A 45142-nucleotide genomic window follows, 5' to 3' on the forward strand; every position below is an offset into this window, starting at 1 on the left:
AGCCTGGACGACTACCTGGGGATGACCCACATCCATATCTCCAGCCGCCGCAACGGCCTGGGCTATGTCGACCTGGCTCTGGGCAAGATGGGCGTGCAGCGCAAGATCGCCCTGCGTTCGCAGCATTACCTGATGGCCTCGCAAGTGTTGCAACAGACCGACATGGTCATGACCGTGCCGGAGCGCTTCGCCCGCCGCCACCAGCTCAATTATCTGAGCCTGCCGGTCAACGATGTGCCACCGCTGGAAACCCACCTGTACTGGCATGAAAGTACCGATCAGGACCCGGCCAACCGCTGGATGCGCGAGCAGATCATTGAGTTGTGCCAGGCAGTGGTAGCGCAGGACGAGCGGGCACAGGCACAGGCTTGAGCCACAATGCTTGACGTATACGTCAACCTGCCATTAGGTTAGCTCATGCCCTTTTCCCGAGCCTGACCATGAGCAGCCAGACCTACAGCATCTCCGACCTGTCCCGCGAGCTGGACATCACCACCCGTGCCATCCGCTTCTATGAGGAACAGGGCTTGCTCAGCCCCGAACGCCGGGGCCTTGAGCGCATCTACTCGGCCCGCGACAAGGTCAGTCTGAAACTGATCCTGCGCGGCAAGCGCATCGGCTTCTCGCTGGCCGAGTGCCGCGAACTGATCGAACTCTACGACCCTACCAGCGGCAACCTGAAACAGTTGCACAGCATGCTGGCCAAGATCGCCGAACGCCGCGCCCAGCTCGAACAGCAACTGCTCGATATCCAGCAGATGCAGCTGGAGCTGGACACTGCCGAAGAGCGCTGTGAACAAGCGCTGGCCGCCACCTTGAACAATCAGAAAAACAGCCATTGAGCCCTGAGGAACCGCGCCATGTCATTGCCTGAAACAGTCCGTCTGGTCGAAGTCGGTCCGCGCGACGGCCTGCAGAATGAAGCCCAGCCCATCAGCGTGGCAGACAAGGTCCGGCTGGTCGATGACCTGACGGCGGCGGGCCTGTCCTATATAGAAGTGGGCAGTTTCGTCTCGCCCAAGTGGGTGCCGCAAATGGCCGGCTCCGCCGAGGTGTTTGCCAACATCAAGCAACAGTCCGGCATCACCTACGCCGCCCTGGCGCCGAACCTGCGCGGTTTCGAGGATGCCCTGGCAGCCGGGGTGAAAGAGGTTGCGGTGTTCGCCGCCGCATCCGAGGCCTTCTCCCAGCGCAACATCAACTGCTCGATCAGCGAAAGCCTGCAGCGCTTCGTACCGATCATGGATGCAGCCCGTGCAAACGGCGTGCGTGTGCGCGGTTATGTGTCCTGCGTGCTGGGCTGCCCCTATGAAGGCGCAGTCAGTGCCGAGCAGGTGGCGCCGGTGGCCCGCGAGTTGTTTGAGATGGGCTGCTATGAAGTGTCGCTGGGCGACACGATCGGCACCGGCACCCCGGGCGCCACCCGCCGCCTGTTCGAGGTGGTTGCCGCACATGTGCCACGCGCCCAACTGGCCGGACACTTCCATGACACCTACGGCCAGGCCCTGGCCAATGTTTATGCCAGCCTGCTTGAAGGGATCAACGTCTTCGACAGCTCGGTCGCAGGCCTGGGTGGCTGCCCCTACGCCAAGGGCGCCAGCGGTAACGTGGCCAGCGAAGATGTGCTGTACATGCTTCAAGGCCTGGGTATCGAGACCGGCATCGACCTGGACCGGTTGATCGACGCGGGCCTGCGTATCAGTAAGGTGCTTGGCCGTACCAGCGGCTCCCGGGTAGCGCGGGCACGTAACGCGCAGTAATCATCAGCGGTAACAGCCTGGTGGCGACCAGGGTGTTACCGCCCCCGCACTTTTCAGAAAAAAACCGGGTAACACGGAAACAAATCGACAGATTCCCCCGCCTCCCCTTCCTGCCAAAAAAACTTAAACCATTGATTTTATTGAACTTTAAAAAGTTGGCACGGCACCTGCTATATCTTTGGTACAAGAACAATAAAAACTGTGACACACCCAATAAAAATAAGACGTAACGACTCTGACATAACAAGAACAACACGGCAGAGACGCAGCTAACAGATTTTTTTGGAGAAGATGTGCTTTTCCGGGGTTCGCCCCCGCAACCTGACACAAAACAATAAAACTACCCCAAGGTAGCGAAGGTCACGGTTGGATCAGCAATGATGAGAGTAGATCAGCGCTCAAAAAAATACGTTTGCTCTTGATCCCGAATGGGGATCGCCAGTGACAAGAGGCAACGGTCGCCAAAAACAACAACAGGCCGCCCTCCAATAACAAAAAAAGAGCACGCAACAATCTTTGAGGGGAGCTTAGGCTCCCCTCAGTGCTTCCTGCCCTCCTGGTTTTCGCCCTCATCATCCTTCTCGAACCGGTCCACCACCCAGGGCATCACGCCCAGCACCAGCAATGCCAACAGGGTGCTGATCACTGCCGTGGCCTCGCGGCCGATGCCGGCTGCGACACCAATGGCCGCCGTCATCCACAACCCCGCTGCCGTTGTCAGACCTTTGACGTGGTCAAGTTGCTGATGATGCCCTTTGAGAATGGTCCCGGCACCGAGAAAGCCGATGCCGGCGACGATCCCCTGCACCACCCGGCTCAGGGCCGCATCATCGACCCCGGCCATACGCGGCACCAACACGAACAGCGCGGCGCCCATCGCCACCAGCATGTGGGTGCGCACACCGGCCGCTTTGCCCTTCATTTCACGCTCGAACCCGAGGATGCCACCGAGTAACGCGGCCATCAGCAGGCGTATCGTCACCTGGGTCAGTTGCTTGGCGTCATTGAGGTCGGCGAACTCGGCCACCAGGGTCAACCAGACTTGATGCCACCAAGCGTCCATTGGCGTGCTCCACACAGGGACTGTTTCTCGATGGACCACCCGCCAGGCCACAAGTGCAGCACTGACCGCTGATCGGTCAGTGCCCGCATCAGCAGCCGATGCCCTGACTGTAGCGGGTGCGGTGGATGGTCGCAGGCATCTCAAGACTGGCGTCGAGGCCTCGATAATCTAAGGCTTTTGCGGATTTGGCGAAAAATCTGATACGGTTTTTATCGAAATATCTGAGCCTGTTATGCAAACAGATGCGGCGCCATAGTGTTCTGGCCTGATCGAGGCCTGATGAGCGACGAACCATGAGCGATAGAATTCCCGTCCAGATCGTTGAAATTGCCGAGCCTTCCGCCACCAAGAAGAAGACCGCCAGCAGCGACAGACAGATCCACACCCGCAGCTTCACCGGCTTGTTTCGTAACCTGCGCCTAGGTGGCGCGGGCTTTCTGTTTTTGCTGTTCTTCGGCACCGTCTGGTTGAACTGGAACGGTCGCCAGGCCGTGCTATGGGACCTGGCTGACAGCAAGTTCCACATTTTCGGTGCAACCTTCTGGCCGCAAGACTTCATTCTCCTGTCGGCACTACTGATCATCTGCGCCTTCGGCCTGTTCGCCATCACGGTACTTGCCGGGCGGGTCTGGTGCGGTTACACCTGCCCACAAAGCTCGTGGACGTGGATCTTCATGTGGTGCGAGAAAGTCACCGAAGGGGATCGCAACCAGCGCATCAAGCTCGATGCCGCGCCCTGGAGTGTAAACAAGCTGGCCCGGCGCTCGGCCAAACACACCCTGTGGCTGGCCATCAGCCTGCTCACCGGCCTGACGTTCGTCGGTTACTTCACGCCGATCCGGCCGCTGACCGAAGAACTCTTCACCTTGCAACTGGGCGGCGTCAGCCTGTTCTGGATCCTGTTCTTCACCGGCGCCACCTACATCAATGCCGGCTGGCTGCGTGAAGCGGTGTGCATGCACATGTGCCCCTATGCGCGTTTTCAGAGCGTAATGTTCGACAAAGACACCCTGGCCATCGCTTACGACCCGGCACGCGGCGAGTCCCGCGGCCCCCGCAAGAAAGACAGCGACTACAAGGCCAAAGGCCTGGGCGATTGCATCGACTGCCAGATGTGTGTGCAGGTCTGCCCGACCGGTATCGACATCCGTGACGGCCTGCAGATGGAATGCATCGGCTGCGCCGCCTGCATCGACGCCTGTGACTCGATCATGGACAAGATGGGCTATGCCCGCGGCCTGGTTGGCTACAAGTCCGAACACAACCTGCAAGGCGGCAAGACCAACTGGCTGCGCCCTCGCCTGCTCGGTTACGTCACCGTATTGGTGGTGATGATCGGTGCTCTGGTCATCGCCCTGCAGCAGCGGCCGATGGTGTCGATGGATGTGATCAAGGACCGTGGCCTGTTCCGCGAGAACAACCTGGGCCAGATCGAAAACATTTACACCCTCAAGGTCATCAACAAGACCCAGCAAGCACAGCACTACCGCTTGCGCCTGGTGGACGCCGAGGGCTTCGAGTTGCACGGCAAGACCGAGTTCACCCTGGATGCGGGTGAGATGAGCGAGATGCCGGTATCGGTGGCGATGCTTGCCGAACGGCCGCAAAGCAGCTCCCAGGAAATCGGTTTCGAAATCAGCGACAGCGACCAACCGGGTATTTCCAGTGTTGCCCACAGCCGTTTTGTCGCGCCTTTGAACCGCTGATCACATACACTTCGCAGCAGTCGAAACGTCCTGAGCCATGATGAAACGCTACGAAAAATTCGCCGACGACATTGCCGAACTGATTCGCTCCGGGGTCCTGGGCCCCGGCCAGCGCGTGCCGTCGGTGCGCTACGCCAGCCAGACCCACGGGGTCAGCCCGTCCACGGTGTTCCAGGCCTACTACCTGCTGGAGCGCCGCGGGCTGATCCGCGCGCGGCCGCGCTCGGGCTATTTCGTCAACGCCCATGCGCCGCGGCAGTTCAGCGAGCCGCAGATCATCGAGCAAGCGAATGAGTCCACCGAGGTGGATGTCAGCGAACTGGTGTTCTCGATTCTCGACTCGATGAAAGACCCGCAGACCGTCGCCTTCGGCTCGGCCTTCCCCAGCCCCCACCTGTTCCCGCTGCCACGCCTGGCCCGCTCCATGGCCAGCGCCAGCCGCGAAATGGATCCGCGCATGGTGGTCACCGACCTGTCGCCGGGCAATCCGCAACTGCGTCGACAGATTGCCCTGCGCTATATGGTCGGCGGGCTGATGCTGCCGATGGAGGAGCTGCTGATCACCAATGGGGCACTGGAGGCTTTGAACCTGTGCCTGCAGGCGGTGACCGAACCGGGTGACCTGGTAGCGATCGAGGCCCCCGCCTTCTATGCCTGCCTGCAGGTACTCGAGCGGCTCAAACTGAAGGCTGTGGAGATCCCCGTGCACCCGCGCGAAGGTATCGACCTTGGCGTGCTGGCGCAAACCCTGGCCAAACACCCGGTCAAAGCCGTCTGGTGCATGACCAACTTCCAGAACCCGGTGGGCGCGAGCATGCCGGAGGAGAAAAAACAGCAACTGGTCGAACTGCTGCGCCAGCATCAGGTGCCGCTGATCGAAGACGACGTCTATGCCGAGCTGTACTACGCCCAGCAAGCGCCGAAACCGGCCAAGGCCTTCGATACCGATGGCCTGGTGATGCACTGCGGCTCCTTCTCCAAGAGCCTGGCGCCGGGCTACCGGATCGGCTGGGTGGCGGCCGGACGCTATGCGCAGAAAATCGAACGCTTGAAACTGATGACTTCGCTATGCGCCTCGATGCCGGCCCAGGCGGCGATCGCCGACTACCTGCAGCACGGCGGCTACGATCGGCACCTGCGCAGACTGCGCTATGCCCTGGAAGAGCAGCAGAGCGCGATGCTTGCCGCCATTGCCCGGCATTTCCCGGCGCAAACCCGGGTCAGTCACCCGTCGGGGGGGTACTTCCTGTGGCTGGAGCTGCCAGAGCAGATGGACTCACTCAAGCTGTTCCAGATGGCCCTGGCCCAGGGCATCAGCATCGCGCCCGGGCCGATCTTTTCGCCGACCCAGCGCTTTCGCAACTGTATCCGCCTGAACTACGGCAGCCCGTGGACCGAGCAATCGGAACAAGCCATGGAGACCCTGGGCAGAATCGTGCGCTCGTTCTGAGCGCACGACTGTGTGGGGGGCAGGCTCAGCGCCCGCCGCCCAGATCGATGAAGCTGCCCGTGGAGTAAGACGCCTTGTCGGACAGCAGCCAGATAATCGCCTCGGCCACCTCCTCTGCCTGACCACCACGGCCCATGGGGATGCCCGGTTCAAGCTTGCTGACCCGCTCAGGGTCGCCGCTGAGGGCGTGGAAATCAGTGAATATGTAGCCTGGGCGTACGGCATTGACCCGAATGCCGTCACCGGCGACTTCCTTGGCCAGGCCCAGGGTGAAGGTGTCCAACGCCCCTTTGGAGGCCGCGTAGTCGACATACTCGTTCGGCGAACCCAGCCGCGCGGCCACCGACGAGACGTTGACGATGCTCCCGCCCTGCCCGCCATGGTGCTTCGACATCCGCTGCACGGCATGCTTGCTGCAAAGCATCGGCCCGACCACGTTGGTTTTCATCAACTTGAGCAGGCGGAACTCCGACATATGCTCAAGCTGACTCTTCTGGCCGATGGTCCCCGCGTTGTTGACCAGCGCGGTCACCGCCCCCAGTTCGGCATCGACGCGCTGAAACAAGTGAATGATCTCGTCTTCGACACTGACATCGGCTTTGACCGCGATGGCTTCGGCGCCCAATTCGCGGACGTCGGCCAGCACCCGCTGGGCCGCCTCGTCGTCACTCAGATAGTTGATGCAGATGCGATACCCTTCACGGGCCGCCAGGCGTGCGGTCGCGGCGCCAATACCACGACTGGCGCCAGTGATCACGATGACTTTATCCATGGATACTCCTTTGCCCCAATGGCGTTTGCCCCTCAAGGCTAACGCACAGCAAGCCGGGCGTGAAGTTGCTTGAAGCCGCAGGCAGCGTCATCTTTGCCTGGGCTTGATATCCAACTTTTTCACTCGGGCTTTCGCTGTACCTGCTAGAGAAGCACTGATCGCCTCACGGTACTTGGCATACATATCCCGATCAAAACGATACAGCCCCCCTACCACGCTCAAGACCATATCGCGCTGGGTCTGTGTCCAGAAATCAAAATCGCGGGTTTCCACTGACAATCCGACATTCATGCCAAACACGACCAGGAGAATATCGCCCGACGGGGTCTTTTCGCAGGGCACGGCGACAAAATCAGACAGTGCCCCGCCATTCTCCCCATTGCTGAAGAAGCGGTCGGCATACTCGGTTTGTCCGATGCTGCCGATGGCGAACGCCACCATGTCGGCCAACGCAGCGCTACCAACATTCCCTACGACAGTAGCCGCGATGCCTTGCAGCTCATCGGCGGAAGTAATCACCCGCGGTGGCTCGGTTATCAGGCTCAACAACTGGCAACCGTGTTTTTCCAGGCGGTTTCGGTAGCGATCCATCCAGCTCTTCCAATGCACCTTGGCATCATAGGCATTGCTGGCAAACATGCGTGCCTGCATAAGCAGATCGAGTGCGTCCTGACGCTCTTCCTTGGTCATTCCTGACGCAAAAGTGATAATGGCATTCTCAGCCAGATAGGCTTCCAGCGATGTATTGAAGTCCATCGATTCCTCTCTGTCGCTTACCGTGTTTGTGAACCGACACAGTGGAATTTGCTGAACCAACAGAGCAGCTGGATTGGCTTCCGTGCCACCTGACAAATCTGTAATCTGCCGCTCAGATTTCTGACAGTCGTCGCTCGCTATGGTCATGCCACCCTCGCTTATGGATTGGCACCCCCATGCTTGCAAACCCGACCCGCCGCACCTTTGTCAAAGGCTTCGCCGCCGCCAGTACCCTGGCCGGACTCGGCCTCTGGCGCCTGCCGGCCTTCGCCGCTGGCTCGCCCTTTGGTAATGAACTGAGCGGCCGCGATTTCGAACTGTTCATCGGCCAGACCCCGGTCAATATCACCGGTCGCCCGCGCACCGCGCTGACCATCAACAACAGCTTGCCGGGCCCGGTATTACGCTGGCGCGAAGGCGACACCGTGACCCTGCGCGTACGCAACCGCCTGGACGAACCGACCTCGCTGCACTGGCACGGCATCATCCTGCCGGCCAACATGGACGGAGTCCCGGGCCTGAGCTTTGCCGGTATCGGGCCCGGTGGCGATTATCTCTATCAGTTCACCCTGCAGCAGAGCGGCACCTACTGGTACCACAGCCATTCCGGCTTGCAGGAACAGGCCGGGGTATACGGGGCAATCGTCATCGAGCCGAAACAGCCCGAAGCTCATCACTATCAACGCGACTATGTGCTGTTGCTCAGCGACTGGAGCGACCAGGCCCCCGACGCGCTGATGGCGACCCTGAAAAAGCAGTCCGACGCCTTCAACTACCACAAGCGTACAGTCGGTGACTTCATCGATGACGTGGCCCTGCACGGCTGGTCGAAAACCGTGGCTGAGCGCAAGGGCTGGGCCGAAATGCGCATGAGCCCGACCGACCTTGCCGACATCAGCGCAGCAACCTACACCTACCTGCTCAACGGCCAGCCGCCGGACGGCAACTTCACCTGTCTGTTCCAGCCGGGTGAAACCGTGCGCCTGCGTCTGATCAACGGCTCGGCGATGAGCTATTTCGACTTCCGCATCCCCGGCCTGAAGCTGACGGTAATCGCCGCCGATGGCATGCCGGTGCAGCCGGTCAGCGTCGACGAACTGCGCATCGCCGTGGCCGAAACCTACGACGTGCTGGTGACCGTGGGCGACCTGCCTGCCTATACCCTGTATGCCCAGAGCATGGACCGCACCGGCTACGCCCGCGGCACCCTGGCCCGCAGTGCCGGGCTCAGCGCGCCGGTGCCGGCCCCCGACCCGCGGCCGATCCTGACCATGGCCGACATGGGCCACGGTGGCATGGACGCCATGGCCGGCATGGATCACAGCCAGATGGGTGGTATGGATCATGCCGCCATGAGCGGCATGCAGAGCCATCCGGCCAGTGAAACCGGCAACCCGCTGGTCGACATGCAGACCATGAGCCCCAAACCCAACCTCGCCGACCCGGGCATTGGCCTGCGCAACAACGGCCGCCGGGTGCTGACCTACGCCGACCTGAAAAGCACCTTTGCCGACCCGGACGGTCGCGAGCCGTCGCGCGAGATCGAACTGCACCTGACCGGCCACATGGAACGCTTCGCCTGGTCGTTCAACGGCATCAAGTTTTCCGATGCCGAGCCGCTGCGCCTGCGCTACGGCGAGCGCCTGCGCATCACCCTGGTCAACGACACCATGATGGCCCACCCGATTCACCTGCACGGCCTGTGGAGCGACCTGGAAGACGAACACGGACGCTTCCAGGTCCGCAAGCACACCCTCGATATTCCGCCCGGCAGCCGCCGCAGCTACCGGGTCAGCGCCGACGCGCTGGGGCGCTGGGCCTACCACTGCCACCTGCTTTACCACATGGAGATGGGTATGTTCCGCGAGGTACGCGTCGATGAATGATGTTCTCAACCGCTCGCTGCTGGGCAGCCTGGCGCTGCTCGCCTTGCTGGCCAGTGAAGACGTCCGGGCCCAGGGCATGGATCATGGCGCGATGAACCACGGTGCCATGAACCATGGCAGCATGAACCACGGCAGCACGAGCCCACCGCCCATGGACCATTCCGGCATGGACCACGGCGCCATGGGGCACGGCCAGGCACTGGACACACCGCGCACACCGTTGCGGCCGATCACTGACGCCGACCGCCGCGCCGCCTTCCCGCCCTTGCCCGGTCATCAGGTGCATGATCAGCAGATCAACTGGGCGGTGATTGTCGAGCAGCTCGAATACCAGAACTTCGAAAGCAGCAGCGCCCTGAACTGGAACGCCAACGCCTGGATCGGCGGCGATATCGACCGTCTCTGGCTGCGCACCGAAGGCGAGCGTGAACAAGGCGTAACCCACAAGGCCGAACTGCAGGCACTCTGGGGCCATGCCATCAGCCCCTGGTGGGAGCTGGTCGGCGGCCTGCGCCAGGACTTCAAACCGGCCAGTGGTCAGACCTGGGCGGCCTTCGGCATCCAGGGCATGCCGCTCTACGGTCTGGAGCTGGAAGCCACCGCCTACCTGGGTGAGCGGCAACAAACCGCGCTGCGCCTGGAGAGCAGTTACGCTATCCTGCTGACCAATCGCTGGATTCTCGAACCGTCGCTGGAGGCCAACTTCTATGGCCGTAACGACGCCAGCCGTGACCAGGGCAGCGGCCTTGCCGACAGTGAGATCGGCCTGCGCCTGCGTTATGAGATTACCCGCGGTTTTGCCCCTTATCTGGGCGTCAGTTTCAACCGGAGCTACGGCAATGCCGCCGAACAGATCCGTGACGACCATGGCGATATCGGCCAGACCCGTCTGGTCGCCGGTGTCCGCCTGCGTTTCTAGTATTGGAGAAGCATCATGTTGAGCAAGAAAATCGTCGCCTTCGGCCTGCTGGCCCTGAGCACCCTGGCCCAGGCCGGACAGACCATCGATGTCTACCGCGACCCCAACTGCGGCTGCTGCAAGGAGTGGATCAGCCATCTGCGCGATAACGGTTTCACCGTCAACGATCATGTCGAACCGAACATGAGCGCGGTCAAGCAGCGTCTGGGCGTGGCGCCGCGTCTGGCGTCGTGCCACACCGGGGTGATCGACGGCAAGTTCGTCGAGGGTCATGTGCCGGCTGAGCAGGTCAAGCTGCTGGCCAAGCGTTCCGACCTGCGCGGCCTGGCAGTACCGGGTATGCCAATGGGCTCGCCCGGCATGGAAATGGGTGACCACAAGGACGCCTACCAGGTAATCGGCCTGACCCAGGACGGTCGCGACGAAGTGGTCGCCAATTACTGATCAGCGCTGAATGTTGAGCGAGTGGGCGCTGTTTTTCAGCGCCTTTGGCGCGGCAACCCTGTTGCCGCTGCAATCGGAAGCCGTGCTGGTGGGCTTGCTGCTGCGCGATCCACAGGCGGTGTTCAGCCTGCTGCTGATCGCCACCGCCGGCAATGTACTGGGCTCGATCGTCAACTGGTTGTTGGGGCGTGGCATCGAACACTTGCGTGACCGGCGCTGGTTTCCCTTCAAGCAGGCGCAACTGGACAAGGCCCAGCAACGCTATCAGCGCTACGGCCAGTGGTCTCTGCTGCTGAGCTGGATGCCGGTAATCGGCGACCCGTTGACGTTGATCGCCGGGATCATGCGCGAACCTTTCTGGCGCTTTGTCGTGCTGGTCACGATCGCCAAGGCCGGGCGTTACGCCGTGCTGGCCTTTCTGACCCTGGGCTGGCTGGGGCGCTAGCGCCCCCAGATCTGTGCTTCGGTCCAGCCCAGTTCGGCAAAGTCCTGGGCGCGCAAGTGCGCTTCGTCTTCGCAGAAAAACTCGTCCAGCTGCGGTGGTTTCACCGAGGTGTCGCTAAGCATGGCGTGCACCTGCCCGCGGTGATGGATCTGATGCTCGAACAGGTGCGACAACAGGCGCAACCGTTGTTCACGCTGGACCCAGTCGGGGCGCACGATGCTCACGTAACGCTGCAACTGGTCATCGCGCAATTGACTGCAGTAGGCGATCAACCGGTGATCGGCCTGAGCCTGTTCTTCTCGTAGTGCCTCACAGCTGGAAAACGACTCTTCAGGCTCGAAGAAGCGCTCGCTGTCCGGCTCCGGCGCCTCGCCCCGCTGTTCTGACTCCAGGGCGTTGAGGTAGAACCAGTCCACCGTGAGGATGTGGTTGAGGGTGGCCTTGATCGAGCCAAAGAAGCTGCAGCGCGGCGCCACCAACTCGTCCTGGCTCAGCTGCAGACAGGCCTTGTAGAGCCTGTGGTTGGCCCAACCGTTGTGGTAGGCCATGGTCAGTAAATGGTGCGAAAGCGGCTGCATGATCGACTCCTTCAACAGAAGCGTTGCAGTTGCATCTCCCGCAAGCGGCTCAAGGTGCGCCGGAACGGGAACTCCAGATACCCTTGAGTGTAGAGCGCTTCAAGCGCAACCTCGGCTTCCAGGTACAGGGCGACCCGACGGTCGTAACATTCATCGACCAACGCGATGAAGCGCCGCACGCTGTCATCGTGCACCGATAACTGCGGCAGCTCGCGGTCGCCGGCCAGCACGCGACTGGCCGCATCCTCGGTACCCCGGGCAATCTTCGCTGGCCGCTGGCGAGCGCCGAGGGCCGGCACATCGCCCACCAGGATAGCCGTGAAGCTGTCGCACAGCGCCATGAAATCCATGGCGGCCAAGGGTTGCTCGCACAGATCGGTGTAGCGGCACCAGATAACGGTGTCACTGCGCTGCACTACCTGTATCTGCCGCGAGCCCACCGGCAAGGGCTGATCGCTGCACGGCTGTTCACCGTTCAGTTGGGCAAAGACCTCGTCCAGGGCTGGGGACTGGCCGGGTTCGCGCACCCAGTAACGCTGTTGCGCGGCGCCTGGATGCAGGCGGTGGTCCTGCTCACCGACCACTGCCTGCACCTGCATGTGCTGCTCGATGGCGCTAATCGCCGGCAGGAAGCGCTCACGATTGAATCCATCGCAGTACAACTGGCCGGGCGGCTGGTTGGAGGTGGCGACAATCACCACTCCGGCCTCGAACAGCACCTGGAACAGGCGCCCGAGAATGATCGCGTCGCCGATATCGTTGACGAACAACTCGTCGAAGCACAGCACGCGAATCTCTTCGGCCAGGGACCGGGCCAGGGCCTGCAAGGGGTCGGCGGTGCCATTGAGCTGGAACAGACGTTGATGCACCCAGCGCATGAAGTGGTGGAAATGCTGACGCCGGGCCGGCACCTGCAAACAACGGTGGAACTGGTCCATCAACCAGGTCTTGCCGCGCCCCACCGGGCCCCAGAGATAGACGCCCTGCGGGGTTTCGCCACGTTGCAGGGCTTCGAAACAGCGTTGCAAAGCACTGGCCGCCTGTAGCTGAGCCGGGTCGCTGACAAAACCATCGCGGTCGATGGCCTGTCGGTAGAGCTGCAGGGGGGACTGCTCGGTGAAGCAGGTCATGAAAAGCGCCTGAGATGAACGGGCCCCATTCTGGCAATCGGCGCCCTACAGATCCAGCCCCACTTTCAGCAGCGCACCATCCTCGGCATCCGTCAGCACGTACAGATAGCCATCCGGCCCCACCCGCACATCGCGAATCCGCGCATTCAACTCACCCAGCATCCGCTCCTCGTGAACCACCTTATCACCGTCCAGTTGCAGGCGAATCAGTTCCTGAGCCGCCAACGCGCCAATGAACAGGCTATGGTCCCAGGGTTTGAAACGCGGGTTGTCGTAAAAGGCCATGCCGCTGATCGCCGGCGATTTTTCCCAGACATGGTGTGGATCGACCATGCCATCGACATGCTCGCCCTTGGCCTCGGGAATCGGCATCAGTGAATAATTGATGCCGTGAGTGGCGAGTGGCCAGCCATAGTTTTTACCGGGTAGGGGGATATTGATTTCGTCACCGCCACGCGGGCCGTGCTCGTTGGTCCACAGCTCGCCGGTCCAGGGGTTGAGCGCTGCGCCCTGCTGGTTGCGGTGGCCGAACGACCAGATCTCGGGGCGGACATTGTCCTGGCCGACAAACGGATTGTCCTTCGGCACTGTGCCGTCCGGCAGGATGCGCACCACCTTGCCCTGCAGTTTGTCCAGGTCCTGGGAAGTCGGCCGCTGGTTGTTCTCCCCCAGGGCAATGAACAGGTAGCCGTCGCGGTCGAACACCAGCCGCGAACCAAAGTGCAGCCCCGTCGACAGCTTGGGTTGCTGGCGAAAGATCACATTGAAGTCTTCAAGCTTGGCCATGTCGGCAGACAAGCGCCCACGACCCACTGCGGTACCGGCGTTACCGTCCTCGCCACCGTTCTCGGCAAAACTCAGGTAAACCATGCGGTCTTGCTTGAAGGTCGGCGAGAGGACGACATCGAGCAGTCCACCCTGCTCTTGGGCCCACACTTCGGGCACGCCGCCCAGCGGCGCACCGACCTTGCCTTCGGCACTGACGATACGCAGATTACCTGCGCGCTCGGTTACCAGTATGCCTTTGCCTTCGGGCAGAAAGGCCAACGCCCAAGGGTGGTTCAGGCCTTCGGCCAGGGTGCTGACCTTGACGCTGCCCTCCTCGCTCTTGAAGGAGCGTTCGGGAGCGGCATGCGCCAGCAGCGGTAGCAGCGCCGCGGTCAACAGGGGAGCAATCCAGGTGCGTGTGGACATTGGCGTTTCCTTCCGGGGATCACGGCGTGCGGGTCGACTCGCGAGGCGGTCGGGTGGGCTCCAGTTGCGGCGTGGACTGCTCGCGGCGCATGTTTGGGCTATTGCCGATGCCGCGGTTTTCCAGGGTTGGCTGGCGCGGGATGGGTTGGGTCGAAGGCCCCCGCACAGGTGGCGTGGCCTGCACGCTGCCCTGACGGCTGTTGGGGTTGGCGCGCATGATCGGGCTGTTGTAGGGATTGTTCGGCGAGGCTGCCAAGTGCAATGGCTCTACAGCCTGCGCAGCCGGTAACAGCAGGCTGAACAACAGGGCTGAGGACAGGCTCAACTGTAATCTGTTCACGAAGACACCTCCTGCGCGAAACGACGCGCCCAAGCATTGGATAGCCTAAGGCGCGTCAGGTTCGCGAGGAAACCGCAATTTCTCCTACAGGTGATTCATATTGTGTCCGGCTCAGTCGACCTTGTGCCGGGCGGCATACAGGCAGAGCATTTCCATGGCCAGTGTCGATCCGGCCAGGGCGGTGATATCGGCATGGTCATAGGCCGGCGCGACCTCTACCAGGTCCATGCCGACCAGGTTGATACCGCGCAGGCCACCGATGATCTCCAGCGCCTGCACCGTGGTCAGCCCGCCGCATACCGGGGTCCCGGTGCCTGGCGCGTAGGCCGGGTCGAGGCAGTCGATGTCGAAGGTCAGGTACACCGGATGGTCGCCGACCCGCTGACGGATGGCTTCGATGATCGCCTGACAACCACGCTGGTGCACCTGACGCGCATCCAGCACGGCAAAGCCCTGGGTATCGTCATTGGTAGTACGCAAGCCGATCTGCACCGAGCGCGACGGATCCACCAGGCCTTCGCGAGCGGCGTGCCAGAACATCGTGCCGTGGTCGACGCGCCCGCCCCCCTCCTCACACGGCCAGGTGTCGCTGTGGGCGTCGAAATGGATCAGCGACAGCGGACCATGTTTGCGCGCATGGGCCTTGAGCAGCGGGTAACTGATGAAGTGATCGCCGCCGAGGGTGAGCATCGCGCAACCGGCTTCGAGGATCTGCTCGGCATGGGCCTGGATGCTGTCTGGAATGGTCTGCGGGCTGCCGTAGTCGAAGTTGCAATCGCCATAGTCGATCACTGCCAGGTGATCGAACGGATCGAACTCCCACGGCCAGTGCCGGGCCCAGGCCTGCTGCACGGAAGCGCTGCGAATGGCGCGCGGGCCGAAACGCGCACCGGGGCGGTTGCTGGTGGCGGTGTCGAACGGCACGCCGCTGACCACTACATCGACGCCGCGCAGATCGCGGGTATACCGGCGACGGGAGAAGCTGGTGATCCCGGCAAAGGTGTTTTCGGCGACCGTGCCATACAGACTGTCGCGGGTCATTGCCTGGTCGTTATCGGGGGCGAGATCCATCATCGGGCTCCTGTTCTGGTTGTTATTGGCGGCTACGGAAAGCGGTCCACAGACGGGTACGCTGGCGCATATCGCTCAAGGCCATGCTGCGGTCGGCAAACAGACGCGCGCGCACTGCGTCCGAAGGGTAGATATCCGGGTCGTTGCGCACCGCCTCATCCACCAGCGGCGTGGCCGCCTGGTTGGCGTTGGCAAAGAACAGCGTGTTGGTCAGCGGCGCGACCGAGTCGGGGCGCAGCATGAAGGCGATAAATGCGCGTGCAGCCTGCGGGTGAGGCGCATCCTTGGGGATGACCAGGTTGTCCTGCCAGATCAGCGTGCCCTCGCGGGGAATCCGGTACACCACCTGGTACGGCTTGCCAGCCTGGCGGGCCTGCTCGGCGGCCATCGCGGCATCGCCGTTGTAGGTCAGCGCCAGGCAGACGCTGCCATTGGCCAGGTCGTTGATCTGCCGGCCGTTGGCGACATAGCTGATCGACGGTTGCAGCTGCTTGAGCAGCGCCTGGGCTGCGGCCAGATCATCCTTGTTGCGGCTGTAGGGATCCTTGCCCAGGTAGTGCAAGGCTACGCCGATCACCTCCTGAGGCGAGTCGGACATGGCGATCCCGCAATCCTTGAGCTTGCTGGCATATTCAGGCTTGAACAGCAGATCGAGGCTGTCCAGCGGCGCATCGCCGACACGCTGGCGCACGGCCTCAAGATTCAGTCCCAGGCCCAGGGTGCCCCAGGTGTAAGGCACCGCATACTGGTTGCCGGGGTCGACTTCGGCCAGTTTGCCCAGCAGGTCCTTGTCCAGGTTGCTGTAGCCGGGCATCGCCTGCGCCTGCAAGGGCTGCAACGCCCCCGCAGCCAAAGCCCGGGCCAGCAAACTGGAAGACGGCACCACCACGTCATAGCCGCTGCCGCCGGTAAGCAACTTGGTTTCCAGCACTTCGGTGGTGTCGAAGGTGTCGTAGCGCACCTTGTAGCCAGTTTCTTTTTCAAAGCGCTGCAAAGTCTCTGGCGCCACGTAGTCGGCCCAGCTGTAGAGGTTGAGGACTTTTTCTTCGGCCTGAACCGGCAAGGTCAGCATCACAGCGAACAACCACAGGTATCTACGCATGTCGGGCACCTTTATTCAGTGGATGCCGCCAGCATGCACGCCGGGTTACATTGCTAAAATGACAAGTTACTTAACCTGACATTCACCTGGAGCAATGTTTGATGCTCGGACAACTGCACGACCTCGACCTGCACCTGCTGCGGCTGTTCGTCACTGTAGTCGAGGCTGGCGGCTTCAGTGCCGCCCAGGGCGTGCTGGGCCTGAGCCAGCCAAGCATCAGCCAGCAGATGGCACGCCTGGAGACACGCCTTGGCTATCGCCTGTGCAGTCGCGGCAAAGGCGGTTTTGGCCTGACCGCCAAAGGCGAGGTGCTGCTCAAGGCGACACGGGAGTTGCTGGTGCAGATCGAAGCCTTTCGCCACCAGGCCAATGGCGTCGCCGGGCGTTTACTCGGCGAGGTGCGCGTGGGCATTTCCGAAGCCCAGGACAGCAGTGTGACCTTGCGCCTGGCGCACGCCATCGAGCGTTTTCGCCAACGGGACGAGTCGGTACGCCTGGAACTGGTCAGCGCCATGCCGGCCGACCTTGAGCGTCTGCTGTTGCAGCAGCGCCTGGACCTGGCCATCGGTTACTTCTCCGGCAAGCAGTCCGCCTTCGACTACACGCCGTTGTTCGAAGAGACCCAGCGCCTGTACTGCGCCAGCCATCACCCGCTGGCGAGTCAGGCACAGGTGAGCCTGGAAGTACTGCTGGAGGCCGACCAGGTCGAGCACCCCTACAGTTTTCTCGAGAGCCCTGACCCGCTCAGCGGCGGTCGGGCTTCGGCGCGCTCCGAGCAGGTCGAAGGCGCCCTGGCATTCATTTTGTCCGGGCGCCACATCGGCTACCTGCCCTGCCACTTCGCGGCCCCCTGGGTCGAGCGTGGCTTGTTGCACGGACTCGACCCGACGCTGAATTTCCAGGTGCCGTTCGCCCTCGCCCGTCACCGTGCCCAAGTGCCCAGCGATGCCCAGCAAGCCTTCAATGCTGATCTGCTGAGGGCGTTCGCCTGACTCAGTAAGCCATCGACCAGGTCAGCGTGTAGGTGCGACCGCGGCCTTGATAGTCATACAAGTACTCCGGGCCGTAGGTTGGCGAATAGAACAGCGTCGCGCGCTGGCCCCAGACCGTACTGTACTGCTTGTCGAGCAGGTTCTGGATACCGGCGCTGAAGGTGCCGAAGCCGGTGTCCTGGCTGCCCAGCAAGTCGAAGGTGGTGTAGCCACTGATTTCGTGATCGGCATCATCCTTGAGGGTGAAGGCATGGTTGGCTTGCAGACGCGCGCTGCGCCCCTCGCCTTTCCAGCCGACGAAGGCAGTGGATTTGGACAGCGAGGCGTAGCGGGCATCGCGCTTGATCCAGTCGCCGTCCTTGTCCTCTTCTTCCGAACGTACCAAGTGCAGGGTGCTGCCGGCTTCCCAGCCACTTTCGAAGTGGCGGGTCAGCGCGCCTTCGAAACCGAAGTCACGGCTCTTCTGATCTTCAACGTTGATGGTCAAGGTGGCCATGTCGGTGGTGATGATCTTGTCCGACCAGATGTAGTACACCGCCGCCTGGGCATCCCAGTCCAGGTCGGCATAGCGCCAGCCCAGTTCCACCTGTCGGCTCTTGATCCCGGCCAGCGGGTTGTCTTCGACACTCAAGCCGGGCTTGCCGTAATACTTGGCCGGGTCTGGCAGATCGAAACCTTCGCCGTAGTTGGTCCAGACCTGGTGGCCGTTCTTGAAGTCATAGATGGCGCCGAGATTGAACAGATTGACCTGATAGTCGTTATTACCGCCGGGGACGTTCTTGAAGTCGCCGACATCCACGTCCATCTGCTGGCGCCGGGCGCCGCCGGAGAAGGTCAGGTTTTCGGTGGCGTGCCAGTCCAGTTGGGCGTAGTACGACAGGCCATCCACCCGGTAACTGGGGTAGCGCGGGGCCTTGCTGGCCTTGTCCAGGTCCAGGCCACCGCTTTCTGACGACGTCAGGGCATCGAAGGTGGTCTGCTCGGCATTGAAGCGCTCGCGGTCCAGATCCACGCCGTAGGTCAGTTTGAGCGTGTCCCATTGTTTGGCAAACAACGCCTTGAGGCTGCTGACCTCGAAGTTCTGCTGCGACGCGGCAAAGTACACGCCTTTAACGCCCGCCGGCTTGCCCGGGTTGTAGTACGGGAACGGGTAGAAGTTGTCGTCTTCTTTGCGGTACGACGCCTGCAGGTAGAAGTCCTGACCGAGCACATCGCTGTGATGGTAGTTGGCGTTGAGCAGCAAACGCTTGGTGCGTGGCTCCAGGTCTGTGGAGTAGCCGCTGCGCAGCTCGGCATCCTCCAGGTTCGAGGGGGCGTTGTGCTTCAGGTTGGGAAAGTAGATGCCGGTGCTGCCGTGATTGCCCGAATCGTAATACTGGGCCAGCAGGTCAAGGCTTTGTTCGTCGTTGAATTGCAGGCCCAGGCTGCCGAGCACATCGATGGTGCGGTTGTACTGCAAGTCGGTCTGGGTGTTATCGATAAAGATCTGGTCGCCCGCGCCATCATAAAACGCTTCGTTCTGCTCGGCGGAAACACCCAGGCGCGCGTTGACCCGCTCGTTGCCACCGCTAACCGACTGGGCAATACGCGTTGCCAGGTCGTCGCTGTTATTGAAACCACTGCTGGCGCCGACCTGGGTCTCGAAGCGCGCCGGACCGGCCTCGCCCTTCTTGGTGACAATGTTGATGATGCCGCCCGTGGCGCCGCCGCCGTAAATGGCGCTGGCTCCGGAAAGCACTTCGACACGCTGGACGTTGAACGGCGAGATGCTGTCGAACTGCCGCGACAGGCCACGGGAACTGTTCTGGCTGACACCGTCGATCATCACCAGAACATTACGGCCACGCATGTTCTGCCCGTAGTTGGTACGCCCTTCCGGCGCCAGGTCCAGGCCCGGCACCAGCTTGCCAATCGCCTCTTTGAGGCTGACCCCGCTGTTGATCTGCTCATTGAGCTGTTGCTGATCGACGACCCAGACGGTGCCGGGGATTTCACTGATCGACGTGCTGGTACGGGAGGCGACGCTGACTTCAATGGGTTTGAGGCTGACGCTTGCAGCAGCGGTCTGCGTCTTGCGCAGGATTACCGTGCGCGAATCGCTGAACTGCCAGCTCATGCCGCTGCCGGCCAACAGGTTCTGCAGGGCCTGGGCGATGCTGTAGCGCCCCTCAAGGGCCGGGCTTTGCAGGCCGGCAACGTCGGCGGTGGTGTACAGCAGGTGCAGGCCGGCCTGGTCGGCGAAGGCAGTCAGAGCCTGGTCAAGCGCCTGGGCTGGCAGCGCCAGGTTCACTTCACGGTCTTGCTGGGTGCTGGCTTGGGCTGCATTCACGCTCTCGGCCGCGTGTACCCAGACTGGGCCAAGCAGCGCGGCGACGGCGGTGGAAGCCAGCAGAGCGTGTTTGAAACTACCGGTGGAGCGGGCGATTGGCTTGAGCGTAGCCTTCACAATGTTCTTCCAGGCAAGGTGTAAATGAGAATGGATTGCTGATCAGTCTCACTACGACGATTGGGCGAAGAAGAACTTGCAGTGCGAAATGGAAATTATTTTTCTGTACCGGCCTCATCGCTGGCAAAGCCAGCTCCCACAAGGGTCGGTCAGTACACCACCGCCAGCCACGGCAGATAGGTAACCTTCAGCGCATAACGCTGCTCCAGGGTGCGCAACAACCCTTGCGGATCGTTCAGGTCAAACACCCCGCTGACCTGCATCGCCCCCAGTTGCTGGTCGGACAACACAATGCGCCCATGCTGATAACGCTCAAGCTCGGCCAACACCTCGCGCAAAGGCTTGCCGTTGAAGATCAGTTTACCGCGCTGCCAGGCAGTCAGCGCCCCGGCGTCCGCAGTGGCCTGCAACCTGCGCTCACCCAGCTGAGCCTCGCCTTTGGCAATGACCACGCGGTTATGGCTGCCATCACGACGCACACTGAACACCGCCCCACTCCCCTGCACCGATTCGCCACCGGCCTCGACGACAAAGGGACGCGGATCGCTGGCCGGCTCGAACAGTGCCTCGCCGGCCTTGAGCATCAGCCGTCGCTGGCCATCGCTGAAATCCACCGACAAGGCACTGCCACTGTTGAGCAGTACCTGCGAGCCGTCGGCCAGGGTAATGCGCTGCTGCTGACCAACGCTGGTGTGGTAGTCAGCGAGCAAGGCCGGTGCCTGTTGCCAGCCACCATAACCAACCAGCGCCAACACCAGCGAAGCAGCCAGGGCACTGCCCCAGCGACGTCGCCGTGGCGCTGCGGCTGTCAACTGGGCCGCAGCTTGGGTCTGGCCCAGATCGCCCCACAAGGCTTCCGCCTCCCGGGCCGCCTCGGTGTGGGCCGGACTCAGCTGGCGCCAGCGCTGATAACGCACGCGGTCAGCCTCACGGGCGTTGCCGGAATGCAACAACACCTGCCAGTCGAGGGCATCGTCGGACAAATCGCTGAGCGGCTGCGGTGCAGGCATGGCTAGGACATCAATCATGGTTGTGTTTGAGCCAGTCACGGCAATGGCGCAGGGCCTGGCCGATGTATTTTGCCACCATGCTCTCGGAAACGCCCAGCTGTTGTGCGATCTGCGCCTGGGTCAGGCCTTCGACACGATTGAGCAACAATGCCTGGCGAGCGTTGGGGGACAGCTGCAGCAGTGCTTCGTCCAGTTGAGCCAGGCGTTCGCGAGCCAGCAACGCAGCCTCCGGTGCAGGTGCCGGGCACGGTACCTGGCTTGCGGCTGCGCTGTCGTCGAGATTGCCGGCCATGCGCTGTTCGCGGCGCAAGGTATCGATGGCCAGGTTGCCGGCCACGCGAAAGATGAAACTGCGCGCATGCAGCACCGGCAGCTCCTGCTGCTCGATCCTGACCAGCTTGAGGTAGGTTTCCTGAGCCACATCAGCCGCCCGCTGACGGTCGCTCATGCGCCGGGTCAGGAACTGCAGCAGGTCATCGTAATGTTCCTGGAAACTGGCCAGCAGCCCGGACACGGGAGACGTCAACATGGAGGGATTCGGTGGGCCTTGGCAACGGAAGTCAGACGTTAATGAGAAACAGTATCGTTCAAAAGACCGACAGGTTTCAACGTCGCCGTGCTTTCGCGGCAGGCCAGTCGGTCTTTACTTGGCCGCTGCCATCAGTTTGTTGACTTCACTACGGACCATATTGGCGAATTCGGGCGGCGACATGCCGTCCAGTTCAGAGCGTACCCATTCGGCCCACTTGCCCTTGCGCCGGGGCTTTTCGGCGATCAGCCGCGCGGCTTCGCCCTTGGCCTTGCCCAGGTTGGTCTGCCAGAGCTCGAACAGTCGCGCTTTCTCGTCCTCGATCTGCGCCCGTTCGGCGAAGCTCTTGTTGGCCAGATTGAAACTCATGAGGGTGTCCTGCCGCTGGAAAATAGGCGCTATCTTACACTGTAGCCGCAAGGGCCCGGCAAACCGCTGCAACTTTCCGCGCCCACCGGTATCCATTGTTCAATGCCCACCAATCGACGAGGAACTGTCCATGGCCAGGAAAACCGCGGTGCAAGCCGAAGCCGAGCAAATCAAGGATCAGGCGTTCAGCGAACTGCAAGCCCTGATCGAAGACTCGGAAAAACTGCTGCGCGACAGCGCCGCGCTGGTTGGCGAAGATGCCGAAACCCTGCGCGCCCAGATCGGGCTCAAGCTCAAGCAGGCGCGCGAAGCGGTTGGCAGCGTGCGCAGCAAGGCACAGCCAGTGGTCGATGCCACTCAGGATTACATTGGTGGGCATCCGTGGCAGACAGTGGCGATTTCGGCGGGATTCGGCTTGCTGGTGGGGCTGTTGCTCGGGCGACGCTATTAGTCACAATCCATCGCTGGCAAGGCCAGCTCCCACAAAGACAGCTGATACACCAACAACTGTGGGAGCCGGCCTTGCCGACGATACAGGCGACACTATTTTCAGCGCAGACTCAACGGCTGCACCACGCCACAAGCAATCGCCATCCCCACCAACGCAGGCAGGTGCTCGGCCTCCATGCGCTTCATCACCCGTGCCCGATACAGGTCCACAGTCTTCACACTGACCTCAAGCTGCTCGGCTATCTCGCGGTTGCTGAAGCCCTGCACCAGCGGCACGAACACATCCCGCTCACGCGGTGTCAGGCTGTCGATCCGCGCCTGCACCGCCGCTCGTGGCTCACTGCCCGCCAGCGCCTGGGATGACCGCTCGAGCGCCGCCTGGACCGCATCCAGCAACAGCTGGTCGTTGTAGGGTTTTTCAATGAAATCACAGGCACCGGCCTTGAACGCCCGGACCACGATCGGCACGTCGGCATGGCCGCTGAGGAAGATCACCGGCAATTCGACGGCACGCGCGCGCAAGGCCTCTTGCACACTCAGCCCGCCCATCCCGGGCATGCGTACATCGAGCAGCACACAAGCGGGCAAGTGTGCGTCACAGGCCTCCAGGAACGCCTGGCCGCTGGTAAAGGGCAACGCCTGGATACCGACCGATTCCAGCAGCCAGACCGTGGAATCGAGCATGCCCTGGTCATCGTCGACCACATAGACTTTCGGTTGCTGCATCACACTTCCTCTGTTCAGACACTTGCCACTGGCGCCAGCCGGCAACACAAAATCAAGCCACCCGCCACACCCGGCAGCGCCTGCAAGGTACCGCCAAAGCCCTCGATGATACTGCGGCTCATGCTCAGGCCAAGGCCCAGGCCTTCCGGTTTGCTGGTGTTGAAGGGGGTGAAAATACCGTCCAGACGCTCGGCCGGCACACCTGGGCCCTGATCGCTGACCTGTATGCGCAATTGCCCTTCGACCAGCGCTGCGCTGAGCACGATACGCGAGGGTTGGCCCTGATGCTGCTCGCGGTTGGCGTCGATTGCATTGCGCAACAGGTTGAGCAATACCTGTTCGAGCAAGACCCGGTCGGCGTAAACCGCAGGAAGCGGAGTGCCGATCTGCAGCTCGATGCTCACCTGGTCGCGCGCCGCCTCCCAATCGCACAGGCGTACCGCTTCAATCGCGACATCGGCAATGGCCAACGCCTGCAGACGCCGCGGCTCTTTGCGTAAAAACGCACGCAAGCGCTTGATGACTTCGGCGGCGTGAGTCGCCTGTTCACTGATGCGTTGCAAACCCTGGGCGACCCGCAGGGAAGCCTGCGGATCACGATCCAGGACTTGCAGGTAACGCTGACTGGCGCTGGCGTAATTCACCACAGCGGCCAGCGGCTGATTGATTTCATGAGCGATGCCGGAGGCCAGTTCACCAAGGGTGATCAACCGCGCGCTGTGGGCCAACTCGTCCTGATGGCGGCGTTGCTGGCTTTCGCGCAATTCGCGCTCGGTCATGTCGCGGGCCACCAGTGAGTAGTAACGCTCGCCACCGGTGCCGCGATGGGCCAGCAACACCAACGAAACCGGAAACGCCGCAGCGCCCTGCCAGGGAATCAGTCGCGTCTCGGCATGCCAGACTCCCGTCTGTTTGGCGCACTGCCAGCCTTCGCGCTCCAGGCGTTGCTGCAACGCCGGATCGAGCAATACCTGCAACCCCGGCAACGCCTCCACGTCCTGCAGTCCCAGCGCCCGTCGTGCCGAACGATTGAGGTAACTGAGCTGGCCGTCACGGTCGGTGAACAGCACCAGGTCGGTGTTGGCCTCCACCACTTCGGCCAGGCGTCGGCGGTTCTCCTGCGCCTCGATACGTACGCTGATGTCGCGCGAGACGCTGACAATCTCCACCACCGCGCCGGTATAGGTCTCGCGTATCGCCCGGCTGGCAATCTCGAACCACAAGTCGCGGCCATCACGATGGCGCACCCGGCAGGTCATGGTCTGGTAACCGTCCTGCTCCAGTGCCTGGGCGGCCTGCAGCAACGACTGCTGGCGATCCTGAGGGTGAAACAGTGACTGCACCGCGACCCCGCGTAATTCCTCGGGCCAATAGCCAAGCAATCGATAGGACGCTGGCGAGGCATCGAGAAAGCAGCCGTCGGGGCTGTGCCGGGAAATCAGGTCGGTGGTGTTTTCGGTGATCAGTCGATACAGGCGCCGGGCCTGGCTGGCCTCCCGCTCAGCCAGGCGCTCGGTCGTGGCGTCACGGCAACGCGCCAGCACCTGGTCGGCGCTGGCGGGTATGAAGGTCCACAGCAGGATCTTGTCAGCCACCGACGCTTCGACATCACTGATGGCGCGCGCCTGGCTCAGGCAAGCGTTGACCAACGCCTGTACGTTACTCGGCAACCAATAGTCGACCGTGCGCGCCGGCCAGGGCCCGAGCATCGCCTGCAAGGCCGGATTGACTGCCAGCACGGCGGCGGATGCATCCAGGATAAGGCTGGGCTGTGGGTCGCTGGCGAGCAAATACGTCATGGCGGCGCTCAAAGGGTGGCCTTGAAGGCACCTATAGTACTTCTACTATATTGCTATAGTCTATCTTCCAAGTACCATAGGGTTTCACGTAAAAATTGTGACACCTGAAGGGCCTGCCCTTCACGACACCTGATCAGAGCTAACAATCAGCCACCGGGGGTTGCAGTACGCCATACGGGCGCCCCCTGCACAGGAACAATTCATGTCGATCTTCTCCCAGGGCCTGGCGCCCGCCCCTGTCAATCACCAGGCCCTGAGCCCCTTGAGTTTCATCGAACGCACGGCTGCGGTCTATGGCCAGTACCCGGCGGTGATTCATGGTGCCATCCGGCGCAACTGGCAACAGACCTACGAGCGTTCCCGACGCCTGGCCAGCGCCCTGGCCGGACGCGGAATCGGGCAAGGCGACACGGTAGCCGTGATGCTGCCGAACATTCCGGCAATGCTCGAAGCACACTTCGGTGTGCCGATGATTGGCGCCGTGCTCAATGCCCTCAACGTGCGCCTGGACGCCGAGGCCATTGCGTTCATGCTCGAACACGGTGAAGCCAAGGTGCTGATCACCGACCGCGAATTCCACAAGGTCATCAGCGCAGCGCTGGCGCTGATGGAATACCCGCCGCTGGTGGTCGATGTCGATGATCCGGAATACGGCGAGGGTCAGGCGGTCAGCGACCTGGACTACGAGGCCTTTCTCGCCGAAGGCGACCCCGAGTTCGCCTGGCAATGGCCCGAGGACGAGTGGCAGGCCATCTCGCTGAACTACACCTCCGGCACCACCGGCAATCCCAAAGGCGTGGTCTATCACCACCGCGGCGCCTACCTCAACGCCCTGGGCAACCAGATGACCTGGGCCATGGGCAACCATCCGGTCTACCTGTGGACCCTACCGATGTTCCACTGCAACGGCTGGTGCTACCCCTGGACCGTCACGGCGCTCGCAGGCACCCACGTATTCCTGCGCCGCGTCGACCCGCAGCGGATCCTCACCCTGATCCGTGAACATCAGGTCAGCCACCTGTGCGGCGCGCCGATCGTGCTCAATGCCCTGATCAACATGCCCGAGTCGGCCAAGGCGGCCATCGATCACCCGGTCAACGCCATGGTCGCCGGCGCCGCGCCACCGGCCAAGGTCATCGGCGCGGTGGAAGAGATGGGCATCAAGGTCACCCACGTCTACGGCCTGACCGAGGTCTACGGCCCGGTGACCGTGTGCGCCTGGCATGCCGAATGGGACGAGCAACCGCTGGCTGAACGGGCGCGGATCAAGTCGCGCCAGGGTGTGCGTTACCCCACCCTTGAAGGCCTGATGGTTGCCGACCCGCAGACCCTGGAGCCGGTGCAACGCGATGGCAACACCCTGGGGGAGATCTTCATGCGCGGCAACACGGTAATGAAGGGCTACCTGAAAAACCCCGAAGCTACCGCCGAAGCCTTCCGCGGCGGCTGGTTCCACACCGGCGACCTGGCGGTCTGGCATGCCGACGGCTATGTGGAAATCAAGGACCGGCTCAAGGACATCATCATCTCCGGCGGCGAGAACATCTCCACCATCGAGGTCGAAGACACCCTCTACAAACACCCGGCCGTACTCGAGGCCGCCGTGGTTGCCCGCCCGGACGAGAAGTGGGGCGAAACACCCTGCGCCTACATCACCCTCAAGGTTGGCTTCGAGCAGACCCGCGACACCGACATCATCAGTTTCTGCCGTGAGCACCTGGCGGGATTCAAGCTACCCAAGACCGTGGTCTTCAGTGAACTGCCGAAAACCTCCACCGGCAAGATCCAGAAGTATCTGTTACGCGACTGGGCCAAGGCGCTCTGATCCCCCTTTGACAGCGAGAACCCGCATGCCTGAATTCAATGCTCCACTGCGCGACATGCGCTTTGTCCTTCATGAAGTGTTCCAGGGCCCGGCCCTGTGGGCACGCCTGCCGGCGCTGGGCGATCGGGTGGACGCCGATACCGCCGATGCCATCCTCGAAGAAGCGGCGAAAATTACCGGCCAGCTGATCGCCCCGCTCAACCGCAGTGGCGATGAACAGGGCGTAACCTTTGACGCCGGTCAGGTACGTACCCCGGATGGCTTTGCCCAGGCCTGGCAGACCTACCGTGAAGGCGGCTGGGTCGGCCTTGCCGGCAACCCCGAGCACGGTGGCCTGGGCATGCCGAAAATGCTCGCGGTGCAGTTCGAAGAAATGCTCTACGCCGCCAACTGCAGCTTCAGCCTCTACTCGGCGCTGAGCGCAGGTTGCTGCCTGGCCCTCGATGCCCACGCCAGTGACGACCTCAAGGCCACTTACCTGCCGCCGCTGTACAGCGGCCAGTGGGCCGGCACCATGTGCCTGACCGAACCGCATGCCGGCACCGACCTCGGGATCATCCGCACCAGGGCGGAACCCGCCGCCGATGGCAGTTACCGCATCAGCGGCACCAAGATCTTCATTACCGGCGGCGAGCAGGACCTGACCGAAAACATCATCCACCTGGTCCTGGCCAAATTGCCCGATGCCCCGGCCGGGCCCAAGGGTATCTCGTTGTTCCTGGTGCCCAAGTTCCTGGTCAATGCCGACGGCAGCCTGGGCGCGCGTAACCCGGCGCACTGCGGTTCACTCGAGCACAAGATGGGCATCAAGGCCTCGGCCACCTGCGTGATGAACTTCGACGGTGCCACCGGCTACCTGATCGGCGAGGCGAACCGTGGGCTGGCAGCCATGTTCACGATGATGAACTACGAGCGTCTGTCCATCGGCATCCAGGGCATCGGCTGCGCCGAAGCCTCCTACCAGAACGCCGCGCGCTACGCCCAGGACCGCCTGCAAAGCCGGGCCGCCAGCGGAGCGCAAGCGCGCGACAAGGTGGCCGACCCGATCATTGTCCACCCGGATGTTCGCCGCATGCTGCTGACCATGCGGGCCCTGACCGAAGGTGGCCGGGCCTTCGCCACCTATGTCGGCCAGCAACTGGACATCGCCAAGTACGCCGAAGATACCGAAGAGCGCGACCTCGCCCAGCGCCAGGTGGCCCTGCTGACGCCGGTGGCCAAGGCATTCTTCACCGACAACGGCCTGGAAAGCTGTGTGCTCGGCCAGCAGGTGTTCGGCGGTCACGGCTACATCCGCGAGTGGGGTCAGGAACAACTGGTGCGCGATGTGCGCATCGCACAGATCTACGAAGGCACCAACGGTATTCAGGCCCTCGACCTGCTGGGTCGCAAGGTGGTGGCGGACGGTGGCCGGGCACTGGCCGAATTCACCGGGCAGATTCACCAATTCTGTAAGCAGGAGACGCCCTACCGCGAGCCGCTGCTCAAGGCCACCAGTGACTTGCAAAACCTCAGCCAGTGGTTGAGCGAGCAAGCCCGCGAGGACGCCAACGCCGTCGGTGCCGCCTCGGTGGAATACCTGCAGCTGTTTGGCTACGTGGCTTATGCCTATATGTGGGCGCGCATGGATGCCGTGGCCGCAGCGAACCTGGCGCAAGACCCGGCTTTCTACGCAGCTAAACGTGCAACTGCGGCGTTCTTCTTCGCTCGCTTGCTGCCACGCACCTTGTCGCTGCAAGCCAGTATCCGGGCAGGCAGCACATCCCTGTTCAGCCTGGCGGCCGATCACTTCTGAAGCTGATGGCTACCGTCAGTCGCTCGCGGTAGCGCGGCTTGTCCCGTCATCAGACGGGGCATAGCTGCGAATTCAGTGCTTTTACCGGACTTTTCACGGTAAAAAATCTTACAACTGATAGTCATTCGCCATTATCCCGGGTTCTCGCCGCCTACGCTGCAAGGGTAGAATAGGCAAAACCGGGAGCCTCGATGAACCACACCAGCCACAGCGCCGACGAATACGATGCCATCACCGATGCCGCCGCGCATTGGTGCCTGCGTTTGCAAGCTGAGGACTGCACAACAGCCGAGCGCCAGGCGTTTGAGCAATGGTTGGCTGCCGACCCGCTGCATGCCCAGGAATACCAGGCCATGCTGGATATCTGGCAGACCGCAGATCATCTGCCGCGCAGCGCCACACCCGGTAATGTCATCAACCTACCCCGGCGGCGTCAAAGCGCCTGGCGCCACTATGCCTCGGCCGCTGCCATCGCTCTGGTGGCGCTGCCGGTCGGTGCCTGGGTCGGCTGGGAACAAGGTTGGCTGCCTAACCATTATCAGTACCTGGAAAGCGGCGACGCCATCAGTCATGTCGTACTCAGCGATGGTAGCCAGGTCGAACTGAACCTGGGGACCGAACTACGCTTCACCAACTACAAGGACCAGCGCCGGGTCACTCTGGTCAAAGGCGAAGCCTTCTTCAAGGTCCGGCACGACAGCCTGCACCCCTTCGTAGTGCATGCCGCCCAGGGCCAGACCCGCGTCACCGGCACCCAGTTCAATGTCTGGAAGTATGAAGATCAGGTCAAAGTGACCCTGCTCGAAGGTTCGGTACTGGTCAGCAGCGATGCCAATGACAGCGATGGGGGCTATCGCCTGGGCCCCGGCATGCAGGCAAGCTACCAGGCCGGCGACTACGAACCGCGCTTGAGTCAGACCTACGCCCATGACACCAGCCTGGCCTGGCGCAATGGCAAGCTGATCCTCGACAACCTGAGCCTGGCCCAGGCCCTGCCGCAGATCAACCGCTACCTGGAGCAGCCACTGCTGCTGGCCGACGAAAACACCGGCAGCATTCGTATCAGTGGCATTTACGATACGAAGCAGATCAAGCGTCTGGTCAGCAACCTGCCCAAGGTGTTGCCGGTCTATCTGACCCGCAACAAGGACGGCAGCATGCTCCTCAACCGCATCTCGCCACCGCCGGCACGGGGCTGAGCCTTACGCTCAACCCCTCGTTGCTGCGCACTACAGTGTCATTGCCGCCAGCCAGCCGAACGCCAGCAGTGGCAGGTTGTAGTGAATGAAGGTCGGCACCACGGTGTCCCAGATGTGGTGATGCTGGCCGTCTACGTTCAAGCCTGAGGTCGGGCCCAGGGTCGAATCCGAAGCCGGTGAGCCGGCATCGCCCAGTGCACCAGCGGTGCCGACGATGCACACGGTGGCGACCGGGTCAAAGCCCAGCTGCACACACAGCGGTACAAAGATCGCGGCAAGAATCGGCACCGTGGAAAACGACGAGCCGATGCCCATTGTCACCAGCAGCCCCACCAGCAACATCAGCAGTGCTCCAATCCCCTTGCTGTGGTCGATCCACACTGCCGACGTCTCGACCAGGCTCTTGACCTCACCGGTAGCCTTCATGACCTCGGCGAAACCGGAGGCGGCAATCATGATGAAGCCGATCATGGCCATCATTTTCATGCCTTCGGTAAACAGGTCATCGGTGTCCTTCCAGCGCACGATGCCCGATACCGAGAAAATCAGAAAACCGACCATGGCGCCGATGATCATCGAATCCAGCCACAGCTGAATGATGAACGCCGCTGCGATGGCAACCCCGGCAACCAGCAGGGTCAACGGGTTGTAGCGCACCGCCACCTGCTCGACCTGCTCGATTTTTTCCAGGTCATAGACACGCTTTTTGCGGTAGCTGAAAAACACCGCCAGGAGCAGGCCGAAAAGCATGCCCGCCGCCGGAATGGCCATGGCGTGGGTGACGTTGACCGCGCTGACATCCACCCCGCTACGGCTGACGTTGGCCAGCAGAATCTCGTTGAGGAAGATGTTGCCAAAACCCACCGGCAGGAACATGTAAGGCGTGATCAAACCAAAGGTCATCACGCAGGCCACCAGGCGCCGGTCGATCTGCAGCTTGGTCAGCACATAGAGCAGCGGCGGCACCAACAGGGGAATGAACGCAATGTGGATCGGCAGAATGTTCTGCGAGGAAATCGCCACCAGCAACAGCAAGCCGATCAGAAGCCATTTGACCTTTCCACCATCGGCATGCCCTTGCTTGCCAACCATCGCCAGGGCGCGGTCGGCCAGGGCATGGGCCATGCCAGACTTGGCAATCGCCACCGCAAAGGCACCCAGCAAGGCATAGGACAAGGCCACGGTGGCACCGCCGCCGAGCCCACCGTTGAATGCTTTGAGCGTTCCTTCGATTCCCAGGCCGCCCACCAATCCGCCAGCCAGCGCGCCGACGATCAGGGCGATCACCACATGCACGCGGGACAGACTCAAGATCAGCATGATGCCGACCGCGGCAATTACTGCATTCATTCCTGTGACCTCTAGAAACCAGACAAAAAGCGACCGATTCGGCGACAAACTGCCCGCGAGCAGTGGCCGAACGACGGGTATTTTTATGGAGGGCGCACACTCTGAAGCAGGCCCTCGCGCTTGTCAAAGCTCACTGGGCGATTGCTGTCGTAGGAATGCACGAAAACGACGCATTTAAATTGATCGTTTGAATAAAGAAAGCGACGTATCCGCCGATAACGTCGGCAGCCTCAATCTTTTTGGATCAAAGGACTTCGCCATGTCGTTCAGACAACTTTCCATTCAGTGGAAAATCACCCTGCTCGCCGGTTTGTGCCTGGCCAGCATCGTTACCCTGCTGGTGGGCCTTTCGTTGTACCGCATGGGACACAGCTCGGAGCTGGTCAAGACCAGCAGCATGCAGATGCTCACCGAGTCAGCCCAGGGACGCATCGAATCCCAGGGCGAAGTCCAGGCCTTGAACATTCGTCGCCAGTTCATGGATGCCTATCAGTACGGTGCCGGTTTCGCCCGTCAGGTCCTGTTCCTGCGCGAACAGGCCGAAAAGCGCTTTCTCGACGCCTTCGACCTGCGCGAGGACCTGACCCGTCAGGTACGCGCCGCCTTGCAGGCCAACCCCGACCTGCTCGGCCTGTCACTGGTATTCGAACCCAATGCGCTGGACAACAAGGACGAACTGTTCGTCAACCAGGAGCAACTGGGCAGTAACGAAAAAGGTCGCTTTGCCCTGTACTGGTCGCAACCGACGCCAGGCCAGCTGACCTCCATGGCCCTGCCGGAAAAAGACATGGCCGATACCAGCATCGGCCCCAGCGGCGAGCCGGCCAACACCTGGTCAGTGTGCCCACGCACCACCCGCAAGACCTGCGTGATTGAACCGTACTTCTATGAGATCAACGGCCAGCAGGTGCTGATGACCAGCATCGTGTTCCCGCTGATGGTCGCCGACAAGGTAGTCGCCACCCTGTCCATCGACATCAACCTGAACAGCCTGCAGGCCATGAGCCAGCAATCCAGCCGCAACCTCTACCAGGGCCAGACCCAGGTGAGCATCCTCAGCCCCGTGGGCCTACTGGCCGGCTACAGCCCGGATGCCGGCAAACTGGCCCAGCGCTTTGACCAGGTCGATGCCGAGAAAGGCGCCGAAGTGATCCGCCTGCTGGCTGACAGCACGCCCATTCACAGCATCCATCACAAGCAGCGCCTGAAGGTCCTGGCTTCCTTTGCCCCGATCCCGGGCGGCAAGTCCTGGGGCGTGCTGCTCGACGTTCCGGAAAGCGCCCTGACCGGCCCGGCCGAGGCCCTCAAGCAGGAACTCGACCGCAGCAACACCAGCGGCACCCTGATCGAGCTGGGCCTGGGCGCGTTGGCGGCCATCGTCGGCCTGCTGCTGATCTGGCTGATGGCCCGCGGCGTGACGCGGCCGATCCTCGGTGTCGCGGCCATGCTCAAGGACATCGCCAGTGGCGAAGGCGACCTGACCCGTCGCCTGCAGTACGACAAACGCGACGAACTGGGCGAACTGGCCGGTTGGTTCAACCGCTTCCTGGACAAACTGCAGCCGACCATTGCCGAGGTCAAGCGCTCGGTCCAGGCGGCCCGCGACACCGCCGACCAGTCTTCGGCGATTGCCAGCCAGACCAGCGCCGGCATGGAGCAGCAATACCGTCAGGTCGATCAGGTCGCCACCGCGTCCCATGAAATGAGCGCCACTGCCCAGGACGTTGCCCGTAGCGCGGCCCAGGCTGCCCAGGCAGCCCGCGACGCTGATCAGGCCACTCGCCAGGGCCTGTCGGTCATCGACCGCACCACCACCAGCATCGACACCCTGGCCGCCGACATGAGCACCGCCATGGCCCAGGTCGAAGGCCTGGCCGAGAACAGCGAGAAGATCGGTTCGGTGCTGGAAGTCATCCGCTCCATCGCCGAACAGACCAACCTGCTGGCCCTCAATGCCGCCATCGAAGCCGCCCGCGCCGGTGAAGCAGGCCGCGGCTTCGCCGTGGTCGCCGATGAGGTACGCAACCTCGCCCGCCGCACCCAGGAATCGGTGGAAGAAACCCGTCAGGTCATCGAAGAACTGCAGGCCGGTACCCGCGAAGTAGTGGGTGCCATGGACAGCAGCCATCGTCAGGCGCAAGGCAGCGTCGAGCAGGTCAGTCAGGCGGTCACCGCCTTGCAGCAGATCGGCGATGCGGTCACGGTGATCAGCGACATGAACCTGCAGATCGCCAGCGCCGCCGAAGAGCAGAGCGCCGTAGCCGAGGAAATCAACAACAACGTGGCGACCATCCGTGACGTAACCGAATCCCTCAGCGGACAGGCCAACGAATCGGCGCGGGTCAGCCAGTCGCTCAACAGCCTGGCCAACCAGCAACAGGGATTGATGGATCAGTTCCGGGTCTGAGGCGTAACCCCTGGCGAGCGACGGTTACGCTTGCACATCAGAGCTCATCCCTGGGCGAGTGGAACCTGCCACCGCCCAGGATCTGATCGAGCAGGACCAAGGCGGCATGGACATTCGGCCTTGCCCCCATCGGCAGGACCGACGAATGTGGCAACGTGGCATCCAGGTAACCCGCTTGCATAACCAGCAGGTGCATTTGATCAGCGTTCAAATAGACATGATGCTGCTCCATGGCATAGGACTGGATCAACGTGAGCGCGCCGGTGACCAAAGGCGTGGCGCTTGAGGTCCCACCATAGTTCGAGGTGTAATCCCTGTCGTTACCGGACTTGTCTTGCAGTCGATCTGGCCCTGAACCGAGCGTAGCCACGCTGTCCCCCCAGGCATTGAGCATCCGGTGCGGGTAGGCAAAGTTCGAGTATTGATGGGGTTTACCATCCCATGACTGACAGGCGCCTATCAGGATGGCATTGGCATCTCCATGATCATGGAAATACGGCCATTGCGAGAAATTGACGCCATATCCCGCCGTGGTGCCTTTGTCGGCAATCGTTTCGGTACTGCCATTGCCCGCCGCGAAGAGCACCACCGCACCTCGCTCGGTCAACGCTTTTGCCATGTCCCACCAGTCCCGCTCATGTATCGACGGCAAGAACGTCGTCAACACATTCACATTGGCCGAATGGCGATTGATGGCGACGATGTCACCGGGTTCGACATGGCGCAGAAGATCCTTCGGCGTCCGGGCACGGGAATCCTGATCCCGGGCCTTGTTGTTGTAGAGATACAATTCGCTGGCGTGGCACATGCCGGTCATGCCGATGCCGTTGGGCGTAGCCAGCAGGATTCCCACTGATTTGGTTCCGTGGTTGGGGTCACCATTGGGTTCCAGGGTAATGATCTTGAGGTTGGGATTGCCTCGCAGGTCTTCATGGTCTGGAAACAGCCCGCCATCTGAAAAGTGCACCCGGGCCCCCTTCCCCCTCACCTGCTTAGCCCATGCCTTGCGGACATTCATACCCTGGTATCTGGGGCCGGGTTCATCCAGGTAGGTTTGCAACGGCTCGAAGTCCGGAGTGGGTTGTGCGTCGTCATAGGCGTTATTACCTGCCACCACGGCAGCGCCCGTGATCAGTGTTGCCAGCGCGACGGCAGCACCAAGAATCAGGTTGCCTGGTTCGAGGTCAGGGGGCACGAAGTGAAGAGATTCAAGGTACTCCAGCGCTGCCAGGGTCTTGATCAGCGTCACATAGGTGTCGTTGAGCATACTCGCGGGCTGCTCCAGGTAGCAGTAATCCCTGAGTGCTACGAGTTTTTCGTCAAGACGCTCCTGCTGCTCCAGGAAAGGCCGGGGGTCGATTACCTCCTTCAGCCTGGGCCAGAGGCGCACGAGGCTGGAACCTGAGTCAGGCTCAAGCTCGGACAGGAATCGCTCAAAGCCTCCAACATTGAACTTGAGCACCAAAGGCGGGTAGGACTTGCCGGGTTGCGCATAAGGGAACGATTCCAGCAATTCGCCATACGGGTCCACCACCTGCACCAGGCCAGCAGGTTCGTTGCCCTGCTCATCCGCCACAGACCGCCTGCCCCTGCCTCTGGCGGCATCAACCGGCACAGTGTCGAGAAGGCCTCTGCTCAGTTCGCCTTCGCTGATGTCAATGATCAAGGGCGTCATCTCCAGCGAGCGAGAAGAGTCGACAGGCAGATCCGACACATCATCCATCACCCTGATCCGCGGCCTGATCGTGTAGGTACCTGTCGCCGTCTCGGTGTGCAGCGTGGCCGGACAACCGTGATCGACCAGTGCACCGCTATAGGCCTGAGAATGCACGGACTTGGCATCGACCTGCTTCGGGCCTTCAGGTCCGGCCCTCTCCAGCTCATAACGGATGCTTTTCACTTTGCTCAGGCCACTGCCGATACAGCGCACGTGGAATTTTCCATCGAAACGAAAATTGCGGTAGTAAACGAAGCTCACATCAAGATTCATAGGTTCAACCTTCCGTGTTTGCACCCGTACCCTTCGCCGGGCATGCCAACACGCATGCTCACACCTGGCCTGGTCAGGTGTGCAGATAGAAGGCGTTCCAGAACACCTGTGCCCGGGCAGTGCGCAACACCTCGTCGTCTACACTTGCCCGAACCCGTAGACCGCCAATGACGAGGCCCTGATGAAAAGCATCCCGACGCTGCTGGCCGGCCTGTTGCTCGCTCTAGGCCTGGCTAGCGCTACGGCCAACGAACCACGCAAGCCCATCCACTTCGGCGACATCACCTGGGAAAGCGGCAGCCTGACCACCGAAATCCTGCGCCTGATCGTCGAGAAGGGTTACGGCTACCCCACCGAAACCCTCCCCGGCAGCACCGTGAGCATGGAAGTGGCCCTGGCGCGCAACGACATCCAGGTGATTGCCGAAGAATGGGCCGGTCGCAGCCCGGCCTGGGTCAAGGCCGAACAGGCCGGTCAGGTGTTCGCCATCGGCGACACGGTGAAGAACGCCGATGAAGGCTGGTATGTACCTGAATACGTGATCAAGGGGGATGCTGCTCGCGGCATCAAGGCCCTGGCTCCGCAGTTGCACGCGGTGGATGATCTGAAGCAGTACAAGGACGTCTTCAAGGACCCGGAGACACCTGACAAGGGCCGCTTCCTCAACAGCCCCAGCGGCTGGACCTCCGAGATCGTCAACAGCCAGAAGCTCAAGGCCTATGGCCTGGACAATGACTACGTGAACTTTCGCAGTGGCTCCGGTGCCGCCCTGGATGCCGAAATCACCTCGGCGATCCGCCGCGGTAAGCCGGTGCTGTTCTACTACTGGTCGCCTACCCCGTTGATGGGCCGCTTCTCTCTGGTTCGCCTGGAAGAGCCGCCATTCAACGAAGCGGCCTGGAAGACCCTGACCGACGCCAACAACCCCAATCCACAAGGCTCGCGCTCACTGCCCGCGAAGTTGTCGATCGGTGTCTCCGCGCCTTTTCGCAACGAGTATCCGCAACTGGTCGAGTTCTTCGCCAAGGTCGACATCCCCATCGACACCTTGAACAAAGCCCTGGCGCAGATGAGCGAAAAACGCGAATCTCCCAAGGATGCCGCGCTGAAATTCATGCGTGATCATCCGGCCACCTGGAAAGCCTGGCTGCCCAGCGAAGTCGCCGAACGCGTCGAGGCCGGCTTGTGAGTGGAGGCTTTCCGGAAACCCTGCACGTCTCCTTCGCCGACAGCGTCAACCGCTTCGTCGACCGGCTGGTGTTGGCTTACGGCGATCAATTGCGCAGCGTCTCCGAAGGCCTGCTGCAATTGCTGGTCGCGCTGGAAAACCTGTTGCGTGCAACACCCTGGTGGTTGTTACTGCTGGTCGTCGCACTGCTCACCTGGCATGCCAGTCGCAGTGTGATCAGGGCGCTGGTGCTGAGCGGCTTGCTGTTTTTGATCGGGGTAATAGGTCTGTGGGACAAGCTCCTGCAAACCTGTGCTCTGGTGCTGGTGAGTACCGGGCTGTGCATTCTGATCGGTGTGCCTATCGGTGTATTGCTGGCCAGCCGGCCACGGGCACGCCAGTTGCTGTTGCCGGTACTCGATGTCATGCAGACCCTGCCCAGCTTCGTCTACCTGATTCCGGTGCTGATGCTGTTTGGTCTGGGCAAGGTCCCGGCGATTTTCGCCACCTTGATCTACGCGCTGCCGCCGCTGATCCGCCTGACCGAACTGGGGTTGTCACAGATCGATCCGTCCCTGACCCAGGCCGCCCAAGGGCTGGGTGCCGGACGCTGGCAACGCCTGCGCCGGGTCATGCTGCCACTGGCCATGCCGAGCATCATGGCCGGGCTCAATCAATCGGTGATGATGGCCCTGTCGATGGTGGTGGTTGCCTCGATGATCGGCGCGCGCGGCCTGGGCGAAGATGTGCTGGCGGGGATTCAGACCTTGAATGTCGGCAAGGGCATGGAAGCCGGGTTGGCGATAGTCGCGCTGGCGATGGTGATCGACCGGATTACCCAGGCCTATGGCCAGCCAAAGCCGGGGACTTTCAATCAACGTTGATCGACGCCATGATGAGCCTCCACTCCCCGGCATAATCGGAGCCCGCGTTTGTCGCTCAAAGCCCTGCGCACCCTGGTCACCATCGCTCGCCACGGCACCTTCGCCCGTGCCGCCGACGTCCTGAGCCTGACCCCCTCGGCGGTCAGCCTGCATATCCGCAGCCTGGAGGAAGAGCTGCAGGTCAGCCTGTTCGACCGTAGCCGGCGTCAGGTCAGCCTGACCGAAGCCGGGCATCTGGCGGTCGAGCGCGCCGAGGGAATCCTTGCCGCCTACGATGAGATGGCGGGCGCGCTGGTCAGTGGCCCAGGCCTGCGTGGCCGACTGAAAATCGGTGCCATTCACACCGCATTGGCCGGACGTCTGCCTGCGGCGCTGGTGCAGATCAAGGCCGAGCATCCACACCTGCATATCAGCGTGCTCTCGGGCATGTCCGCGGAGCTTGCCCGGCGCGTCGAGGACGGTGAACTGGATGCTGCCATCACCACCGAACCCGTACCTCCCTACCCGGCCAACCTGGACTTCACCCCGCTTTACCAGAACCGCTTCTGGGCCGTTGCCGGTCCGGGCTTTGCCGGGGCAAACCTGAGGGAGTTACTCGCCAGCCAGCCATTCCTGCGCTTTGACAAACGTGCCTGGGCCGGACGCATCATCGAGCAGGAACTGCGCAAACAACAGTTGCCGGTCAGCGAGCAGATGGAACTGGACAGCCAGCAAGCCCTGACGCACATGGCCTCGATGGGCCTGGGCGTGGCCATCGTGCCCCTGGCCGACGAAGACTTGCAGCACCTGCCCGCAGTGACCTTGCTGCCCTTTGGCGAACCCCAGCGCGTACGCCATGTCGGCTTGCTCGAACATGCCAGCAGCCGTCGGCGCCACCTGACCGCCGTACTGAAAAGCACCTTGGGCCAACCATGAAGTTTTCCTCAACGGTTGCTTGAGAATTCAGCGTTTTTTTCTTTCAATACCACAGGCTAGCCTGATGTCGACTCCCACAAGGGAGCGCTGACTGATAGGGAAATTGCCTGATGCTGAACCTGATCCTTGCCACCATCGTCCCCATCGCCCTGCTGATTGCGCTGGGCCGCTGGCTGCGGACCCAGGGGTTTCTGGGTGAGAGTTTCTGGCCAGCGGCCGAGCGCCTGAGCTACTTCGTGTTGCTCCCTGCGCTGTTCATGCATGGGCTGGCGACAGCCGACCTTACCGGCCTGCCGGTGTTCGACATGGTTGCGGTGTTGCTGCTGTCGACGCTGATTGGCGCCACCTTGCTGGTGCTGTGCAGGGGAGCAGTCGCCAGTGATGGCGCCAGTTTCACCTCGGTGTTTCAGGGCGGTGTGCGCTTCAACAACTACATTGGCGCGACGTTGGCCGCCGGGATTTATGGCACGGGCGGGATCGCCCTGGCTGCCGTGGCCAATGCCGCCATCGTGCCCACGGTGAACGTGCTGTGCGTCATGGTCTTTGCCCGCTACAGCGGTACGCGCAGTTCGGCTGCTGCTGTGATCAAGGCGATTTGCCGTAACCCACTGATCGTTGGCTGCGCAATCGGTATTGCCCTGCGCGTCACCGGAGCAGGGCTGCCAGCGGGCATCGAACCGACCGTGAAAGCGCTCGGTCAGGCAGCCTTGCCATTGGGCCTGCTGTGCGTCGGTGCCGCCCTGGGTAGCAGTGCTCAGGGGCTGGGCCCGCGTCCACTGCTGGCCGCCTCGCTATTCAAGTTCGTGGTGCTGCCACTGACAACCTTCGGGGTCTGTCGAGCACTCGGACTCAGCGGCCAGGCGGCAATCGTGGCCATTCTGTTCCAGGCCCTGCCGACCGCTTCGTCGTCCTATGTCATGGCCCGGCAAATGGGCGGTAATGCTCCGCTGATGGCCAACATCATTGCCTTGCAGACCTTGCTGGCGGCGCTGACACTACCGGTGATGCTGAGCCTGACGCTGGCTTGAGTCTGTCTGCAGATCGGCGGCGCAGTCCCTGTGCGCCGCCACCGCGTACTGATTACTTATCCGACTTGATGCTGGTCCAGACCCGTGTGCGCACACGTTCAAGCTTCTGCGGTAGCGGTTGCACCACATAAAGCTTGGCCAGGGCTTCCTGGGTTGGAGTCAGGTTCGGGTTGCCGGTGATTTCCGGCTTGATCAGCGCCAACGAATCTTTGTTAGCGTTGGGGTAACCGAGAAAATCACTGATCGGGGCGATGACTTTCGGGTCCATCAGGTTGTTGAGAAACTCATGGGCTTCGGCAACATTTTTCGCGCTTTTCGGAATCGCAAAGGTGTCGAACCAGATCGGTGCCCCCTCTTTAGGCAAGCGCCAGTCAACCACTACACCATTGCCCGCCTCCTTGGCGCGGTTGCCGAACTGGTAAAAGCTGCCGGAATAGCCGATGGCGACACAGATGTCACCGTTGGCGATATCGGTCATGTACTTCGCGGAGTTGAAGTAGGTGACATAGGGCCGGATCTTCAACATCAGGGCCTTGGCTTTTTCGTAGTCGTCAGGGTTCTGGCTGTTGGGGTCCAGGCCAAGGTAGTGCAAGGCAATCGGCAGAATTTCCGAAGGTGTGTCGAGCATGGCCACGCCACAGGACTTGAGCTTCTCCATGTTCTCGGGCTTGAACACCAGGTCCCAGCTGTCCACCGGCGCCTGCTCACCCAGCGCGGCCTTGACCTTGGCCGGGTTGAAGCCGATCAACACCGTGCCGTACATATAGGGTACACCGTACTGGTTACCCGGGTCGTTGCGGTCGAGGAGCTTGAGCAGTACCGGGTCCTGATGGCGCCAGTTGGGCAACTTGCTCTTGTCCAGTTTCTGAAAGACACCGGCCTTGATCTGGGTATCGAGAAACTGGTTCGAAGGCACCACCAGATCGTAGCCAGAGTTGCCGGTGAGCAACTTGGCTTCCAGGGATTCGTTGGTGTCGAAGGTGTCCCAGGTGACTTTGATGCCGGACTGCGCGGCAAAATCCTTGGGCACGGATGGCAAGATATAGTCCGCCCAGTTGTACACCCTCAGCTCTCGTACTTCGGCATGCACGGCGCCGGCCAACAGCGTCAGTGCCCCAACGCCGACAGCAAGCATACGTTTCAGTGTGGCCATGGATTATTCCCCCGAGTTTGGCCTTCTGATTCTTGCTGAGGGTTTTGACGGATCACAGTGTGTGGTTGGCCAAAAAGAGATCGTAATGGCCAATTTTCGTGGGCAGTGTTAACCCCTACGCGGCAACGCGATACTGACCTGTAACCCGCCAAGGGGGCTGTCCTGCAGTGTCATCTGCCCGCCCCAGACTTCGACGATGTCGCGCACGATGCCCAATCCCAGGCCATGTCCATCGACCTGCTCATCCAGTCGGGTACCGCGTTCGAGCACTTGCTGGCGATCAGACTCAGGAATACCCGGGCCATCGTCGTCGATCACCAGTTGATAGCGTTCGGCCTGCTCTTCGATCGTCAACCGCACTTCGCTGTCAGCCCATTTGCAGGCGTTATCCAGCAGGTTGCCGAGCAGTTCGAGCAGGTCCTCCCGGTCCCAGGGCAACAGCAGGCCGGGCGGCACGCGCTGGCTGAGTTCCAGGCCTTCGCCATGGATCATGCCCAGCGTCGAAAGCAACCCGGGCAGCTCGGCATCACAATCGAATTGCGCACCAGGCAGCGCATCGCCAGCCAGCCGGGCACGGTTGAGCTCACGACTCAGGCGCTGCTGGATCTGTTGCAGTTGCTCGCGCAGTTGTACGCGGACCTGCGGTGCGTCCTTCAAGTGTTCGCTGGAAGCCAGGCTCAGCAGCACCGCCAACGGCGTCTTCAGCGCGTGCCCGAGGTTGCCCAGGGCATTGCGTGAGCGGCGCAGGCTGTCTTCGGTGTGAGCCAACAGATGGTTGATCTGTGCGACCAGCGGCTCGAGCTCGCTAGGCACCTGGGTGTCGAGCTGCGAGCGCTTGCCTTGTTGCAACTGCGCGATCTGCCCGCGCACGCGCTCAAGCGGGCGCAATGAGCGGGTGACGGTGATGCGCTGCAGTACCAGTACCAGAATCAGGGCGACCAGGCCCAGGCCCAGGCCGATCTGCTGCATGCGGCGAAACTGATCGCGCACCGGGGTGTAATCCTGGGCGACACTGATCGAAATGGGCTGGCCGAAGCGCCGGTAATCGCTACGCAGCACCAGCAATTGCTGGTTCTCCGGGCCAAGCTGCAGATCGGTGTGCAGGCCGCTACTGGCTGGCGCAGGCATGTCCAGGTCCCAAAGCGACCGGGAACGCCAGCTGCCACCGTCGAAATCGATGCGAAAGTAATAGCCGGAGAACGGCCGCTGGTAGGCCGAGGAAAGCCGCCGCTCATCCAGCTCCAGGCCTGACTGTCCGCGCACCAGCGCGATCAGCAGGTTTTCGCTTTCCTTGCGCAAACCTGTCTCCAGGTAGCGCTGCAAGCCCACCTCGAACAACCACAGACTCAACTGCGCCAGGGCCAGACCTACCAGCACCAGTACCGCAATCAGGCCAAGACTCAAGCGTGCCTGGATCGACTTCACTCGGCACTCCCGGCATAGCGGTAACCTTGCCCGCGGCGCGTCTCGATGACGCTGCGGCCGAGCTTGCGACGCAAGTGATTGACGTGGACTTCCAGCACATTGGAATCGCGCTCGGTCTCACCGTCATAGAGATGCTCGGCCAGATGACTCTTCGACAGAATCTGCTGCGGGTGCAACATGAAGTAGCGTAACAGGCGAAATTCCGCAGCGGTGAGCTGGATATCGACGCCGTCACGGGTCACGCACTGGCGCCCTTCATCGAGTTGCAGGCCGGCCGCCTCCAGGGTTGGCTGATTGGCCAGGCCACGGGCGCGACGCAGCAACGACTGCACACGCAACATCAGCTCTTCCGGGTGAAAGGGTTTGCTCAGGTAGTCGTCGGCACCGGCCTTTAGCCCCTCGATGCGCTCCGCCCAGGAGCTGCGCGCAGTCAGAATCAGCACCGGCGTGACCAAGCCACCGGCGCGCCACTGGGCCAATACTTCAAGCCCTGACAACCCGGGCAAGCCAAGGTCGAGGATGATCAGGTCATAGGGTTCGCTGCTTCCCTGATAGACCGCGTCACGGCCATCAGCCAGCCAGTCGACCGCATAGCCCTGGCGCTGCAGGCCTTGGGTCAGTTCATCCGCCAGCGGGACGTTGTCTTCGACCAGTAACAGGCGCATCAGTCATCCTCCTCGTCTTTGAGCAACGCTCCATTGGATGCATCGAGTTTGATCTCGCGCACTACGCCTTCAGGGGTCAGCAATTCGACTTCGTACTCGTAGCGGCCGTGCTTGTGTTCCAGCTCCGCCTCCAGCAACTTCGCCCCGGGATAGCGTCCCAGGGCGTCATTGAGCAACTGCTCCAGCGGCAGGATTACGCCCTGCTGGCGTAACTGCAGGGCTTCGTCCTGATCAAGGTCACGGGCCGATGCCAGCGAACAAAGTACCAACAGCGCAACGAGTACCGTCTGCGCTGTTCGCGTGCAAACGCTCATTATTTGTCCTGGACGTCCTTGAGGATTTCACCGGTCTTGGCGTCCAGATCCACGTCCCATTCGACGTTCTGGGCATCGCGCAGATCGATCTTGTAGACCAGGCGACCGTAGACATCTTCCAGCTCGGACTCTTTGATCGTGGCGCCTGGATGCTTGGCCAGCGCTTTGGCATTCAAGTCATCCAGCGACAGGATGGTTTTGTCCTGAACCAGCTTGGTGACTTCATGCATAGGGATGTCTTTGGCCAGTGCGACATTGGCGCTCAGGGCAAGAGCAGCGGTCACGAACAGGGCAGTCAAAGTTTTCATGGTGTCTCTCCGTTGAGATCAATAATGTTTCTACGGGGCCTAGATTAACCAACCGAACTTAATTGAAGCTGAAAACAACTGGCGACATGATAGCGCACCCCTGCCCCACAACTGGACCGCTGTTCTTTATAATTGCCGGCTCCAGACAGCGAGGCCCGTATGAGCGCAATCCATATCAAGTACCCGGCCCTGACGCTCAAGGCCGGAAGTCGCGCCTTGCAGCGCATCCGCGAACGTGGATTACAGGCTGCCGATGTGGGTGTGCTACCGGGCGCCGCAGGCGGCCCCAAGGCCCTTGGCATACAAGGCCTGGACCTGGCCTTGTTCGGCCACTGGCTGCCCGGCGCCCCCCGTGAGCGAGCGTTGATCGGTGCATCCATCGGTTCCTGGCGCTTTGCCAGCGCCTGCCTGCCCAACCCGGCGCAAGCGTTGCAGCGCCTCGGAGAGCTTTATACCGAGCAGGACTTCGCCAAAGGCGTCACCCAGGCCGAGGTCAGCCGTAGCTGCCAGCGCATGCTTGATGAACTGCTACAAGGGCGTGACGCGCAGATCCTCGAGAGCCCCGATTACCGCCTTAACATCATGGTGGTGAAAAGCCATGGGCTGCTGGCACATGATCACCGCGCACGTTTGGGAATGGGGCTTTCTTCGGTTATTGCCGACAACTTGATCGGCCGTCCCCGACTGGCCCGCCACTTTGAGCGAATTATCCTCCACGATGCCCGCAGCAACCCGCCGCTGCAGCCCCTGACCGACTTTCCTTCACGTTGTCTGCCGCTGGATGTCGCCAACCTGCGCCATGCCTTGCTGGCTTCGGGTTCAATTCCAATGGTAATGGAGGGCGTACGCGATATTCCCGGCGTTGGTCAGGGCACTTACCGCGATGGTGGCCTGCTCGACTACCATCTGGACCTGCCGTACCAGGGCGACGACATCGTGCTCTACCCGCACTTTACCGATAAGGTGATCCCTGGCTGGTTCGACAAAGCCCTGCCCTGGCGGCGTGGCGATGCCCAACGCTTGCGCAATGTCCTGCTGCTGGCACCTTCCGCCCAGTACCTAGCCAGCCTGCCTTACGGCAAGTTGCCGGACCGTAGCGACTTCAAGCGCTTCATGGGTGATGCCGGCAGCCGCCAACGCTACTGGCACAAGGCAATCTCCGAAAGCCGGCGTCTGGGCGACGAGCTGCTTGAACTGATAGAAAGCGGCAGGCTGCACGCGCAACTGCAACCGCTGTAACGGTCATGCTGGTAAACTGCTTACCAGCATTGGCTTTCAGAGTTGAGACACCGTGGAAATTTTCAAAGAGTTCACCTTCGAGTCGGCACACCGTCTGCCGCACGTTCCGGAAGGGCACAAATGCGGCCGCCTGCACGGTCATTCGTTCAAGGTCGCCCTGCACCTGACCGGCCCACTGGACCCGCATACTGGCTGGATTCGCGACTTTTCCGAGATCAAGGCGATCTTCAAGCCGCTGTATGAACAGCTGGACCACAATTACCTGAACGACATTCCTGGCCTGGAAAACCCTACCAGCGAAGTGATCGCCAAATGGATCTGGGACCAGGTCAAGCCGTTGCTGCCAGAACTGTCCAAAGTGCGCATTCATGAGACCTGCACCAGCGGTTGCGAGTATCACGGCGACTGACTTGGTATTCGATGTAATGAAACCACCCTGCGGGGTGGTTTTTTTTGCCTGGTGTCTGTGGGAGCGGGGTGGAGCAGAAAAGACAAAACCCCTACCTGCATACGCAGATAGGGGTTTCGGAATTTAATCTT

General features: G+C 61.7%; 42 protein-coding genes and 2 pseudogenes (1 of these 44 only partly in view). 22 read left to right on the top strand and 22 right to left on the bottom strand.

The features are described 5' to 3' along the window. The 3 genes from AC07OF_RS22650 to AC07OF_RS22660 all read left to right on the top strand — a co-directional run. Nucleotides 1-372: the end of a LysR family transcriptional regulator gene (locus AC07OF_RS22650; protein ID WP_157193245.1), read on the top strand. Its footprint begins 558 nt before the window's first position; only the last 372 of its 930 coding nucleotides appear in the window; the start codon falls outside the window, past its left edge; it ends in the stop codon at nt 370-372. 68 nt (nt 373-440) lie between these two features. Then, nucleotides 441-842: a MerR family transcriptional regulator gene (locus AC07OF_RS22655; RefSeq protein ID WP_038612868.1), complete on the top strand. Its 402-nt coding sequence runs from the start codon at nt 441-443 to the stop codon at nt 840-842. Between the two features lie 18 nt (nt 843-860). After that, complete coding sequence (locus AC07OF_RS22660) at nt 861-1760, top strand: hydroxymethylglutaryl-CoA lyase (protein ID WP_157193246.1); 900 nt, start codon at nt 861-863, stop codon at nt 1758-1760. Between the two features lie 538 nt (nt 1761-2298). Here the strand turns inward: AC07OF_RS22660 and AC07OF_RS22665 are convergent. Then, entirely contained in the window at nt 2299-2823 is a 525-nt protein-coding gene (locus AC07OF_RS22665; RefSeq protein ID WP_157193247.1) for an MgtC/SapB family protein, read from the bottom strand. 52 nt (nt 2824-2875) lie between these two features. Here AC07OF_RS22665 and AC07OF_RS22670 point away from each other — a divergent pair. The 3 genes and pseudogenes from AC07OF_RS22670 to mapR form a co-directional block, all read left to right on the top strand. Then, nucleotides 2876-2995, top strand: a pseudogene (locus AC07OF_RS22670) (DUF3203 family protein); the annotation flags it as partial. Nucleotides 2996-3116: 121 nt separating this feature from the next. Beyond that, on the top strand, nt 3117-4529 hold the full coding sequence (gene ccoG, locus AC07OF_RS22675; RefSeq protein WP_157193248.1) for a cytochrome c oxidase accessory protein CcoG: 1413 nt from the start codon (nt 3117-3119) through the stop codon (nt 4527-4529). A 40-nt stretch (nt 4530-4569) separates the two neighbouring features. After that, the gene (gene mapR / locus AC07OF_RS22680; RefSeq protein ID WP_157194774.1) at nt 4570-5979 is read left to right on the top strand and encodes a GntR family transcriptional regulator MpaR; all 1410 of its coding nucleotides are present in this window, start codon (nt 4570-4572) and stop codon (nt 5977-5979) included. 25 nt (nt 5980-6004) lie between these two features. Here mapR and AC07OF_RS22685 read toward each other — a convergent pair whose 3' ends face one another. Both AC07OF_RS22685 and AC07OF_RS22690 read right to left on the bottom strand, forming a co-directional pair. Then, nucleotides 6005-6751 (bottom strand): SDR family oxidoreductase, encoded by a 747-nt coding sequence (locus AC07OF_RS22685; protein ID WP_157193249.1) that lies wholly within the window; start codon nt 6749-6751, stop codon nt 6005-6007. Nucleotides 6752-6838: 87 nt separating this feature from the next. Further along, nucleotides 6839-7654 (bottom strand): hypothetical protein, encoded by an 816-nt coding sequence (locus tag AC07OF_RS22690; RefSeq protein ID WP_476446673.1) that lies wholly within the window; start codon nt 7652-7654, stop codon nt 6839-6841. A 29-nt stretch (nt 7655-7683) separates the two neighbouring features. Between AC07OF_RS22690 and AC07OF_RS22695 the strand changes: the two genes are divergently transcribed. From AC07OF_RS22695 to AC07OF_RS22710, 4 genes are read left to right on the top strand one after another with little or no spacing between them, the layout of a single operon-like run. Then, on the top strand, nt 7684-9393 hold the full coding sequence (locus tag AC07OF_RS22695; RefSeq protein ID WP_495073467.1) for a copper resistance system multicopper oxidase: 1710 nt from the start codon (nt 7684-7686) through the stop codon (nt 9391-9393). After that, nucleotides 9386-10312, top strand: a complete 927-nt coding sequence (locus tag AC07OF_RS22700; RefSeq protein WP_495073468.1) for a copper resistance protein B — start codon at nt 9386-9388, stop codon at nt 10310-10312. Before AC07OF_RS22695 ends, AC07OF_RS22700 begins: the two co-directional genes overlap by 8 nt. 15 nt (nt 10313-10327) lie before the next feature. Then, the gene (locus tag AC07OF_RS22705) at nt 10328-10756 is read left to right on the top strand and encodes a DUF411 domain-containing protein (RefSeq protein ID WP_038612884.1); all 429 of its coding nucleotides are present in this window, start codon (nt 10328-10330) and stop codon (nt 10754-10756) included. 10 nt (nt 10757-10766) lie between these two features. Beyond that, on the top strand, nt 10767-11201 hold the full coding sequence (locus AC07OF_RS22710; protein ID WP_157193253.1) for a YqaA family protein: 435 nt from the start codon (nt 10767-10769) through the stop codon (nt 11199-11201). On the opposite strand, the gene AC07OF_RS22715 is transcribed toward AC07OF_RS22710, so the two are convergent. The 6 genes from AC07OF_RS22715 to AC07OF_RS22740 form a co-directional block, all read right to left on the bottom strand. Further along, on the bottom strand, nt 11198-11779 hold the full coding sequence (locus tag AC07OF_RS22715) for a DinB family protein (RefSeq protein WP_157193254.1): 582 nt from the start codon (nt 11777-11779) through the stop codon (nt 11198-11200). The genes AC07OF_RS22710 and AC07OF_RS22715 overlap by 4 nt on opposite strands. A gap of 11 nt (nt 11780-11790) precedes the next feature. Then, nucleotides 11791-12909 carry a cell division protein ZapE gene (gene zapE / locus AC07OF_RS22720; protein ID WP_157193255.1) on the bottom strand — a complete coding sequence of 373 codons (1119 nt, stop codon included), beginning with the start codon at nt 12907-12909 and terminating at the stop codon, nt 11791-11793. A 45-nt stretch (nt 12910-12954) separates the two neighbouring features. Then, entirely contained in the window at nt 12955-14103 is a 1149-nt protein-coding gene (locus AC07OF_RS22725) for a PQQ-dependent sugar dehydrogenase (RefSeq protein WP_476446670.1), read from the bottom strand. Nucleotides 14104-14122: 19 nt separating this feature from the next. Beyond that, entirely contained in the window at nt 14123-14422 is a 300-nt protein-coding gene (locus tag AC07OF_RS22730) for a hypothetical protein (protein ID WP_408635430.1), read from the bottom strand. Between the two features lie 132 nt (nt 14423-14554). Then, nucleotides 14555-15514 (bottom strand): agmatinase, encoded by a 960-nt coding sequence (gene speB / locus AC07OF_RS22735; RefSeq protein ID WP_157193257.1) that lies wholly within the window; start codon nt 15512-15514, stop codon nt 14555-14557. 22 nt (nt 15515-15536) lie between these two features. Further along, on the bottom strand, nt 15537-16616 hold the full coding sequence (locus AC07OF_RS22740; protein ID WP_476446669.1) for an extracellular solute-binding protein: 1080 nt from the start codon (nt 16614-16616) through the stop codon (nt 15537-15539). 101 nt (nt 16617-16717) lie between these two features. On the opposite strand from AC07OF_RS22740, the gene AC07OF_RS22745 reads away from it, so the two are divergent. Next, entirely contained in the window at nt 16718-17608 is an 891-nt protein-coding gene (locus tag AC07OF_RS22745; protein ID WP_157193259.1) for a LysR family transcriptional regulator, read from the top strand. A 1-nt stretch (nt 17609) separates the two neighbouring features. Here the strand turns inward: AC07OF_RS22745 and AC07OF_RS22750 are convergent, their stop codons facing one another. From AC07OF_RS22750 to AC07OF_RS22765, 4 genes and pseudogenes are all read right to left on the bottom strand, one after another. Next, the gene (locus tag AC07OF_RS22750; protein WP_495073469.1) at nt 17610-20054 is read right to left on the bottom strand and encodes a TonB-dependent receptor; all 2445 of its coding nucleotides are present in this window, start codon (nt 20052-20054) and stop codon (nt 17610-17612) included. A gap of 149 nt (nt 20055-20203) precedes the next feature. After that, nucleotides 20204-21082 (bottom strand): FecR family protein, encoded by an 879-nt coding sequence (locus tag AC07OF_RS22755; RefSeq protein ID WP_495073470.1) that lies wholly within the window; start codon nt 21080-21082, stop codon nt 20204-20206. Nucleotides 21083-21086: 4 nt separating this feature from the next. Then, nucleotides 21087-21593, bottom strand: a pseudogene (locus AC07OF_RS22760) (RNA polymerase sigma factor); the annotation flags it as partial. Between the two features lie 114 nt (nt 21594-21707). After that, nucleotides 21708-21962: a hypothetical protein gene (locus AC07OF_RS22765; protein ID WP_038612906.1), complete on the bottom strand. Its 255-nt coding sequence runs from the start codon at nt 21960-21962 to the stop codon at nt 21708-21710. A gap of 130 nt (nt 21963-22092) precedes the next feature. On the opposite strand from AC07OF_RS22765, the gene AC07OF_RS22770 reads away from it, so the two are divergent. Further along, nucleotides 22093-22413 (top strand): ElaB/YgaM/YqjD family protein, encoded by a 321-nt coding sequence (locus AC07OF_RS22770; RefSeq protein ID WP_157193262.1) that lies wholly within the window; start codon nt 22093-22095, stop codon nt 22411-22413. Nucleotides 22414-22511: 98 nt separating this feature from the next. Here the strand turns inward: AC07OF_RS22770 and AC07OF_RS22775 are convergent, their stop codons facing one another. Both AC07OF_RS22775 and AC07OF_RS22780 read right to left on the bottom strand, forming a co-directional pair. Next, nucleotides 22512-23138, bottom strand: a complete 627-nt coding sequence (locus AC07OF_RS22775; RefSeq protein WP_157193263.1) for a response regulator transcription factor — start codon at nt 23136-23138, stop codon at nt 22512-22514. Between the two features lie 14 nt (nt 23139-23152). Then, entirely contained in the window at nt 23153-24937 is a 1785-nt protein-coding gene (locus AC07OF_RS22780; RefSeq protein ID WP_476446666.1) for a PAS domain-containing sensor histidine kinase, read from the bottom strand. A 202-nt stretch (nt 24938-25139) separates the two neighbouring features. On the opposite strand from AC07OF_RS22780, the gene AC07OF_RS22785 reads away from it, so the two are divergent. The 3 genes from AC07OF_RS22785 (at nt 25140) to AC07OF_RS22795 (ending at nt 29756) form a co-directional block, all read left to right on the top strand. After that, entirely contained in the window at nt 25140-26762 is a 1623-nt protein-coding gene (locus AC07OF_RS22785) for an acyl-CoA synthetase (protein ID WP_038612915.1), read from the top strand. A gap of 25 nt (nt 26763-26787) precedes the next feature. Beyond that, nucleotides 26788-28557: an acyl-CoA dehydrogenase C-terminal domain-containing protein gene (locus AC07OF_RS22790; protein WP_495073471.1), complete on the top strand. Its 1770-nt coding sequence runs from the start codon at nt 26788-26790 to the stop codon at nt 28555-28557. Between the two features lie 191 nt (nt 28558-28748). Next, nucleotides 28749-29756 (top strand): FecR family protein, encoded by a 1008-nt coding sequence (locus AC07OF_RS22795; RefSeq protein WP_157193267.1) that lies wholly within the window; start codon nt 28749-28751, stop codon nt 29754-29756. Nucleotides 29757-29786: 30 nt separating this feature from the next. Here AC07OF_RS22795 and AC07OF_RS22800 read toward each other — a convergent pair whose 3' ends face one another. Then, nucleotides 29787-31106, bottom strand: coding sequence for a Na+/H+ antiporter family protein (locus AC07OF_RS22800; protein ID WP_157193268.1), 1320 nt, complete (start codon nt 31104-31106; stop codon nt 29787-29789). A gap of 259 nt (nt 31107-31365) precedes the next feature. Here AC07OF_RS22800 and AC07OF_RS22805 point away from each other — a divergent pair, with 259 nt between their 5' ends. Next, nucleotides 31366-33513 carry a methyl-accepting chemotaxis protein gene (locus tag AC07OF_RS22805; RefSeq protein WP_495073472.1) on the top strand — a complete coding sequence of 716 codons (2148 nt, stop codon included), beginning with the start codon at nt 31366-31368 and terminating at the stop codon, nt 33511-33513. A 37-nt stretch (nt 33514-33550) separates the two neighbouring features. On the opposite strand, the gene AC07OF_RS22810 is transcribed toward AC07OF_RS22805, so the two are convergent. Then, nucleotides 33551-35503, bottom strand: a complete 1953-nt coding sequence (locus AC07OF_RS22810; protein ID WP_157193270.1) for a S8 family serine peptidase — start codon at nt 35501-35503, stop codon at nt 33551-33553. 181 nt (nt 35504-35684) lie between these two features. On the opposite strand from AC07OF_RS22810, the gene AC07OF_RS22815 reads away from it, so the two are divergent. From AC07OF_RS22815 to AC07OF_RS22830, 4 genes are all read left to right on the top strand, one after another. Next, complete coding sequence (locus AC07OF_RS22815) at nt 35685-36692, top strand: ABC transporter substrate-binding protein (RefSeq protein ID WP_157193271.1); 1008 nt, start codon at nt 35685-35687, stop codon at nt 36690-36692. Continuing rightward, complete coding sequence (locus AC07OF_RS22820; RefSeq protein WP_157193272.1) at nt 36689-37555, top strand: ABC transporter permease; 867 nt, start codon at nt 36689-36691, stop codon at nt 37553-37555. Before AC07OF_RS22815 ends, AC07OF_RS22820 begins: the two co-directional genes overlap by 4 nt. A gap of 48 nt (nt 37556-37603) precedes the next feature. Beyond that, a complete protein-coding gene (locus AC07OF_RS22825) occupies nt 37604-38470 on the top strand; it encodes a LysR family transcriptional regulator (RefSeq protein ID WP_495073473.1) in 867 nt (288 codons plus the stop codon). A 110-nt stretch (nt 38471-38580) separates the two neighbouring features. After that, nucleotides 38581-39498, top strand: a complete 918-nt coding sequence (locus AC07OF_RS22830; protein WP_157193274.1) for an AEC family transporter — start codon at nt 38581-38583, stop codon at nt 39496-39498. 52 nt (nt 39499-39550) lie between these two features. Here the strand turns inward: AC07OF_RS22830 and AC07OF_RS22835 are convergent, their stop codons facing one another. From AC07OF_RS22835 to AC07OF_RS22855, 5 genes are all read right to left on the bottom strand, one after another. Continuing rightward, entirely contained in the window at nt 39551-40651 is a 1101-nt protein-coding gene (locus tag AC07OF_RS22835; protein ID WP_157193275.1) for a polyamine ABC transporter substrate-binding protein, read from the bottom strand. Between the two features lie 108 nt (nt 40652-40759). Further along, on the bottom strand, nt 40760-42076 hold the full coding sequence (locus tag AC07OF_RS22840) for a sensor histidine kinase (protein WP_157193276.1): 1317 nt from the start codon (nt 42074-42076) through the stop codon (nt 40760-40762). Then, nucleotides 42073-42741 (bottom strand): response regulator transcription factor, encoded by a 669-nt coding sequence (locus AC07OF_RS22845; protein WP_157193277.1) that lies wholly within the window; start codon nt 42739-42741, stop codon nt 42073-42075. Before AC07OF_RS22845 ends, AC07OF_RS22840 begins: the two co-directional genes overlap by 4 nt. Further along, entirely contained in the window at nt 42741-43055 is a 315-nt protein-coding gene (locus tag AC07OF_RS22850; protein WP_157193278.1) for a PepSY domain-containing protein, read from the bottom strand. Before AC07OF_RS22850 ends, AC07OF_RS22845 begins: the two co-directional genes overlap by 1 nt. Continuing rightward, nucleotides 43055-43363: a PepSY domain-containing protein gene (locus AC07OF_RS22855; protein ID WP_157193279.1), complete on the bottom strand. Its 309-nt coding sequence runs from the start codon at nt 43361-43363 to the stop codon at nt 43055-43057. Before AC07OF_RS22855 ends, AC07OF_RS22850 begins: the two co-directional genes overlap by 1 nt. Before the next feature lie 159 nt (nt 43364-43522). On the opposite strand from AC07OF_RS22855, the gene AC07OF_RS22860 reads away from it, so the two are divergent. Beyond that, the gene (locus tag AC07OF_RS22860) at nt 43523-44602 is read left to right on the top strand and encodes a patatin-like phospholipase family protein (protein ID WP_157193280.1); all 1080 of its coding nucleotides are present in this window, start codon (nt 43523-43525) and stop codon (nt 44600-44602) included. Nucleotides 44603-44654: 52 nt separating this feature from the next. Beyond that, nucleotides 44655-45011, top strand: a complete 357-nt coding sequence (gene queD, locus AC07OF_RS22865; protein WP_157193281.1) for a 6-carboxytetrahydropterin synthase QueD — start codon at nt 44655-44657, stop codon at nt 45009-45011. The last annotated feature ends 131 nt before the right edge of the window (nt 45012-45142 follow it).

The sequence above is a fragment of the Pseudomonas sp. GW821-FHT10B02 genome (assembly GCF_059415665.1).

Excerpts from the sequence above, each read along its gene's own strand:
- AC07OF_RS22655 (WP_038612868.1), top strand. The coding sequence starts at position 441 with ATGAGCAGCCAGACCTACAGCATCTCCGACCTGTCCCGCGAGCTGGAC.
- AC07OF_RS22660 (WP_157193246.1), top strand. The coding sequence starts at position 861 with ATGTCATTGCCTGAAACAGTCCGTCTGGTCGAAGTCGGTCCGCGCGAC.
- AC07OF_RS22665 (WP_157193247.1), bottom strand. The coding sequence starts at position 2,823 with ATGGACGCTTGGTGGCATCAAGTCTGGTTGACCCTGGTGGCCGAGTTC.
- ccoG (WP_157193248.1), top strand. The coding sequence starts at position 3,117 with ATGAGCGATAGAATTCCCGTCCAGATCGTTGAAATTGCCGAGCCTTCC.
- mapR (WP_157194774.1), top strand. The coding sequence starts at position 4,570 with ATGAAACGCTACGAAAAATTCGCCGACGACATTGCCGAACTGATTCGC.
- AC07OF_RS22685 (WP_157193249.1), bottom strand. The coding sequence starts at position 6,751 with ATGGATAAAGTCATCGTGATCACTGGCGCCAGTCGTGGTATTGGCGCC.
- AC07OF_RS22690 (WP_476446673.1), bottom strand. The coding sequence starts at position 7,654 with ATGACCATAGCGAGCGACGACTGTCAGAAATCTGAGCGGCAGATTACA.
- AC07OF_RS22695 (WP_495073467.1), top strand. The coding sequence starts at position 7,684 with ATGCTTGCAAACCCGACCCGCCGCACCTTTGTCAAAGGCTTCGCCGCC.
- AC07OF_RS22700 (WP_495073468.1), top strand. The coding sequence starts at position 9,386 with ATGAATGATGTTCTCAACCGCTCGCTGCTGGGCAGCCTGGCGCTGCTC.
- AC07OF_RS22705 (WP_038612884.1), top strand. The coding sequence starts at position 10,328 with ATGTTGAGCAAGAAAATCGTCGCCTTCGGCCTGCTGGCCCTGAGCACC.
- AC07OF_RS22710 (WP_157193253.1), top strand. The coding sequence starts at position 10,767 with ATGTTGAGCGAGTGGGCGCTGTTTTTCAGCGCCTTTGGCGCGGCAACC.
- AC07OF_RS22715 (WP_157193254.1), bottom strand. The coding sequence starts at position 11,779 with ATGCAGCCGCTTTCGCACCATTTACTGACCATGGCCTACCACAACGGT.
- zapE (WP_157193255.1), bottom strand. The coding sequence starts at position 12,909 with ATGACCTGCTTCACCGAGCAGTCCCCCCTGCAGCTCTACCGACAGGCC.
- AC07OF_RS22725 (WP_476446670.1), bottom strand. The coding sequence starts at position 14,103 with ATGTCCACACGCACCTGGATTGCTCCCCTGTTGACCGCGGCGCTGCTA.
- speB (WP_157193257.1), bottom strand. The coding sequence starts at position 15,514 with ATGGATCTCGCCCCCGATAACGACCAGGCAATGACCCGCGACAGTCTG.
- AC07OF_RS22740 (WP_476446669.1), bottom strand. The coding sequence starts at position 16,616 with ATGCGTAGATACCTGTGGTTGTTCGCTGTGATGCTGACCTTGCCGGTT.
- AC07OF_RS22745 (WP_157193259.1), top strand. The coding sequence starts at position 16,718 with ATGCTCGGACAACTGCACGACCTCGACCTGCACCTGCTGCGGCTGTTC.
- AC07OF_RS22755 (WP_495073470.1), bottom strand. The coding sequence starts at position 21,082 with ATGATTGATGTCCTAGCCATGCCTGCACCGCAGCCGCTCAGCGATTTG.
- AC07OF_RS22765 (WP_038612906.1), bottom strand. The coding sequence starts at position 21,962 with ATGAGTTTCAATCTGGCCAACAAGAGCTTCGCCGAACGGGCGCAGATC.
- AC07OF_RS22770 (WP_157193262.1), top strand. The coding sequence starts at position 22,093 with ATGGCCAGGAAAACCGCGGTGCAAGCCGAAGCCGAGCAAATCAAGGAT.
- AC07OF_RS22775 (WP_157193263.1), bottom strand. The coding sequence starts at position 23,138 with ATGCAGCAACCGAAAGTCTATGTGGTCGACGATGACCAGGGCATGCTC.
- AC07OF_RS22780 (WP_476446666.1), bottom strand. The coding sequence starts at position 24,937 with ATGACGTATTTGCTCGCCAGCGACCCACAGCCCAGCCTTATCCTGGAT.
- AC07OF_RS22785 (WP_038612915.1), top strand. The coding sequence starts at position 25,140 with ATGTCGATCTTCTCCCAGGGCCTGGCGCCCGCCCCTGTCAATCACCAG.
- AC07OF_RS22790 (WP_495073471.1), top strand. The coding sequence starts at position 26,788 with ATGCCTGAATTCAATGCTCCACTGCGCGACATGCGCTTTGTCCTTCAT.
- AC07OF_RS22795 (WP_157193267.1), top strand. The coding sequence starts at position 28,749 with ATGAACCACACCAGCCACAGCGCCGACGAATACGATGCCATCACCGAT.
- AC07OF_RS22800 (WP_157193268.1), bottom strand. The coding sequence starts at position 31,106 with ATGAATGCAGTAATTGCCGCGGTCGGCATCATGCTGATCTTGAGTCTG.
- AC07OF_RS22805 (WP_495073472.1), top strand. The coding sequence starts at position 31,366 with ATGTCGTTCAGACAACTTTCCATTCAGTGGAAAATCACCCTGCTCGCC.
- AC07OF_RS22810 (WP_157193270.1), bottom strand. The coding sequence starts at position 35,503 with ATGAATCTTGATGTGAGCTTCGTTTACTACCGCAATTTTCGTTTCGAT.
- AC07OF_RS22815 (WP_157193271.1), top strand. The coding sequence starts at position 35,685 with ATGAAAAGCATCCCGACGCTGCTGGCCGGCCTGTTGCTCGCTCTAGGC.
- AC07OF_RS22830 (WP_157193274.1), top strand. The coding sequence starts at position 38,581 with ATGCTGAACCTGATCCTTGCCACCATCGTCCCCATCGCCCTGCTGATT.
- AC07OF_RS22835 (WP_157193275.1), bottom strand. The coding sequence starts at position 40,651 with ATGGCCACACTGAAACGTATGCTTGCTGTCGGCGTTGGGGCACTGACG.
- AC07OF_RS22845 (WP_157193277.1), bottom strand. The coding sequence starts at position 42,741 with ATGCGCCTGTTACTGGTCGAAGACAACGTCCCGCTGGCGGATGAACTG.
- AC07OF_RS22850 (WP_157193278.1), bottom strand. The coding sequence starts at position 43,055 with ATGAGCGTTTGCACGCGAACAGCGCAGACGGTACTCGTTGCGCTGTTG.
- AC07OF_RS22855 (WP_157193279.1), bottom strand. The coding sequence starts at position 43,363 with ATGAAAACTTTGACTGCCCTGTTCGTGACCGCTGCTCTTGCCCTGAGC.
- AC07OF_RS22860 (WP_157193280.1), top strand. The coding sequence starts at position 43,523 with ATGAGCGCAATCCATATCAAGTACCCGGCCCTGACGCTCAAGGCCGGA.